The sequence below is a fragment of the Rhodococcus sp. P4_E4 genome (assembly GCF_056401575.1).
Window position 1 is genome coordinate 115,344 of sequence record NZ_JBFUJB010000007.1, and the last position, 50,377, is coordinate 165,720.

A 50,377-nucleotide genomic window follows, 5' to 3' on the forward strand; every position below is an offset into this window, starting at 1 on the left:
TGATTCCCACTTGGTTTCTGCGACGTGCCCACCGAAGACGTCTGGTCGTCCGAATGCGGGGTCTTTTGTTGCTATACGACGCCACAAATCCCACGCTGGAGCGGGGCCCTCGTCGAGTTTCGCCGGCGTGTGATGGTCTCCGTTGTTCGAGTTCTCGGTGAGCGAGCCGATGGTAGTCAACACCAGGTCGCCGTCATCGAGGTCGACCCCACCCAAAACACCCTCGGATTTCCAGTGAATGCGTTTGGCCCGCTTGACTTCACCCGTGATATCGAAGTCAATGTCGGTAACTTCGGTATCGAACCGAAAATTCACTCCCCGATCGAGCAGCCACGTGTACAGCGGCAGCACGAGAGACTCGTACTGGTTGTATTTCGTGAACTTGAGGGTACTCAGGTCCGGCAGGCCTTTGATGTGATGGATGAATCGATGCAGGTACAGCTTGATTTCGAGAGCACTGTGCCATTCCTCGAACGCGAACATCGTGCGCCAGTACAGCCAGAAATTGCTTGCGAGGAAATCCTTGCCGAACACCTCGTTGATGCGCTTGTTCTCGAGTTCGCTACGCGGAGTAAGAAAGACCTTCATGATGTCCTTCTGCGCCTTCGAGTTCAGATTGAACTTGAAGTCTGTGTGCGCGTCCTCACCCTGACGTTCGGTGACGCGCTGCAGCGAATAGTTCGGGTCGTCTTTGTTGAGCCAGTAGAATTCGTCGAGCACGCTGGCGTCCTCGACCTCGATCGAGGGGACAGAGCGGAACAGATCCCAGAGACATTCGAAGTGATCTTCCATCTCGCGGCCACCGCGAATGACGAAGCCCTTCTCCGGTTCCTTGATTCCGTCGAGTGCACCGCCGGGCAATTTCAACCGCTCCAGGACGGTGATGTTGTTTCCCGCCATCCGGCCGTCGCGGATCATGAATGCTGCACCGGCAAGCGATGCAAGCCCCGATCCGACGAACCATGCAGTCTTGCCGTCCACCCCGTCAGGCTTGCGTGGCCGCGCGAACGCTTCGTAGTTTCCACTGCTGTAATACATTGTTCCCCATCTCATTTAGAGGTTTGGCGACAGGACCCTTCACCGGAGTAGATGCCAAGTTCCCCCTTGGTTTCCCCTTGTCGAGGCAGTTTTCCTTCAGTAACGCCGCAAGTGCGTGCGATTCAGCGACGCCGTGAGCCAAGACGTTGTGCGGGGCAGAAGCTGATGGTGTCGTAGATCTGGAAACGGGCGCAGCGGGGCATCGGTGGCGATCTTTCACATTGGTCCACGTCAACGGGGTCCGCATATTCGCCGGCCGCTAGTGCGGCCGACGCATTGGGGAACGGCACGAGCAACGAGTTCAGGATGCGCCCACCCTTTTCCTTGTGCAGCTTGATCACAACCATTCCGATGACACTGGCGAAATCGACCACAACGGCGATGACTGCCGTATCGGTCTCTGCGGTTCCCCCAAACTTCGACAGAATTGAATCGCCACACCTGATTGGCGAAGTGTGATGCCAGACAAGATCGACATCGGCGCCGAAAACTGCTGTGAATAGGACACTTTCGGCGGCGGAGGCTGAACTGTCAGTAGCCCCGGCAACGTCGCATTTGTACTCCTCGGAAAACTCCGTACCCCGTCCACGTGCAGCGTCAACCGCCACCACGCTGATACCGGAGGCCGGGCGGTCGAACCCTTTGACCGCTCTCTGGAATGCGATCTGCGATCCCCAAACACCTGTACAGAGGACTGTGACCTTCAGGATTGCGATCATTGTTCATCCTCGATGTTCAGGTGATGGTTTTCGTGCGCCGGGTGGTCAACAAGCCAGCAATCCAGCCGAGGAAGAGGATCACGACGAGGGTGAGCCAGAGTGGGGACTGCACAGATACCCAGAACAGTTGGATCGTGGTCGCGGCGCGGTTCTGGAGGATGAAGATCAGCGCCACCACCACCAACAAGGAAGCGAGGAGATTACGGGAGGTGAGCAGCGATCGTGCGGATGTACTCCGGGTTTCCGAACTCATGGAAAGCGCCCCACTTCATGTCGAGTGATACGGATCGAAGCTCTTGATCGAGGAGATGCCGGAGGATAAGGCGGCAATCCTCTCCGTCTTACCGAATTTCTCAATATTGAGCGCGAGGCCTGGCGCGCTAGACTGCTTCTGCCATGGAATGCGCCGGTCGGCTGCTTTTTCCGAGGAATACTGCGGATGCCAGCAGGAAGAACACCGCACCGACAAAGGTTCCGATGTTAGCCATGTTCGGATCCAATGTGTTCCCGTCTCGCAAGACGAACGATCCGATCGCAGAGACTCCGAATGCGATGGATCCCAAGGTATTCAGCCACACGCTTTGCCATTCCTTCGATTGCGGCGCCCAGTAGGTTCCTTCCCTCAGCAGGATGAGGACGGCCAGTCCGCTCGAGACGAGGAAGGCTATCGAGCCCTCCGCGTTCGGATTCCAGACCAAGTGCATCTCGCCTCGTAGCGTCAGCGCGTGCAGCGCAGCCCCGGTGCTGACGTTGAACAAGATCGTCCCGAGTAACTGCACAGCCGCAGAGAGCCAGACCGCCCGGATCGCGGGGCGGCCAGAGTCGGTGGTGGTTGCTGGCCCGGCCAGCACCAACTGAACGAACGCCGCGCAGGTAAAGAACCAGGAGCCCGCGAAGAAGAAGCTGTTGGCGAGTGCGGCACCGAAGAAGACCGACAGGAAGGGTGCCGACCCAAGCGCGAAGAGTGCGGATCCGATCACGAATCCCCACGACTGCATTCGAATGGTCGGGTGAATCAGCATGCGCTGCAGCGTACTTGGCTTCCGTACAAAAATCCTCCAATCGGGACCTTGATCATCAGGCACTGATTTCGATCCGCCCGCGGCGGGTACGCAGCAACAAGTTCAAACCATCTGATTGTTTTTTACTTTACCGAAGCATGACTCCACTTTGGGTGCTAATGTCCGATTTATGACAGCCACTCCTCCAGCTGGAAATCGTTTGCTGTTTCGCAATGTCCGTGTTTTCGACGGCACCTCCTCGACCCTTGTTGCCGGGGACGTCCTGATCGACGGCTCCACGATTGCCGCAGTGTCAGAGTCTCCAGTTGGTGATGACCCAAGTCGCGAGACCACCGTCATCGACGGCGGCAACCGAATCTTGATGCCAGGCATGAGCGATGCCCACGTGCATCTGGTCGGCAACGCCAACTCCTACCTCGACATGGTGACAGGCAGTGAAGCGCACATCGCACTCAACGGCCTCGCCGAAGCAAAGAACATGCTGCACCGCGGGTTCACCACGGTCCGGGACATGGCCGGCGACACCAGCAGCATCAAATCGGTCATCGATCGAGGACTGTTCGAGGGACCACGCATCTACCCTTCCCAGGCCGCCATCTCCCAAACCAGCGGACACGGCGACTTCAGCTTCGTCTACGAATGCCCCACCGCTTTGGGCGGCAACCAGTCTCGCGCCGAACAGATCGGTTTCATGCGCGTCGCAGACGGTCCGGAGCGGGTGCTCGCTGCGGTTCGCGAACAACTCAAAAAGGGCGCATCCCAGATCAAGATGATGGTCGGCGGCGGCGCTGCATCGATGTACGACCCGCTCTACACGGTTCAGTTCACCGATCCCGAACTTCGTGCGGCAGTGCACGCGGCCACCGACTACGGCACCTACGTCGCCACACACGTCTACAACGTCACCGGCATTCGCCGCGCCATCGAAGCCGGCGTGAAATCCATCGAGCACGGTCATCTCGCCGACGAGGCAACGATCGCTCTGATGGCCGAGAAAGACATCTGGCTTTCGATGCAGCCCTTCGCACTGGGAGATCACCACTATCCGGATCCCGGCCGCGCGGAAAAAGATCGCGAAATCTGCACCGGCACAGATGATGTGTACAGCTGGGCACGCAAGCACGGTGTCAAAACAGCGTGGGGTACGGATCTTTTGCTCGAGCCGCAGCTTGCGCCGCGGCAGAGCGAAATGGCGGCGCGACTCGGCGATCACTACAGCAATGTCGACGCCCTTCGGATGCTCACCTCCGGGAATGCCGAGCTTTTCCGGCTCGCAGGCGAACGCGACCCCTACCGACAGGCACCATTCGGAGTAATCGCCGAGGGCGCGTGGGCGGATGTACTTCTCGTCGACGGCAATCCGCTCGAGGACCTGAGCCTGCTCGCCGATCCGAACAAGAGCCTGACGGTCATTGTCAAGAACGGGCAGGTCGTAAAAAACATTCTGTGACACATCTCGTCGCCATCTCTCGTCGAGGCGCGATACCAACGCGAGACGATCCCGCTGCGGTCGGATTCCGCAACGGGACTGTCTCGCAAAGGCGTAGGGATCGTGCCGCCGTGCAGCATTTAGGGCTGGAGGCCTCAGTTGGTTGAAACTGGTTTCGAGAATTGGGAAGCACCGACAGAACCCGCTGAGGGGACCTTGATCTCGGCCCGGGGCATCGAAGTGCATGGGCCCTGGGGACACGTGTTCGGTCCGCTCGATTTGGACATCAACGCCGGTGGTGTGACGGTGCTAGCCGGCCAAGCCGGAGCGGCGCGAACCGCCTTGCTGATGGCACTGTGCGGACGAATGCGATTGTCCGCAGGGACATTAGCGGTACACGGCTACGACAATCCGAGCCGGATACTGGCCATCTCGGCGATCGCATGTCTGAACGAGCTCGACGAAGTCCGGCCCTCTGTCACCGTGCGTGACATGGTGACCGAACAACTGCGATGGGATTCCCCGTGGTACAAATTCGTTCCCCGCGTGAGCGAGACAGAAGTCGCAGACATGTGTGCGAAAACGTTTGGTGACGTCGACTTACCACCGCTCAACGCCTTCGTCGACGACCTCCCGGAAATCCAGCAAATGTTGTTGCGGATCGCTGTCGCGAACACCAAACGCCCACCGCTATTGGTGGTGGGACGCGTCGACAAGCTCGCCGACGACTTCGAAAGAGCCGTTTTGCTGCAACGGCTTGTCGCACTCGGCGAGCACCAGTCGGTGATCACCGCAGACGTCAACACACTCCCACCAGATACCGGCGTCAACGCAGTAGTGAACATGCACGGACTGCTCGGGGCCGGCGATATCGGCGTCATGACCGAAGGAAAGTAACTGATGCTCGCAGGTATATCTCTGGGCAGTGATGTCAAACGCTACTCCCGCGGCACCCTGCCACGAATCGCGATCGTCACCATCATCTTGTTGCCGTTGCTCTACGGCGCCATGTACTTGTGGGCTTTCTGGAACCCGTTCGGCGAGGTGAACAAGATCCCCGCAGCGATTGTCAATAACGATTCGGGGCGAACGTCAACAGGCCAACAAGTCGATGCCGGCGATCAGGTCGTCAAGTCGCTCATCGCCTCCGGACAACTTGATTTGGCGGAGGTCTCGGATCAAGAAGCCCAAGCCGGACTCTCGAGCGGCAAGTACTATTTCACGATCACCTTGCCGGAGAACTTCAGCGACGCTGTCGAGTCACCCAACGGCGACACCCCCGAGAAGGCCGATCTCACCTTCACCTTCAACGACGCCAATAATTATCTAGCCACCATCATCGGGCAGGACGCGTCCGAGCAGGTCATCAATCAGGTCAACTCGACCATCGGCGCCCAAGGCGTCGGCCAAGTCCTGACGGGTCTGCAGACCGCCGGTTCGGGCCTGGGCCAGGCTGCCGACGGAGCGAAGACCCTCGCGGCCGGTATCGACACAGCCAAAGGCGGGGCCGATCAACTCAGCTCCGGCGCAAACGAACTCGCCACCAACATGGTCACCGCACGCGACGGTTCAGCGCAGCTCGCAGCCGGCGCCGGGCAACTCGCCACGGCGATCGACGGCGTCGCCGACCCATTGCTCAATGCCCTCGACTCCGGCAACGTACCCAACCTCGGAGCCCAAGCAGCGCAACTACGGCAATCACTGACTGCGCTCGGAGATCGCCTCCCACAACCGCCACAAGCTACCGTCTCCCCGGCAATCCAGCGAGTGCTCGACCTTCTCGGACCCAGCACCGACCCACTCGCACAACAGGCCGTTGCAGCCCTCACACCTCTCGCGGCAGCACAACCCCAAAGTGACACTGCCGCACTACAAGCGGAAATCAATCAACTCAGCAACGATGCACGAGCACTCGAATACCAGTTGACGGATCCATCCAGCCCACTCCAATCAGGACTCCTACTGCTGCAAAACGGCGGACTCGCCTCCGACGTTCGACAACTACGCGACGGCGCCGACCAGCTCAGTTCCGGAGCCACGACGTTGAACTCCGGACTGATCCAGTTGACCGACGGCAGCAACCAGCTCGCGAGCGGAGCCGATCAGTTAGCTTCGGGAATGGTGGAACTGCAATCAGGCTCGGGCGAACTAGCAGACGCACTCGCAAAAGGCGCTGGACAAGTACCCAGCTGGACCGACGAGCAACGCACCGCCACCGCAGACACTCTGTCCACTCCAGTCGCACTCAAACAGGACTACACGAACGAGGCGCCCACGTTCGGTACCGGATTCGCGCCGTTCTTCCTCTCCTTGGCCCTTTTCGTCGGCTGCATCATCACCTGGATGTTGTTGACCCCGTTACAATCCCGTGCAATTGTAAGCAATCTCGGCCTCTATCGAACAGTTCTTGCGTCGTACTGGCCGGCGCTGCTCATCGGCATCCTCCAAGTGATCACGATGTACGCCGTAGTACACATCGGAGTAGGCCTGGACGTCAAACACGTTCCCGGAACGATCCTGTTCCTCATGCTGGTCTCGGCAACCTACCTGGCGATGATCCAGATGTTCAATGCTCTCTTCGGAGTCGCAGTCGGCAGAGTGGTGACCTTGGCCTTCCTGATGCTGCAACTTGTCTCCGCCGGTGGCATCTATCCAGTGCCCACTACAGCGACACCATTCCAATACATCCATCCCTTCGACCCGATGACGTATACCGTCAACGGACTGCGCCAACTCATCACCGCCGAACACGTCGATTCGCGACTCTGGACAGCCATCGCCGTTCTTTCCGGCATTCTGCTCGTCTCGATGACTATCAGCGCACTCTCGGTTCGCCGCAATCGCCGATACACCATGGAACGCTTGTACCCGTCAATCGAAGTGTAATCACTGCGATACAACAACATCCGACTTGATACTCGACTGTCCAACTGATCCGCAACCGCTCGTTCGACTATTGGAGGAGAAAGATGTCAGATATTTTCGCAGCTCCCGCCGAAACCCTCGCACCGGCGTACACGGGACGGCTCGGTACTGATCCGATTCCAGCTCTCAGAATGCCCAAGGCCGAGTCGGATCCTGAAGCGGCGTATCGATTCATCCACGACGAGCTGATGCTCGACGGCAGTTCCCGACTGAACCTGGCGACCTTCGTCACCACCTGGATGGATCCTCAGGCCGACAAGCTGATGGCCGAAACGTTCGACAAGAACATGATCGACAAAGACGAGTATCCCGCGACAGCGGAGATCGAAACTCGTTGCGTCAACATGGTTGCCGACCTCTTCCACGCAGAGGGCTTGACCTCTGACCCTGCGTCCGCGACGGGGGTTTCGACGGTAGGGTCCTCCGAAGCTGTGATGCTCGGCGGCCTCGCACTCAAATGGCGCTGGCGCCAGCGCCGCGAACAAGAAGGTAAAGACACCACGAAGCCCAACCTCATCCTCGGCAGCAACGTCCAGGTCGTCTGGGAAAAGTTCTGCCGCTACTTCGACGTCGAACCGAAATACCTCCCCATGGAAAAGGGCCGCTACGTCATCACTCCCGAACAGGTCCGTGACGCCGTCGACGAGAACACCATCGGCGTGGTCGCGATCCTGGGCACGACATTCACCGGCGAGCTCGAACCCGTCGCCGAGATCGCCGAAGCCCTCGACGAGATCGCCGCAAACGGTGGTCCAGACGTCCCCCTCCACGTCGACGCTGCCAGTGGAGGTTTCGTCGTCCCGTTCCTGCACCCCGAGCTGATGTGGGACTTCAAGGTTCCGCGTGTGGTCTCGATCAACGTCAGTGGCCACAAGTACGGCATGACCTACCCGGGCATTGGTTTCGTCGTCTGGCGCTCGAAAGAACACCTACCGGAAGACTTGGTGTTCCGGGTCAACTACCTGGGCGGCGACATGCCGACCTTCACCCTCAACTTCTCTCGATCTGGCAACCAGGTCGTCGGGCAGTACTACAACTTCATCCGCCTCGGCGTCGCTGGGTACACCCAAATCATGGAATCGCTGCGCGACACCGCGCTTATGCTCTCCGCCGCAATCTCCAAGATCGACAACATGGCGATCATCACCGACGGCACCGCTATACCGGTCTTGTCTTTCGAAGTCGTCGACGACCCAGGCTTCACTGTCTTCGACATCTCCCACGAACTCCGGGCACGCGGATTCCAAGTGCCCGCCTACACCATGCCCGCCGACGCCGAAGATGTCGCCGTCCTGCGTATCGTGCTACGAGAAGGTTTCAGCCAAGATCTCGCATACAAACTCGCCACCGCCATCAACGAGGTCGTCGAACAACTGCGCAAGAGCAACGCCGAGCGACCCCAAAGGACTGCCTTCGCCCACTGACCGCTGTTGCGGGGAATCCACGACACCGCTTCCCCGCAACAGCGTCCACTCCAGTCCCAACTGCACTTCGGACCAGGAGTGAAAAATTTTCCCGATAGCCCGCCTCTAGATTTCACCAAAGCGGGACCGTGCCTGAACTTTCACCACTGCCAGATGGTGGAGCTCGTTCCTTTTTTCAATATGCGCTCTATCGCATCGAAAAGCAGGGATCCGATCTTCCCGGGGTGATCCACAATCGCCGGTAACGCGCTAGCCTGTTGCTACTAAGGCCACGTGCGTAGAAGTCGATACACTCAGGAGTGCACTACGCCAATTGGCACATAGATTTGATGGTTTCAGTCCGCATATGAGTGATGATCAATCAGTCGCCCTGCGCCGACCCTCAAGATGCTCCCAATTCACGGACTATCAATCATTTTCAACAGGCCTCAATGCCATTGCAGATATTTTCAGCACCAATACCGTTGCCGCCGCAGCAAGCAGCGTAAACCCTGCCCTTTCGACATACCCGTGCATTACCGTCTCCGGAGTGAACGATAAGCACATCAGCACAGCGGTGAGAAGAAAAGCGAAAACCCAATACGGCGCCTTCAGATACGCGATTCCACTGAGAACTGCCACGAACACCCCAATCGCCGTAGTGACAGAATTGATGCCAATGACACTGACCAACAATGCGGCAGCAAACCCACCGGCCACAGTTCCCAACACGCGATGGAAGGTTCTTCTGCTGGTTCCAGCGACACCAGGCTGAAGTACTACGAGGATCGTCAGTACCACCCACCACGCGTGACCCCCTGGTAACCAGAGCTTGGCCGCGAGAGTCCCGAAGAAAACCAGACCGACCAAAACGATCGTGAACCGGCGTAGATCCTCATCAGCGGGTTGTTCATGGGCATTGTGTGGGAGGTCACCCAGAAGCAGAATGCCCATCAGTACAACCCATACACCTCCGACAAGCACGAAACCCGTCACCACCGCTGCCGAAGCAAACGAGTTCGGTGCCAAATCGGTCACGCGTGCCCCAGGAGCAGCGATTGCTGCCAAAGCGGCTTGGCTTGCTATGTACGTCGCAGCCCCTTCCCATCCCTTGGTGTACGACCATGCAACGCCTACACATATCGCGGCAACGAACACGGCCGAGATCCAGGCGGACCCACTAACTACAAGGCCGAAGAACACCGAAACCGGAGTCAGTACCGCGGTTACCGCTGCGACCCGCACCCCGCGTTCAAGGGCCACCAAAGCCGGAAGAAGTCCAAGGTAGATAAACGGCGCGTAGGAACTCCACGCACTCAGATAAAGGGAAATCATCGGGACGAAACACAGGAGCAGACCCGACACCCATCGCACCATCGACCCACGGTTCGTGCTAATACTCTTTATGCCCATGAACTGTGCCGATCTTCGAGATGCCGCAGATACGGCACTTGCGAGCAAGCATTCCAGATGCCGACAAAAATCTCTAGAAGAACCAACGACTTGAACCTGACATGAGCGGCCGAATCGCCAAATCACCAATACCGGGAATCTTACCCGAAGGAGTCGAACGGTACGTTAACAACATACCGGCACCAATCGTGATCCGTACGGTCCAGCCCTCCCGTCTTTGGTGGCATCGCTTTGCGGCATCGTCTGGTAGGTCAGTATTCGCACTGCTTTCTCTTCGGTTGATGCGCTCGACCCGGATCTCGCGAACGACACACCGGAATGGCACACGATGAATTGATCGCAGACATCGGTCACGATGGCCACGTAGAAGCAAAGTGCTCGCCGGGCCCTTTCCGTGCATTCAGTAGTTGCCAGGCCTAGGTCGCGGACGTTTCGGTGACAGCGATCCGCGACTGCGCTAGCGAGGTGGCAGAAGTTGATCCAGAAAGAACCTTGGCACCGGTAAGCGACAACGCTCGATTAGCCCGACGCAACTCACGTAACGCGACCAAAGGTTGCTCCGAAGCAGAAACTCCCTCCGACTCCAGTACGCCTACAGCCCAACGCGTTCCGGCTCGGACCGCTTCATGCTCGGTCCCGCCGAACACGTCGGCCAGATTCTTCCTGCCACCCACAGGACGGCGCGCCGCGACAGCAACACCCACCACCAAAGCCAGTGCCGTATAGAGCGCGATCACACCATGAAGGCTACCGCCCATCTACCGGGAGCGCCTGACGCAAACTCCGCTCTTGCAGACTCGGCGCGGAACAAGTCTCAGCCGGCCGACGGCACTTCGGTGATGGCGTCGGCGGTCACGAGCATGTCGATCTCGACGCTGTTGGTTCCGTCGCCATCGGTGACGCGCACAGTTACCCCTGCCAGAGCCATTGGTCGTCGTGCATTTTCGCCCATAATTTCAATTCAGATAGCAACTTCCGTCGAAACTGGTTGTTACACAGTCACTTAAGAAAGAGAACTGACACAACTTGAAAGTTACCGGTGAGATATTTCCACTGTTACCGATCGCCATCCGAGCAACAAACCACGGGCCATCGGATCCCCGTCGCATGACGAAAGACGTGCGGGCCGATCCACATGATCAACTGTCTGCGCCGCCTCGGATATCGTCGCGGTGCAGGGACGCGAGTTCGGCGAGGTGAGTTCCGACCCGATCAAGCGGGACACCGACCGTGACGAGATCGCGAGAACCTCGTCCTGCACCTATCCCACCGTATAGGTCGGCAGATGCACACAACGGCCTAACGTCGACCACGTCCAGCGCCGTCGTCTCGACGGCAGGACCCACACCACCATCAAACGCCGAGAGCCGCGTGCATGGTGCGATATTGAGCGTCCCTTTCGCCCTTCCGGACTTACCCGTGGACGTGCAGACTCATACAGTTACTGTGGACGCTTAGTCACACTTAGTTTACTGTGGGCACATCTGAGATAGATGCCACAAAGGAGCCCGAAATGCAGTTCCTAACACTTCGTCGCACGCGGCGTAACGCGCCATCTGTCCGGTTAACTCCGGGGCGCAATACCGTCAACGAACGCCGCGATTACCACGACACTCTGCGCACACTGTCCGAGGCATCCTCGACAGGGCTCCACTTCGAGGCGTTCAAAGACATCGCCTGGAATTCGCCCGAGTTCGCCGCCCCCGCGGACGACCCGAGATGGACACTCCCCGCGGTCGACCCCTTGTCCCACACCGACTGGTACCGCGCGCTCTCACCCCAGGAACAACGACGAGTTGCCCGGATTCGGCTCGCATCTATAACAAAGACCGGCTCCCAGTTCGAGCAACTGCTCCTTCTCGGCGGTACCCAGTTCTTGATGAGCCTGGCGAACGAGAACCCCGAATTTCGCTACTTCATGCACGAACTCACCGAAGAGACACACCACATCCAGATGTTTCAGGAGTTCACCAACCGGGTGGCTCCGGAGGTACACGGTGCCCCAACGTGGCTTGTCAAGGCCTTCCCCCTGGTCGGTTCGCTGGGATCGCTGTGGCCCAGTTTCTTCTTTCAGATCATCCTCGCTGGAGAGGAGCCGATCGACCACATCCAGAAGAGCATCATGCGCGGCGGTGGCATTCACCCGCTCACCGACCGCATCATGCAGATCCATCTCGCCGAGGAAGCACGTCACATCGGATTCGCCCATGCATGGTTGCGCCATCACGCTCCGCGCATGAGCCGATTCAACCGCCTCGCACTCGGCCTCACCACGCCGGTAGTCATGCGCATAGGGTTTTGGGCCATCGTCGTCCCGAGCCGGCAGGACGCGACGTTGCTGGGTATCCCCCGCAATGTTCTGCGCGAGACCTACTCGATGCGCAACCCCGATTTCCGGCGACTCCTTGCGGAGTCCTGCGCAGACGTCCGGAGTCTCGCCGACGCCAACGGAATGCGCACGCGGCTCACCCTCTGGTCCTGGCGGCTTACCGGAACCGACGGCCGGCTGTCGCGTTACCGCAACGAGCCGTCGAGGGCCACAGCCTGACGATCTTCAACCCGCGACGCAACTGCCCCTCTCCCACTTCGACAGACAGCTGCGTTACCCGCTCACCGCGGTCGAGGGAATGGCGCACAGATATCAGCGCGCCAACCACAGGCCCACACCCGAATCGCCCATCAAATTGTAGGAAGCGCATCGATCGAGGCCGAACCGGCGACATCAGTGCCAGATGACAACCAAATCCGCACGTTGATGAGCGGCTTCCGCTCTCGTGCTCGACGCTCGAGCCCTCGCGCCTGAAGTACTCCGAGGTTCAGAAGGGCGCTTATGGCGTGACGTTGCAGACGGAGGAGGATTCCCTCCGCTCCACCGACGAGTCCCTGCGCGGCGATGCCTGCCGGGAAAGCCGGCCGACCCTGCGGGAGGTCGTGAAGGCCACGCTTTCGGCCGCCGCCATCGAGAGTGGGACCGCCTGGGTGCTGGCCGTGCTAGTGGACAATGAGAACATGACGACCGGCGCTCCTGCTCAAACCGTGCACTTTCATCAGAAGCATTACACGGCAGTGGTTTCTGGCGCGAAAGTTTCCATCGTCCGCTGGCGCGAGGACACACACGAAGGGCCGGCAATTTTCATCTTCGATCATCACCCGACCGCCCGCCCCCTTGCAGGACAAGTCACCGCTGTAGAAACATACGATCTCGCTCACCTGTCGCCGCTAGCAGCTCACCAGCCACCCGGCACCGACATGACGAATTTCGCAAAACAACTCCGGGCCAACTACTACCCCGATATGCCTGAAGACGCTGCTGTCCAGGTAGTCGTCATAACGACTGGTCACCACAGGGATTCGTCACTGCCCGCGACGTAGTGCGACCGAACTCAGCCGTCGAAAACCTCTGTTGCATTTCCGTGTGCGTCGAGGTCTGCGCTGCCGGCGGCGATCCACTGACCGGAGTCGGCGCGGGGTGCGGCTTTGAGGAGCCGATGAGGTCGTTGCGGCCTATTCTGGCTGAGTTGATCGGTTCAGGCGCACTGACACTCGCCCGGGGTCAGCGTTGTCGTGGATCCTCTGCGACAGGGCCGCCTTCGTTTTCCCACCGCTCCAGTGCGCGTTTTTCCTGCTTGGCGGTGGTGTCTTTGCGTGACCCGAGTGATTTTACGGACTTGAGTAGTTCTGTGAGTCGGCCCATGACCGGACCATACTCGACTTTCCGGCGATGCTGACCCAGGGTGGAACGTGACGGCCTCGATGTCCAGACGCGGGCCGAAGTCCATGTCGTCGACCGAAATGTCGTCAAACCACTTCGATCCCCAAGATCGCCGCATTCCTCCTGAATGTCGCCGGAAGAATCGCTATTCTCAACCAATTCATTCGCGACTCGCGCGAGAAAAAAATGGCGCAAGCATCGCCCGAACGGGCACGAGTAACCCGACGACTCATGCGCCGACATCGCGGCCTATCTGCCTGATCGCAACGGCCCGAGATGGTGGGGAACCCGGCCTCAACGCGATGACGGGGCGGGCACACACACGGCCTCACCGAAGGTAGCTCGTCCGAATTCTCGACAACAATTGGTCCACCATTCCCCGTATCCACAACACTGTACCGACGACCGCACGGACACATAGATGTCGAACAAACTATTCGCGCGGGGCGTTGGCGCAGCTCGATATGAGATGAGTCGGGCCGTGTCTCGGGTCGGACTCATGTACGACAAACTCTGTCCGTGCACATGTCAGGGAATTTCCGGAAAAACGAATAAGTCAGGCCTAGCCCCTCGATGCTGCACTCGTGACTCGGCCGGCGGATACGCGGGTCACGGCCCGGTCAACGCGGTGGATCGAGGGCGGGGCCTCCCGACGATGCGGCACGTCCTGATTCGCAGGCATTGCTCTGCCCTGGAGCGGGAGTGGTGCCGATTCCCGGAGCGAGTGGAGATTCGATCTCGGAGACCTTCCACGCGCCGTCCACCGGTTTCATTGTGAATGTCAGCACGTTCGCTGCCCCGTTCTCGGTGCCTGTTCCCGTTTCGTCTCCGGCGTCTTTCCACGTGGTTGTTTGGTCGAACACGACTAGGACTTGTGTGGAACTGTCGTCCGAGGAAACGACTCCGGTCGAGAGGAGTGATCCGGTCGACGTCAGTTGCAGTGTTTTGATGGTGTCCTTCAATGTTGTTTCCGAGCAACCGATCTGGTCGCGAGCGTTGCCCGTGGTTGCATCTTGCATTTGAGAGAAGTAGGTGTCGATGCTCTCGGGGCTGTAATTCGCGAGGAGTGCGGCGTATTGCTTCGCGGCGGCCACCGCCTCGCCGTCAGCGCTGTCTCCGTCATCTGAGAGGTTACGTCCGGCAACAAATCCGAACAACGTTCGCCAGAACCGACACGCCATATAAACAAGCTCGGGTGGAAGCGTCCGGAAAGACGCTGAAGTGGTGACCGGGGACTTCCGGTCGGGCCCCGCGTGCCAAAGCGTCAACTCGCCTCCGCCCCTATGTGTTAAGGACGGAGCGAGTCTTCGTCACCCACAGGTTTTGCGGAAACCGTTCGAAAAGCTTGTTAGTGCGCCCGCATGGCACACGTCATCAGGGCTCACAATCGACCGAGGGCAGTTTCACGTCCTCATTCCGGGTTGTTCAGTCGGACAGGGCCCGGCCTCTGGAAATGTATGTCTCCATTTCTATGTCCGGGACCATTCCACCGCCAGTGGCCCAGGCGATATGCGTAGCGTTGCGGAATCGTTCTGGGCTCAAAAGCTGACAACTCACGCCTTGTCGAAGGTCGCGAGCGAGTCGGAAGGCACCGGGGAGGCTCGCTGCGGCGGACGGTTCGATCTTCAACTGCTCGGTGTCATGGAGCATGGAAACCATTCGGAAGAGTTCGTTGTCGTCGACTGTGTACACCCCGGTCAAGAGATGTTCCATTCGTCGTCCGACGAGTCCGGACGGGCGCCCTACCGCCAAACCGTCGGCAGCAGTGAGATTGTCGATACCGAAGTCCTGGACACTGACCATCTCGTGCATACCCGTGTACATGCCGAGCAGCATGGCGGGTGAGTGGGTGGGTTCGGCAAAGATGCAATGCACGTTGTCCCCGAAGATGGTCTTGAGACCAAAGGCGACGCCTCCTGGTCCGCCTCCGACACCGCAAGGGAGGTAAACGACAAGTGGGTGCGCATCATCGACCCGGATGTCCAACGCTTGCAGTTGCCCTGCAAGACGACGCGCGGCGACCGCGTATCCGAGAAAGAGCGTTTCGGAGTTCTCGTCGTCGATGAAATATGTGAAGGAATCTCCTTCCGCTTCACTACGTCCTGCTGCGACAGCGACCGAATAGTCAGCCTCGTGTTCGACTACTGTGACACCGTGGTCGCGAAGTTTGTCCTTCTTCCATTGTCGAGCATCGGACGACATATGTACGGTCACGTGGAACCCGAGGGCAGCGCTCATCACCCCGATCGAAAGACCGAGATTTCCGGTGGAACCGACTGCGATGGTGTGCTTTGCGAAGAGTTGCTTCGCTGAAGAACCCGAAAGCACGCGATAGTCGTCATCGAGCTTCAGAACCCCGGCATCAAGCGCGATGGCTTCGGCATGGGCAAGCACCTCGTAGATACCACCACGAGCTTTGATGGAGCCACTGATAGGCAATTCGCTGTCGAGTTTCAACCACAGCGAATCAATCGATTGTCCATACGAGTTGGTGAGCGCTTGTTGCATGGCTGGGATAGCGACGATCCGCGATTCGATGATCCCCCGCGAAGAACGTGTGTCAGGGAAAATCTCGGCAAGGAAGGGGGCGAACCGAAGTAACCTGTCCGCTGCATCGTCAACGTCAGCGGATGTGAGGGCGACGCCTGACAGCGCGGTACGGGATGTCGTCAGGTGCGGGTTCAGCCACAGCACTTCGGTCGTCCCCACCAGGCTGGGCAAAAGCGGGCACTGCTGATACCAGTCGTCGCGTGACTTTCCAAGTATCAATTTCGTCCTCCACGGATCTTCTCGGTACGGCTCTTGCATCGCGCAAGTTGTTGCAATGCGCTGCGATTGGGAGTGTCAATCAGTTGATTCCTTCGAACGCCGGCCCGAGCGCTGTGATGCGGATACCGCATCGAAGTCGACGCCAGGGGAGGTCTGCGGGCTCTGCGGTCATCGGGCCAGGAGCCCTCGCGTTCAGAACAGTTTCGGCGATCTGGTCGAAGTCAGCCCTGAAGTGTATTGCACTCTTGACAACGACTATTCGGAGTTTTTCCGGGTGAATTCCGATCATTCGAAGTTGTGCGCGATCCATTATTTGCGATTTGTGTGTGGTGACTCCGATCAAGATCCCGCGGTGGCGGAGTGAGGCGCTTGGGCCCGAGTCGATTTCGTTGCCGTTCATCATCGGCCCTTCGAATCGGCACTTACCGTCTGAGAGATACTCGACCACGAAGGTCGCTTCGAGCGGTCCGGTCTCCGGAATACCTGGGTGCCCTCCAAGTTGGAGGGTAATGCTTGCCCCGAGACCAGCGGAATGCGCTGCTGCGGCGGCGGCGGGATCACAGATCGATGCCACGGCGGCACCTTGTGCGTCCGCGCGTATCAGAGCAGAGAGCAGCCCGGTCGTTCTTGCATCCCCACCGGCACCCGGGTTGTCCTGCGGATCGGCGATGAGCACGGGCCGAGTTGCTCTGCTGGCCAACCGATCTGCTTCTGCGACTGCCTCCTCGGGAGTGAGGAAGGATACTTGAAACTCTGACTCCCGAGCAACGATGTGGGTGTAGAGCTCATCGACTGCGTCTTTCAGGTCGTCGGCGTCTGAGCCGTAGCCCCAGACCGTCGGGCCGCAGTCTGGGGTGTCGGCGGCCGGGAACCCGGGCGCGAACGAGAGGCATCGGTCAGCTCTGTCGAGAAGGGTGACCTCCTCGTAGATCGAGCGAGCGGGTTCGGCGAGTGTGTTGCCAGCGTTGACCGGGATCAGGAAGGGAATTTGGCGCCAGTACCGATGTAGCTGCCCGCCGCGGTAGAGGTGCGTCAGAAGCTGGGCTGCGCGGCGGCCCGTCTCAGCCATGTCCACATGTGGATACGTTCGAAATGCGACCATTCCGTCCGCATTGGCCATCATTGCTTCGCTGACATTGGCATGCAGATCCAAGCTGACGACGATGGGCACACTGCTTCCGACAATGGAGCGAAGCCGAGTCAGCAACTCACCTTCTCCGTCATCGTGATGCTCCGCCACCATCGCGCCATGCAGGTCAAGATAAACAGCGTCGGGTCGCGTCTTTTCCGCCGATTCCAGGATTTCACCAGCAATTCGGTCGTAGGCGCTGCGTGACACCGGCCCAGAGGGGCTCGCTGCAGCCCAAATCACCGGGATGATCGTTGCCGCGGTGTCGCGCATTTCCGCCAGAAAACCACCCATCGGAATATTGACGTCGACTAACTCGAATAACTCTTCATTGCGACGCAAAGCGGGGAATCCTTCCCCATTCAGGAAGTTCTCGTACTCCGCTGAGGTTCGGGAGAAAGTATTCGTTTCATGTTGAAATCCGGCTGTCATTATTCGCATCAGAATCTCTCTCAGAGGTCTTTATTTTGCCACTGGCATTCGGTTGACAGCGATTCCGATTCCTCCGAAGACAACGAGGACCGCCAAAGCTAGCAAACCGGCCGTGCTTTTGCCTGTGGCATCTCGGATGAAGCCGATGAGCGTCGGACTGAGAAACCCACCCAGGAGCCCGATACTGTTGATCAAGGCGATGCCACCAGCTGCAGCAGTGCCCGTGAGATAAGACGACGGGATTGACCAAAAGACGGCATACGCTCCCCAAATGCACGCGGTTGCGATGATCAGAGCCGGGAACGATACGGCGAGCGTGCCGGGAGTCAGTGCAGCGACGGCGAGGGCGAGCGCTCCGACCAATGCTGGCACAGCGCTGTGCCAGCGTCGCTCCCCGTGTCGATCCGAGCGCCGACTGAGCAGCACCATCATTACGATCGCAGCAAGATAGGGCAGCGAGGAGAGCCAGCCGATCGTTTGGGTGCTCTCGATACCACTGTCTTTCAATATTGTGGGGAGCCAGAAGCTAACGGCGTAGATGCCGCTGATCAAACAGAAGAAGCTTGCAGCGAGGGCAAAAATCCGGGGATCGCGCAGAACCTGCCCGAAGTTGTGATTGGAAGCTTGGGCACGTTGCCGACTGAGATCATCATGGATGAGTGCTTTTTCCACCGGGGAGAGCCACCTGGCTTCGGCTGGGGAATCTACGAGGTATTTCCACACCACCAGACCGAGCAGGACCGTGGGGATGCCCTCCAGCAGGAACATCCATTGCCACCCCGCAAGCCCGTACGTGCCGTCGAAGGTCGTGATTATCCACGTCGAAACCGGGCCTCCCACCATCGACCCAAGTGGCCCGGCCAGTAAATAGAGCGCCATCGGGGCTGCAAGACGGGCGGCGGGGAACCAGAAAGTTAGATAGAGGATAATTCCCGGGGCGAAACCGGCCTCGAACACACCGAGCATGAAACGCAATACGATAAAGCTTGTGGTATCGGTTACGAACATCATTGCTGCCGATGTCAGACCCCACAAAATCATAATGCGCACGATTGTTTTGCGCGTACCGATCTTGGTGAGAAGTAGATTGCTTGGTACTTCGAAGAGGACATAGCCCAGGAAGAAGATACCCGCGGCGAGTCCGTACACCGACTCGCTGATGCCGATGTCCTCCGACATTTGCAATTTCGCGAAGCCGATATTGACGCGATCCAGGTACGCGAAGGTGTAGCACAACAGCACCAACGGCAAAATTCGCCACGCGATCCGCCTGTACATCCGTTCCCTACCGTCGGCCCGCTGACCAGACACCGCTATGGGCTTGCTGACGTCCATTCGTTTCTCCGTTCTCACTCCCCCGAACGGACACAGTCTGATCGGTAGTATGCCTACAACCGCCGAAATTGAGGAAAGTTTGCACAGATACGGAAATAACGATGAATAATTACACCCAGACCCAGGATGTGCTCGACGAAACCGATCTGGCACTCATCGACGCCCTACAGGTCAACCCACGTTCAAGCTGGCTACAGCTCGGAGACGCATTGGGAATCGCTCCCATAACCCTGGCACGCAGATGGGAACGCTTGAGAAACTCCGGCGCGGCCTGGGTGTCCATCACCCAACCACCCGAAAAAAGTCGGGGCGCAGTCATCGAACTCAGTTGCACCCCCCAATCTGAGATGGCGGTAGCCCGACATATCGCACAACTTCCATACATCAGCACGGTCGGAATCACCACAGGCGACTATCAGGTGTATGCCAACCTGCTCGCTCCAACACTGTCTGCGACCACGCACGCTCTACTCCAGTCGATCTCACTCCCCGCTGATGTCACGCGCATGCGCAGCCATGTCTTTGGCAGCATGTTCGGAGGCATCCAATGGAGGCTCGGAGTACTCAACCGAGCTCAGACCGACCTTCTTCGCGATCCGGCCGCTCAGTCCACCCGACAGAGCCGACCTTTCGGCCCGCAAGACAGGGATTTATTCCTCGCCCTCGCCGAAGATGGTCGACGCGCGTACACAGACCTCGCAGAAGAGTTGAACAGCAGCGTCCACGGAATCCGTCGCCGGGTTCGCGACCTATTGAGCCAAGGCGAAATCACCTTCCGTTGCGACGCAGCCCGCTCACTATCTGGATGGCACACCATGGCCCTTCTGTGGCTCAGCGTCCCCGACCAGGACCTCCGCACTATGGGCAAGGACATCAGCACCTGGGAAGAAACACGCCAGTGCTCCGCAGTGGTCGGCGCCGTCAACTTGCTGTTGATCGTAAATTTGCGCTCCTTCGAACACCTCGAACAAATCGCCACTCGCATCCGCGATCGACACCCAAGCGCACAAATCGTCGACCGCCGTCTGGTAATACGGCAAGTCAAAGTTTACGGCCGTCTCGTCGACCAACAAGGCCGCAGCACTCACACGATCCCTGTCGATGCTTGGCCCCCCGAGCTATTGTCAACTAACCATCCCTAAAGGGCCAAGTATGATGCCTGCTTCTCTAGATGGCAGCTAAGGCGTGGCCGCTCTAGACGCGGTTCATCCAGCGGCCCAACCATTTTCATTCTCCAAACCTCAGGGCGGAGCACCACTTCTCTCCAGTGCAATCGCCACCACACAACAACGGCACCTACCACCCACCTGAGTCGAGCTGCATCATGTAAGGCTGTTCTCGCAACCACAACCAGAAAAGGAAGTCGGAAACACCATGAAACACAGCCCACTTCACCCGCGTGTCAGTGTGATCGTCACACACGCCGCCTAGCCGACTCACCAGACAAAATCATCCGCGTGGACGACACTCAGTCCACCGAGGACATCCTCACTCGCTACTACCCCGGCGCCAAAACTGACGATCGCGGAGGCTTCGACACCCCTGATGGTGACAGTTACCACTACGATCGAGCGCTAACCGATTAGCTGTCGAACCGGCACCTTCAACCGCAATGCGCTGCCCGCAAACGCATTCCACTGTTGATAGCCCAATTCGGCGGCGATCTGCCACACCCTCCCAAAATCCGTCCAATGCTGCCATGCACTACTTTCCGCGGTCGGTCCACCAAATCTCCGCGTCGCGTGGAGCTGGCGCGTCAACTGTTGCGAGATAGTCGAGGACCATCATTCGGGCGACGTCGAGATCTCGCGTTCCGTATGTCTGCGTGTACCCGTGCCCTTCGATGCGGAGTTCGAGACCGTTCTGTCGGCGCCAGCCGCGCCACCATGGTCCTCTGCACGTCCACCGGCTCACCGTCACGTGTATCGATGCCATGAAGCCAGTCTGTCAGGTCCAGATCATCGGAATGCGCGACACGCAACTACCGGCACACCTCCGGGGCGTGCTGGTGCAGCGCCGAGCTGCTCGCTGCTGGTTGCTGCCTCGATTGCGGTAAGTGTTGCGACGGTAGTCAGTTCTTGTTCGTCCGAGAAGGAACCCTCTGTTCCGAAAGCCACAGGGCCGAACGCCAACATCGCTTTGGAAGTCGACTGCGGAACCGACGGCGTCGGCGTCGTCGACATTACGTACGGCGTGACCAGCAAGCAGGTGATGGTGGCCCGAAATGCCACTTCGCGTTCGGTCGGCGCGATCGAAAAGTTCTCGAATAATTACGGGGCCACGGATGACGGCGTGGATGCAACGCTGACGGTGTCGACGCGGCCGACTACTGGAACGTGCCAGACTTCACTGACGGATTACAACAGTGGAGATATTCTGGCTGAGAAGGAAACTGCGGGCAAAGCCGAGTTCACTGTGCTCGTCCCGAGCGACTAGCTTTCACTTCACGTTCGATATGAGCGCTGCCGAGTAGCACCTGAAAATGACGATCGCCCGCCTGGCTTTGTACCTGGCGGGCGTTCTCATGTTCGGGTGTCGGATTACCAAGCACCGGAGAGGGTTCCTGGTCATGTCAGCTCTATTCGTGCTGTACCTGGAGAGGCGCTACATCCGGTGGTGCGGAGCGCTCAGGGTTTCACTGCTTTCGGCCACGCCGTCGCGTCCTTTGCCGTTACAGCGGGGTGGGCGATGATGACGGCAATGAAACTGGGAATCGACATTCCCAAACCGTGTGAGAGCGTCGCCGCGACCTTGTCTCCTTCGAGCCATGCGCTCGGATCATCTCTGAGGTAGAAGCGGAACTCCGTGTCGTGCGGAGGATTCAACGACTCGGTGACAACACCCGGGCCGGTCGTACCGCTCCACATCCACGCCACATACCCCAGGTAACGGCCACTGAGTTCCATCCGAAACGATCCGACTATCCCTGCCGCATAGGCCTTGACGGCGTCCTCGAAACGACCGAACGTCACCAACCCACCTTCGTAGGACCGCTCGTCGCACGTCATCGCCACGTACCCGTTCGCGGTCTTCCGCACCCCGCGATACCCTCCGAAGTAACCACCACTACTACGCGGAAGTTGCGTCACGACGTATCCGTCGCCGGAAAACACCTGATCATTCCATCCCATCCCGAACGCGGCAGGAATGACAGCGCGCAGATAGTCGACGGTCGCGGTGAACTCGGCGACCTCGGCATCAGTTAACAATCCCACGCCGTGGGGATTGTTTACTTCCGCCTGGCGGAGGGGGTTCCTGGTCATGTCTGCTCCTGGGTGGGTGTGAGCTGAAGATTACTGTTCGCTGCCGACACTGCGCAGTGCGCGCGTAGCGAGGTCGATCATGGGGTGGGTGGTGGGTAGATCTGTTTGAGGATGTCCGCAGCGATCATTTGCTCGATAGTCAGCAGGGAATAGTTGTCGATGTTCGTGTAATCAGTGCCCCGCCACAGGATTGGGAGTCCAGTTGCAGAGTCTATTTGGGTGACCACGAATTGGGTGCCACCGCCAGGCGCGGCGAACGCTTCTGCGATCTCACCGGTGAGCACCGCCATGTTCGGGGGCAAGGGTTGATCGATGACGTATCGGTAGAACGGTTCGGCGGAATTCGCTGGTGGAAGGCTGCGCGCGGGAAACATGTCCCCGTCCGCCCCAAGGAATCTACCGTCGGGCTTGCCGAAGCGGTCGAACGCGGTTCCGGGCGGAAACTGAGGGAGCATTTCGTAGATCGCTTGACCGGTGGTGGGGTCGATAACGAAACCCTTCTGATCAGGATACTTAAGCCCTGTTACTGGGTCGATGAACTTTGCCTCCCACGTTGCCAGCGTCCCTCCCGGACCGTAAGGCGTGGCGTCCGGCGGGAACAGGCGCACCGCTTGAGGGTCGATCCCGGCAGGGTCGGGGTATGCCCCGATACCGGCGGTGGGTTTCGGCGACGGGCTCAGGGCCGGAGTGGCTGGCGGCAGTGCCGGGGTGGCAGTAGGTGTAGCGGGGTCGATCGCCCCGACCGGGGGCCTACCGGGCGCCAGGCCAGGATCGGCAGCCGACGTTGTCGGAGGCTTCACCGGCGCAGTGGCGGGAGGTTTCACCGGCGCGATGGCACCGGCATCCACACCGGTGCGCCCGATCCCCTCAATCACGTCGTCGGCAGCAGTGCGGGCGATACCAGCCTCGACGCGCGTTGCGGTGGACGCCACGCGCGTACCCAGTCCGGCTTCGGCGAACGGACCGGTCAGCACCGCTGCACCGGCATCGAGCTGTATCTGTTGATACCAGTACTGCGGACCTTCTTCCCGCAGCGCATCGAGCCGCAGGGCGCTTTCGAGTACGTCACGGGTGGTACCACTGGGGTCCTGGTTGTAGGAAACAACGGCTTGGGCGACGGACTTCCCCAGACCGAGAAGATCCGACCCCGCCTCCGCAAGGCCTTCGATTCCGTTGGCGCCGCGCACATTCTGGCTGAACCGGAACAACGACGTCAGGACGGATCCTTGTTCACTGAACCAGTCGTCCCGTGCGCGTTCTGCAGCGGTTTCACGTAGCCACTCGTCGCGGTCGTCCTTGGCCTGCGCCGCTGCAACTGCGGATTCTTGGTTGGCGTTCTCCTGCGCGGCGGCCATCGTGTTGAGGGCCTCAGTGGTGGGCACCGTGGTGACCTCCAACTCGGCATCGGCCGAATCAACAGGATTGTTGTACCGGTTGGTGGTGCCGTCCCCCTGATCGACTGTCATTTCGGATCCAGGCTTCATCGTGTCCTGGTTCGGTACGTACGCCGTGTAGCCAGGGTCGGGGGTACCCACGACCGCGACGCCGTCCGGCTGACCCGAGATCGCTTCCTGGCCGTTCGGCAGTGCGGTCGCCGTCATCGACTGTCCGGAGGCGACGTTGTCTCCGCCGTAGAGTGGGTCCGCGAGGATCGGATACAGGATGTTTTCGATGCCTGCGGTGTCGACGACCTGGACGAGTTGTCCGTCGCGGATCTCGTAATGCGTCGGAATGGGTGTGCCGTTGGCGTCGTAGGCCCACGGAGCGTCGATCGTCGAGACCGGGTTTCCGTCGGCGTCGAAGACGGTGGCCGTGCCATCGGGGTTGACGCTCATGTGACCGCCGGGCGGCACCGTCACCGGAATCACGGACTCGTGGGACGACGCCTGGTCGTGGATCAGGAAGAAGAACCGGTATCCGTCGGCGATCGGATCGAACACCCGCAACGCAGACTGCCCGCCAGGGGAATACGCCATGAGCGGTGAGGCGATGGTTCCGACGACCTGCGAGAGGACTGATTCGGGTGTGCGGGGACTGAACGGTCCGGGCCGACCGCGCACTCCGATTCCGGCCGCCGTGAACGCTGCGGCACCGACGAGAACCAATTCGAGGTAGCGGTCACGGCCGTCGTCCTGGCTGAGCCCCGATTTAGTGACGGTGGGAGTCGATTCCGATTGCGCGGGAGCAGTATTCGGGGTTTCTGTGGGTACTGGTCCGGGGCCGCGATCGGTGGTCGCTGTGGGTGTGGTCGATTCAGCGGGTTGAGGCGTGGTCGGGGCAGGTCCGCCTGTGGTCGACGGGACCGGAATTCCTGCAGGGTTCTCGATACCAGATTGTGTCGGCGACTGCGGCTGCCCCGGGTGCGCCGCACCTGGCACGGGAACGATCGGGGTGCCGTTGTAGGTGGGAAAGTTCGTCGGAGCATTCGCCCCGACGTTCGGGCCACCGCCCGGAGCCTGTGCACCGGGAAGCCCGACGGTGGTCGTCGGCGCAGCTGTTGCGGTCGTGGACGGCGCAGTAAGGCACGGGTTGATGTACTCAGGCGGGATCGATGCACCAGGTGGTAGTGAGGCGATCAGGTTCAGGTAGATCTGATGATCACGTGCCCGCACCGCCGCGCAATCCTCTTCCGGTGTCGCATGCGCCGGTCCGGCAGTGAGCGCGAGCCCCGCACCGATCACGCCGGCGGTCCCGGTCAACAGTGCTCCGGCAGCGAGAAACCCCGCCAATGGCCGCTTGAGTTTCAGTGCGGACTTCACCGTCGATCACCACTCGTGTTCGACTTCTTCCGAATCTCGGCGATGAGTGTGTCTACGCCCCACCAGAACACTCTGCCCGCGATCGACATCCACAGAAAGAACGCCAGATACACCAGGATCGTCCCGTAATCCTCGGCCCAGTCCGCGAGGCGTCCGATCACCGTGAATGCGGCAATCAACAATGCGAGCCCGAAGACGGTGGTGATGACCGCTTTCGACGTCTGGCTCAGCTCACTGTCGCGGTCCCACTCCTGTCTCGAGGGTTCAGCGCCTGAGCGGCCGGGATTGGTGGACGACTCCCGACCTGATCCGGGTGGGATGTACGGCAACGCGTTCTCCGCCGCGATGTCGCGGCGGGTGGGTGAAGTCATCGGGGCGTTCGGTGAGGTAGTCATCGGAGGTGAATGCCTTTCCCCGCCAGCCGGTCTGCGGGTCTCGGGATGCGTGTCACCCCCCTTGAACAGCATCGGGTGAGATGCGGATGGGTGACGAATCAGTGGGCAGAAAGCTCTGGTTGTTACCAAGGGCAGTTGATGTACGAGGTGGCTCCGGCTGCCCACTTCCCGCTCGGCGGAAGGTAGAACTCGTAGGAAGCGCAGCCGTTCGGGTACTGCGCCGCCCGGGCCGTTTCGATTGCCAGGACGTTCGCGGAGGAGTCGATCACCCTCTCCCACCCCGGAACTGGGACCATCACATTCGCATTCGCCAGGGCGGCCGGGATGCCGCTGTCGCGGGCCGCGACCGTGACAGCGTGATTGATGGGGATCTGCACGACGGGGGCGCCCAGTTCTGCGAGAGTGGGTGCCGCCGATGCTGCCGGAGCGAAGGTGAGCAGAACGCCACCGATCGCAGTTGTGGCTGCTGCGGTCGTTGCCGCGATTTTCTTCATACGTGCGTGGGGGGTCACAGAGTTCTCCCTTGGGAAGACAGGTCCGATGAGCTCGAACGCTGTTGGGTTACAGCTTTTTCGGCTGTCCGAGTGGTACGAGAGTTCTGTCAGAGCCAGGTCGGATCGGAGTACACGAACACACTGTTGTCCGACGTCGCCGTCGAGACGGCGAACTGTGCGTAGGAGCGGATCGTGACCGGACCCATGCACGCATCGACCTTGACGTGCACGTTCTCCGCCGTGATCGATGCCTTCGCGGCTTCGAGGTCCTTCTTCCCCAGGGGGATCGTGGTGATCGTGCCCGGTGCAATCGTCGTCTGGATGCTCGGGTTTACCGAGGCGTTCACGCCGATGTTCGCCGACGGAACCCCGGAGATGGAGACACCTACGGACGGGCCGAGGGAGAATCCCAGTCCCACGCCGAGGCCGGAGGAGACGTCGATTTGGCAACCGATCTGCAACCCCTGCTCGATATATCCGGTCTTGACGGCCGTATCGCCCGCACCGGAGATGGTGCCGGTGACCTTCGCCGACACGAAACCCTCACGCGTGAACGTCGTCGTGGCCAGATTCGGCACCGGGTTCGCCGAAAGTTTGGTAGCAGCGAGATCGAGGGTCCAGCCGTCATCGGTGACCGTGCTTGCAAACTTGTCCGGCAGTGCCGTCGGGGTCGCCGAGGCGGTACCGGCAAACGCGAGTGCGCTCACCATCAATACCGACGACACCGCAGCACATGCGCCCACGGCTTTTCCGATGCGGCGCTTTCTTGTCAACGTGCGGACGGTTTCGGCGGTGGTGGTGGCCATGGTCGGTCTCCCTGGGGATGAGTCGAAATCYCSGMAACCAGARCGATTGCSGAAACTTAACTGAACGTCTGACCGGGACGCTACAACACCGCMTRCATGCCCGACTAGCCTCCAATGYCCGRATCMRTCCRCCKAAAGTCGTACTCSRAGTTACGGAAACATTACGGAGAAGCCCGGACCAGGCGGTTCGTTCCCCGGAGAGATGTGACGAGCCTCATGGTCACGAAATGATGACGCCAAACGCGGTGCAGTCATTTGTCGGCAAACGCACGGTGACCTACCGAGCGAAGGGGCTCGATGGTGGCGAGGTAGTCGAGGACCATCATTCGCGCGACGTCGAGATCTCGCGTTCCGCATGTCTGGGTGTACCGGTTGACTCTCAAATCGTAGCGATGACGGCACACGTGAGAGCCTGCTAGGCATGGGATTTCGCGAGGAGTCGATCGCTGTGGCCATCCGAGTGGGGCAGGGCTACTTCACCGGAAACGCCACTCCTCGCACGCACACGCGGCGGCGCTGCAGCAGACTACGAATCAGATCTGACTATCACTGGGGCCTCCGACATCGCCGGGATTGCGGTGACTGCTCGCGCACGAACACCAGGCGCTGCAACGGCACTCGCGAACGACGCCGCGCGTGCGCTGAGTTCGTATCTCAACGACATGCCCAGGACGACCACCAACAAGATCAGCTACCGGGTCAGCTCTTTGGCTGAATAGCGAGCCCCACCACGCCACTTCATGTTCGCTCGGCGGTGACAACGCGAACATCGATGATGCAGCACTCCGCCGCGTACCCAAGGACCATCGCCCACAGCTCAGGGTTGTACCGGTTTCGGCCAGGCCGTCGCGGCTTTGCCGGTCACCTTCGGGTGGGCGATGACAGCGGTAATGAACGCCGGGATCGACAGGCTCATTCCATGCGAAAGTGTCGCCTCGGCCTTGCTTCCTTCGAGCCACACGCGCGGAACGTCTTCGAGATAGAAGCGGAACGCGGAGTCCTCTCCCACCCAGACATCGAGGATGCTGACCTTCTCGTTCAGCGTTCGCTCGCCGAAGGTCTGAGCGGTGAAGGCGCTGCCTGGTGTCATACCCGCTTCGACGGAGCTGGTTGCCTTCGGGCTGAACGTCGGCGTCGTAGCTGCCCAGCAGCGACTGAGAGACGAAGATGACCACCTGCGATTCGTCGATCCATTTACAGGCCGCGACGATGGCTTTGGCCAGGTCTTCGCGGCTCACGAACTCATGCTTTACGGAGGTCGTCGATCACGTAGAGGCGTTCCGGTTCGCTCAGTAGAACCGACAGGGGTGAGAGGTTGCGCATTTCGCGGGCAGTCTCGGTGTCGGAGGCTGCGATCTCGCGGACGGCGTCGATGTCGTTGTTGCTCACGATGTGTTCCCACTGGTCGAGGCATCGGGTCACTGAGGCGCCGGTGACGTGCTGGCGCAGTCGGTGCAGGCTGTTGTGGACCTGATCGGTGTCGAGGCTGAGGTGTTCGCGTTCGACGACGATCGCGTCGCCCAACTCGATTCGAACTGCCAAGTTCAGCGCTGGATCAATGTGGGCACCCCTCGCGTCGATGTCGAGGATCTCTCGTCGACTCCTGACGGCCATCTGTGGCTGGCAGACATCGGCGACAACAACGCGATGCGAACGTCGATCGGGCTGATCGCACTCGATCCAGCTTCAGGCACCGCCACCTCCTACCCCCTGGTTTATCCGGACGGGGCGCACGACGCCGAGACACTGCTGATCCAGAGCAACGGGCTTCCCGTCATCGTCACCAAGGATTACCTGGGCGCAAGCGTGGTCTACACAACCGCTGAACGACAGCAGGTTCAGGATCTGAGTATGGCGTCGCCGACCATGTTGGCCAAGGTAGGTCAGCTCAGATTTACTCCCACCCTCACTTCCGGTGGACCGGTCCCCCATGCCGGAACGATGGCTGTCACCGGAGGCGCCGTGAGCAAAGACGGCACGGTGGTAGCGCTGCGCAACTACACCGATGTCTACCTCTACACAGCTCCCGACGGCGATGTCGCGAAAGCCTTGACCACCAATCCTATTCGTGTGCCCCTTCCCGACGAGCCACAAGGTGAAGCGATCGCGTTCGACGCGGCCGGTGATCTGATCAGTGGCTCCGAGGCATACCAAGGGCCGCTGCCTCCGCTCCGAATTCTTCGAGGCGCCAGTGACATCGCGCGCTCGGGCGGAACCACAAGCTCTCTCGGGTCGTAGTCGATTCACGTCTCGGGAAAGCGGACAGGCGCCGCTATCATGGCCGAGTGAACAAACAACTTCGAGCAACAGTGGCGATCTCGACAGTTCTCGCGCTGGCTTCGTGCGCGAATTCTCTCGAAGGAACACCTCGACCGGATGCGTTTGTTCCGAGCGTCGACAATCCGGATCCGTCCGAATCCATCGACGGAGTTGTCACGGTCGACTACCCGGCAGCTCAACACGTACGGCCGAACGAACGTGTGGCGTACACACATTCACCGCCCTTCGGTGGTCGCCATGATTCGGTCTGGGCAAACTGCACCGGAGTTGTCTACCCGCAAGCCATTCGAACCGAGAATGCGGTCCATTCCCTCGAGCACGGGGCAGTGTGGATCACGTACAACCCCGACCTGGTCTCGAGTGAGGATCAGGCGCGCTTGGCACAGCGAGTCGAAGGCATGAGCTACACCTTGATGTCGCCGTATCCGACCCTGGATTCGCCTATCTCGCTGCAGTCCTGGGGCCGTCAACTCAAACTCGACAACGCTGAGGACGCTCGCATCGATCAATTCGTCTCGGCGCTACGAGTCAACCCGAACACGTATCCCGAAGTGGGCGCGACGTGTTCGGTGCCGATGACTAGCTTCGACCCGAACAACCCGCCGCCATTCGACCCCACCACTCCGGATCCGTCTTCTCCCGCAACAGTTCCGGAGCGGTAGCATCCCAGCAGACCCCTGTTCACAGCAGGGAGAAACTACTTACCTCGCGACCGACGTTCCAGTTCCACTGCGCGGCGCATGGTTTCCCGTGCCCGGCTTCGGTCACCGGCATAGTCGTAGGCGCGAGCGAGTCGGAAGTTCTGCTTCCAGTTGTCCGGGTCTGCTTCCCAGTCGACCTTGATCTGAGCGAACAACTCGTCGGCGGCCGCCCGCTCGATCCGGCCCGAAGGCAATTTCGGAAGTGAAGACGCATCGACAGCGAGGCCCTCGTCGTGAATCTGCTGCGCGAGGCGTTGGTGTGTGAAGCCGGCACGAAGGGTGGCGATGACGAGCCACAGCCCCAGGAACGGCAGGATCAGCACGCCGATCCCGAGACCGATCGCGGCGCCGCCTCCGTCTTGGATGAGCTGGATTCCGCGCTGGCCGAGCAACACGAAGTACACCGCGAGCGCGATACAGATCGCAACGATCAGCGCGAGGGTGCGGGTGGTCTTGTTCATAGATCGAGGAAGGAATCGATACCGACCGTCAGGCCCGGACGTGACCCGATCTGGCGGACACCGAGCAGAACGCCCGGCGCGAACGAATTCCGGTCGATCGAGTCGTGGCGAATGGTCAGCGTCTCGCCCTGAGTTCCGAGAATCACTTCCTGATGCGCGACCAGTCCGGCCATCCGCACGGAGTGAACCCGGACTCCGTCGACGTCGGCTCCACGCGCACCCTCGAGCTCGGTCGTGGTGGCGTCAGGGCTGCGTCCGACGCCTGCTTCCGCGCGAGCTTCGGCGATCATGGCGGCCGTTCGGTATGCGGTGCCCGAGGGAGCATCTGCCTTGTTGGGGTGGTGAAGTTCGATGACCTCGACGGAATCGAAGAAGCGCGCCGCGGCAGCCGAGAAGCGCATCAACAACACAGCACCGATGGCGAAGTTCGGGGCGATCAGAACACCCGTTGCAGGCTGCTCGTCGAGCCAGGACTGCACAGTCGCCAGCCTGGACTCGTCGAAACCGGTGGTGCCGATCACGGCGTGAATTCCGTTGGCCACGAGGAATTCCAGATTTCCCATGACGACGTCGGGGTGCGTGAAATCGACGACTACCTGAGTGCGGGTGTCGACGAACGTCTCGATGCGATCACCGGTATCGACCTGAGCGACAAGTTCCAGATCGGGAGCAGCTTCCACTGCCTCGCAGATCGCTCGACCGACCTTGCCCTTGGCTCCCAGAACCCCGACCCTGATGGGTGCTGCACTCACGTCTTCCACGCTCCGTCCGATGCATTGTTTGAGGTGAAGCCTACGCAATCGTGCCGATGCGCTCACCATCAGTCGGGCAGGAGTTATGTCACCACTGGCACACTGGACGTAGTGAGCAACCGTCCGCAAGTCCGCGAAACCGGCAACCTTCGACCACTCGAGTTGGCAACGGGTGCCGTCATGGCCGGATTCACGGTCGCGTTGTCCGTCATTGCCACGGTCATCCCCATGGCCAGCGCCCTCAACCTCGTGGCCGCCGTTCCGATGGGAATTGTTGCCCAGCGCTTTCGAGTCCGCGCCGTGATGACGGCCGGCGTCTCGGCTACTGCGGTCGCTTTCGTCGCAGCGGGTTCGGGATCTGCGGCGGCGGTCGCGCTGAGCGCTCTCCTCGGCGGAATCATCGGTACGGTCAAGCGGCGCGGTCTCGGCTTCATCTCCGCGTTGCTGTCGTCGCTTGTCATCGGACCCGCGCTGGCGTTGTTCTCCATAGTCCTGTTGCTTGTTCTCGCGCCCCTGCGCACCTTGTTGTTGACCTCGCTGGAGAACACCGCGCTGGGCGTGGCCGCAATCTTGAAGCGTGCCCCGACGCTGGTCGGCGCAGCCGAATGGATCGAGAACAGCATCGGCTCGATCATCGACTACTGGTGGTTGTGGATCGGCCTGTCGATCAGCTCCGGAATCGTCCTCAGCACCGTCGTCTCCTATTTTGTCCTCGGTGCCGTCCTCGATCGATTGGCCGCACTCCCCTCGGCCGACCCGCTCCAGACAGCTCCCGACGACCGTCCGATCGACCCGCTACCGGTCACTTTCGATCACGTGGGCTTCACCTATCCGAGTGCATCGACGCCGGCGCTCGTCGACGTCAACTTCACGGTCCGACGAGGAGAGTTCGTCACCGTCGTCGGCCACAACGGCTCGGGCAAGTCCACACTCACCCGGTTGCTCGCCGGTCGCGCACCGACCGTCGGGACCCTGACGAGGCCCGGGTCCGCCGGTCTCGGTCGACACGGCGGAACCGCCGTCGTCCTCCAACGTCCCGAGAGCCAGATCCTCGGAACCCGCGTCGCCGATGACGTCGTCTGGGGGCTTCCGCCCGAGTCGCATCCCGACGTCGATGCACTGCTGGCCGAGGTGGGACTCGCGGGCATGGGCATGCGCGAGACCTCAGGGCTGTCCGGCGGCGAGATGCAACGTCTGGCGGTTGCTGCCGCTCTGGCTCGTCGCCCCGCTCTGCTGATCGCGGACGAAGCCACCGCGATGGTCGATCAGGCCGGCCGGGAGGAATTGGTCTCGCTCCTCGCCGAACTGCCCCAGCGCCATCCGATGGCCGTGGTGCTGGTCACCCATCACCACGCCGACACCCGCAACGCAGATCGGGTGATTCAACTACACCGCGGACGGCAGATCGATCACCAACCCGGTTGGATGACGTCGACGTTCGCGGGTCCGCCGTCTGCGCCGTGGCCGGCCGGCACTCGAACTGTCCTCCAACTCACCGATGTCACCCACACCTACAACGACCGGACTCCGTGGTCGCGGCGCGCACTCTCGGACGTGAATCTGACCATCGGAGACGGGGACGGGCTACTGGTCCTGGGCGGCAACGGTTCCGGTAAATCGACCCTGGCCTGGATCATGGCGGGCTTGATCGCACCGAGCCGGGGAACCGCGGTCTTCGACGGCAAACCCGTCTCGCGTCAGCTCGGCACTGTCGGTCTGACGTTCCAACACTCGAGGCTGCAGCTGCAACGCCGAACCGTCGCCGAAGACATCGAGGCCGCCGGCGGTCCGGAGATCGGATCGGTGCAAGTCTCCTGGGCGCTCGACGCCGTCGGACTCGACCGTCACATCGCCGGCCGCAGTATCGACGAGTTGAGCGGCGGACAGATGCGACGCGTCGTACTGGCCGGTCTCCTCGTCCGCCAACCCCGAGTACTCATCCTCGACGAACCATTGGCCGGGCTCGATCCACCCGGCCGACACGAAATCCTGAACGTACTCAGGTGGATTCGTCGGAACGGAACCGCAGTAGTCGTCATCTCCCACGATGTCGACGGCATGGATGCCGTCTGCAGCAGAACAATTCGACTGTCGCAGGGTCGCATCCTCGACCCTGCCGCCAGCAGTGCCTTGGAAGGATCGACGACGTGACAACACTTCTGCGCGAAGTCCCGACTTCATCGCCGATCCACCGATTGTGGGCCGGAACGAAGATCGTTGCCGTCGTTCTCGTCAGCATCGTGGTCGTGGCCGCGCCGTCCTGGCCGGCGATCGGCGTCGTACTGGGATTGTTGTTGCTGACCGCGGTGATCGGACGTATCCCCCCGACTGCAGTTCCCCGGCCTCCGTGGTGGTTGTGGGCGCTGATCCTGCTCGGCGCGTTGATCAACCTTCCGATCGGCATCGACGCGGTGTTCATCTACCTGCAAGCTGTGACGTTCGGTCTTGTATTGCTCTGCGTCTCACTGATGTTGGCGTGGACCACGTCGATGAGCGACGTGGCGCCGGCACTGGCAACGCTCGGTAGACCGCTGCGAATATTCAAGATCCCGGTCGACGAGTGGGCCATCGCGACCGCCCTCTGCATTCGTTCACTTCCACTGTTGATCGACGAGATGCTCACCCTGGTAGCGGCGCGACGACTGCGCCCGAAAGCTGTGGTGAACAGCGCGGCCGACAATTCGATAGTCGACCTGATCACCACAACCATGTCCGTGGCAATTCGGCGGTCTGCCGAAATGGGCGAAGCAATCTCCGCTCGCGGGGGCACTGGACTGATTGCGGCGTACCCCAAGCGCCCTCAGCTCGCCGACCTGTTCGCACTGACCGTCGTCATCGCCGCGTGCGTCAGTGCCGTTGCTTTGACGATAGTTCTGCGCTGATCGAGTCATCGCTGACAGAATTTGCCTGGGCGATGATCGCAGAACCCATCCAGCGCCGTAGGTATCGCCGCAGTTCCTCATCGCTCCGCGGTGGGTCGCCAGGCGCGAGGAAAAACGACTGCATCGTCCGCAGGACGTATTCGACCAGTTCCTGAAGTGACGCGTCGTCGTAGCCGTAATGCACCCAGTCCACGTCGAAGCGGTTGATCATCGCCATTCCGAAGGCTTGCGCCTCCTGAGAGGTCAGACCCTCCGGGTGCAGACTCGAATTCGTGCTTGTCAGAAGGATGCCGAGATGCGGTGTTCGGTGGACCTGAGTCAGTGTGTAGAGAACACCCTCGGTCATCGCCTCGACGGGATCTTCGATGCCGCTCACGTGTGTGGTGAGTCGATCGAGGTAACCGTCCACCGACGCGATCGCCGCTGCCCGCATCAGAGCGTCGGCGCTGGGGAAGTATCGATACACGGTCTGCCGGATCACGCCCAGTGACTCCGCCACGTCGCCGATGCTGATTTCCGAACTCGTCCGTCCGATCAGCTCGACCGCGGCCTCGACAATTCGACGAGACGCATCTTCGTCGTTGTCCGGTGGATTGCCGCCCCACCCACGCCTTCGTGCCACTGCCCACTTCCTCGCTCGAACGAGGCTCGAACCATGTCTTTGCGCTCGAAGTCCAAGAGCCACAGGCTAACACAGGCAGGTTTTGCATCTGCGTCCCTCGAATTCACGTTCGTCATCGAAAAGTGAACATACAACTGCACACCAATATGTATGATTACCGCCACACGTGGCTTCGAATGCCAGAGCGGCCACCTGACCAGCCCCTCCGAAAGACGAGGTTCGACAAGTGACCAACCTTCAGCCCCGAAAGATGGATTTCGGATTCGAGGATCATGACGTTCCCTTCCTGTGGAACCCGGAGAATCCGGCCTGGTCGAGCATGTCCAACGCGGTCTCGTTCCTGGCCATCGGTTTCGAAAAGATGATCGTGAAGATGATCATGCAAACCAAGTCGCGGATCAGCGATCCGGAGGTCGCCGAGGAAGCCGTGGCATTCATGCGTCAAGAAGGCCACCACTCGACCGCCCACCGCCAACATGTGAAAGCTCTGATCAGGCGATACCCCGGACTGCAGAACACACTCGACGCCGTGATCGGTGAATTCGATCTACTCACCGAGGCGACCTCGTTGAACTACCGGCTCGCGTACACCGCAGATCTGGAGGCGACCTTCACACCGGTGTTCAAACTGATGCTCGACAACGAGGCGACCTTGTTCCGTCCGGGAGACGACCGCGTCGCGTCGCTGTTCATCTGGCACTTCGTCGAGGAGGTCGAGCATCGCAGCTCGGCACTGATCATCTTCAATTCCGTTGTCGGAAGCGAGCTTTACCGGATGCGAATGGCGCCGTCGATCTTCGCGCACGTCATGAAGGTGATTCGCATCGCCTGTGCAGGGTTCAACCAGCACGTTCCACTCTCCGAACGGCAAGTCGACTCACTGTCGATGTTCGCCATGCACCGCACCAAGCAGAAGATTCTGACGTCGTTTGCGCCCTACCTGACCAAGGGCACCATGCCCCGCGCCTTCGATCACCTACAACTCGGCGAACAACTCGTCGCGCTCGGCGGTGTCTTCCGCAGCCAGATGCCCAATCACAACCCGGACCACGAGAAGCTCCCCGCACTGGCCGACCAGTGGTTCAAGCGTTACGACGACGGCTACGACTGCACACGCTGGTACACCGCCGAATCTCAGGCACAAGAGTCGATCACGTCAGGGGCCAACTGATGGCAGAGCACTGCTCCCCCACGTTTGCCCAACTGGCAACAGAACTCGGTTTCTCCTGTCAGGAAGCAGGTGGACTCGTCGAGTTCCGTAACCCGGCGGCCCTCGAGAACTGGACCCTGCCCGTACTCGAATGGACGATCATCGTCGGCTCGGTACTCGCACTGGTCTTGGCGATCGTGCGACTGCGCCGCAACGGCGACCCCACCAACCTGGTCCTTTGGTTCGGCGCCACCGCCTACCTGTTCATCATCGAGCCTCCGCTGTACTTCCCGGCAGCGTTCGGCATCGAAGAACAAGTGGACACGATGTTCGCGCACAACGTGTTCACCGTCGACTTCATGTGGGGTCGACTGCCGCTGTACATCATTGCCATCTACCCGCTCATGGCGACGTTGGCCTTCGAAATAGTCAGAATGCTCGGCGTTTTCCGCAAATACGGTCCCCTGCTGGGTGCAGTCTGCGTCGGCTTCGTCCACCATGCGTTCTACGAAATCTTCGATCACCTCGGACCCCAGTTGCGGTGGTGGGAGTGGTCGACGTCGAACCCGATCAACCAACCCATGTTCGACGCGGTTCCACTCCCCAGCGTGGTCGTCTTCGCCGCTCTGTGGCCGATGTCGTTGGCATTCTGCGTCCAGTACTTCGTCGGACGGCACGTCGATGCCGGCAAGCACTTCTCCGGGCTTCAGTTGGTTTGGCGCACCATCGTGATCGGCCTGCTGGCCTCGCTGGGTACGTTCATTCTCCCGCTCCCGGCGACGGTCTTCGGGATGGGCAGTGACACCGTTCGTGGGTTCCTCTATGCGGCGGAACTCGCCGTCCTCACAGTGGTCGCGATCGTGGTTCTCGTCCGCCAGTGGAGAAACCTGCGCACGGCAGAATCGAACGCTCCTGCACACACCAACAGGTTCGTCCAGATTTACAGCGTGGTGTACCTGGTTGTCATGGCCGTACTGTGGGCGAGTGCGCTTCCGGACTTCTTCGACGCAGTCGACGGTTCCACCAGCGCTGGAGATCCCATCGGGAACCTGTGGTACACACTGGCGTGCTTCGTCATCGCAATCCTGTGTGTGAGCGCAACTTTCACCATTCCGAAGAGGAACTCCGTCGTCGACGACGCTGAACTTCTCGGGGCAAACTCAACGACTCCGGCCAGCTAGGTCGACCGGGACGAGACCTCTCGGGTCTCGTCCCGGTTTGTCGGTGTCTCGAGACAACGGCGTCACGGGACGCGGTGAGTCCACGCTTCGGTGCTGAACTTCGTGTCCACCAGCTTGCGCGCCTGCCCCAACTCCGAGTCCGTGTAGTCGCTGTCACGGGTGTCGTACTGGCCGCGGAAGTGCTGCGCAAACGACTCCAGGATCGCTGCACGCGTCATTCCGGTTTGAGAACGCAGCGGATCGACCCGCTTGGCTGCGCTCTTGGTTCCCTTGTCCGACATCTTCTCTCGCCCGATTCGCAGCACCTGCGTCATCTTCTCCGCATCGATGTCGTAGGCCATGGTCACGTGATGGAGCACGGTGCCGGACGCGAATCGCTTCTGAGCGGCGCCGGCTATCTTGCCCTTGTCCGAGGCGATGTCGTTGAGCGGCACGTACCGAGCGTTGATACCCACCTCGGCCAGCGCTCCCATCACCCACTGATCGAGAAACGCGTAGGACTGCTCGAAACTCAAACCTTCGACCAACGACGCCGGTACTGCCAACGAGTACGTGATGCAGTTGCCAGGTTCCATGAACATCGCGCCGCCACCGGAGATTCGGCGCACCACGCCGATGCCGTGCCGCGCAGCAGCCTCGGAGTCGACCTCGTTACGCACGGATTGGAACGATCCGATCACGACCAAGGGCGAGTCCCAGTCCCAGAATCGCAGTGTCGGCGGACGCTCACCCGATGCCACCTCACGCGCGATGACCTCGTCCAGCGCGACGTGCATCGCTGGGTCCAGAACCACCGGTGGGATGAGGTCGAACGTGTGATCCGCCCAACTCGTGGCGTGACCGAGTGCGCGCCGGATCGCAATACCGACCGACTGCGGCGTGAAGCCGATCATCGAGACGGACTCGTCGAGCGCACTGGAGATAGCTTGTGCCAACTGTTCTGCATCCGAGTCGGCTGGCATTCCGCGCAACGCCGCGTTGATGTCGTCGAGCGCACTGTCGGGCTCGAGGAAGAAGTCCCCCGAGACTGCGACTTCGGCCAGCCGACCGTCCGCCACCTCGACGTCGACCGCGACCAGTTTTCCACCAGGAACCTTGTACTCTCCACGCATTCGTCCAGCCTATCCCTGTGCGATTCTCTGCGGTGAGCGCCGTCGAAGATCACACCGCGCGCGCAGTGCGCATCGGTTCGGCCGGAAGGGTGATCAGGCTCTCACACCTGTAAACCGCTGTGCGGCTCCATGATCGCGCGGCGAGGACAGCAGGTGTCGGCCCCCGCCTTGACACGTGCTTCTTCCGACAGGCGAGATGATCGCTGGGGTGGGAGGATTACCGCAACGAGCCAACTCTCTGGCGAGTGACAACGGAGGTAGACATGAAGGTCCCGGCGTTCCACTCGACGGTTCCTTCGGATCTCGACGTCTATCACGACAACGAAAGCTGCATTTTGGCCGCGCGCATCGCAGTACCCCATCGTGCCCCCGGGGTCGACGGCCGACCGTGGTGCACTGCCTGCGCGTCTTTGGACTGACGAGCGACCACCAGCTCACTCACACCCATGTCGCCGATTCGGGGACAACTCCATGTGCCAGAGCGTTCGCATCGATGACAGCGCGGAGCCACGCGGTCAGACCGTCCTCGACCGTCTCGTAGAACAGCGCGTCGTAGAACTCGGACAATCCCGGATCGGCCACGTACATCCGCCCCAGACACACCTGCATCGAATGTGTGCAGTCGAAGTAGACCCCGATCGACGCTCGGTGGCGTTCTGCCAGCGAATTCGCCTCGGCGCTTCCCGGTTCGACACCCGCGCGGCACGCCAACGCCAGATCTTCGTTGAGCGTCTCGACGCAGTCGGTGATCTTCTGCCAATCCTCAGCGGTCCTACCCGCCGACCGTTCCGCGTGCTGCGCCCACTGCGCGCTGTCACCCCAACGCTCGTGCGCCTCCGGCCCCCATGACGGCTGCCAGTGTCGGCCGAAGATCGACACCTGCTCGTCTGCCGGCAACAGCACACCGGACTTCCTGGCATCGATGATGCGATCCAAGGACTCGCCCCGTTGCTCCAAGTCGGCAATCCGTTGTCGCAACTCGGCGCGCTGCCCGCGCAGTGTTTCATCCACGTGGGCTGCCGGCGATTCGAGCAATATCCCGATCTCGTCGAGCGACAAGCCCACGTCGCGGTAGACAAGTACGCGACCAATTCGGCCGAGGTCGGCGTCGGTGTACAGCCGGTAGCCACCGTCACTGCGCCCGGACGGGCACACCAAACCGATTGCGTCCCAATGATGAAGGGTACGTACAGTTATGCCCAGCCGAGATGCGGCAGCACCGACGGTAAGAGCACTGTCTGCCTCGCCTCCGAAGAGTTGGTCCGTCACGGCATCCAGTTTGACAGACGCGGCGCGCGAGACCACCGCGTCAGACTTCTGTTCAGTCGTCGGGTCCGTCAATTCCCATACCTCGCAGATGCTCGGCCTCGGCACTGTTCGGGTCGTACGGACGAGCGGCCGTCATGATCACACGCGCGTTCTCCGGTGTCACGATCTCCAACTCCAGTGAATTCCACGGCTTCAGGTCTGGACCGCTGGTGCATCCGGGCCGCAATTCCTCACACGCCTTTGCTATCTGGTCGATCTGACTCAGCACACACGCAAAGCTCACGCTGATGGACGGTGGTGAATCTGCTCGCTCGCCGGGCACGAGCAGAACGTCTTGAAATGCCCAGCGCCGCAGATGCGTCAGTCGATCAGGCACCGAAAAGAGGTCGAAGAAACCGAGCCCGCGGATCCAGAAGTCTGCCGATTCGGCCAGATCCGAAGTCGGAACAGACACGAACATCGGCATACCGTAGAGACCTCGGAACTGTTCCGGAGGCACGGCATCGGTCGTAGGGACAGGGACGGGGCTGACGTCGAATGCAGGGTAGGTGTCGGTCATGAAGTCATCGTGAGCCCTCACGCTACGTCAGGGTCAAATCTTGTGAACTCCGATCACAAAACACAGTGACCGGAAAACACAGTGATCAGAAATCGAGAAGCACCGAGCCCGCAAGCCTCATAGGTTTGTCGAAACGACGCTCACGCCGACAAACTGGAGGTAGCCGACCATGGCACAGACGGATCCAACACCGAGAGATCCCATCGGGAATCACTGCGAACCGAAGTCCGGCGGTCCCGGCGCACTGTCACGGTGGATGCAGCGGAACGCGAACGCCCGCACGAATCGCAAGATTCGGCGCGGGAAAGGCACGTTCATGGGAATGGACGTCCTCATCCTGCACACGGTAGGCCGACGCAGCGGGCAACCCCGAGAGACTCCGCTGATGCACCTGTCCGACGGCAGGGGCGGTCTGTTGATCGTGGCTTCGGGCGGCGGCGGTCGAAACCCGGACTGGCACTCGAATGTGGTGGCGCATCCCGATCGAGTGTCTATCGAGATGCCCGGCCGAAATGTCGTACCAGTCACAGCTCACGAACTCGAAGGCGACGATCGCGAGCATGCGTGGCACCAAGTGGCCACCGCCCAGCCCCGAATCGCCAAGTACCAGAGCAAGTCCGATCGCAAGTACCCGCTGATTCGGCTCACCGTGATGTGAGTGGTGGTGTGAGCCGAATCAGATTGCGCAATTACACCTCGCCGGCGATTACACCTCGCCGGCGAATACACCGCCGTCTGCGAATACACGTTGGGCAAAGCGTTCGCCGATGAGACGATGCGTTGCAGCGTCCGGATGGAGCTGATCGGGAAGCGGCAACTCTTCGTTCTCCGCGGCACCGTAGAGATCACACCCGTCGACGTAATGCAGATTGGGATCATCGACTGACCGCTGGGTTACGATGCGCGCCAACTCTTCCCGAATCGAGCGCAGCGTCAGCTTCCCGGATGCCCGCTCGGCGGGATCTCCGGTGGCAACGAATCGCATTTCGCCTCTGGCAAGAGCGTCGAAGTCGAAGGCGCCAGGCCCCGGTGTGTCCTCGTGGATCGGGCAATAGACGGGCGAAACGACCAACAGCGGAGCCACTGGATGACCGTCGCGAACCGTGTCGAGGAAGCCGTGCATTGCAGATGTGAAGGCCCGTAGGCGCATCACGTCGGAGTTGACCAGATTGATGCCCATCTTGATGCTGATCAGGTCAGCAGAAGTGTCGCGCATCGCGCGGGCGGTGTACTGGTCCAGCAGAGCACTGCCACTGAACCCGAGGTTGATCAGATCCACGCCGCCGACGGAGGCTGCAAGAGCAGGCCAAGTGCCGGAGGGACTTTCAGCGCCGGATCCTTGACTGATCGAGCTTCCGTGATGGAGCCACACGCGGCGCTTCGTATCAACCGCGAGTTCGAGTGGCGCGTCGGTTCGCAATGCGACAAGTTCGGTGGTCTCGTTGTGTGGCAACCAGATCTCGACGGTCTTGGATCGCGCGGGCAGCTCCGCGAAACGGATGATACTGACAGGTCCGGACTGCCTCTGAGCGGTACCGGTAGCCATGTCGATCGTCACCGTATTGCCGCCCGTAGCGCTTGCTTGCCCGGCCAGTTCGCCGTCGACGAGCAGGTCGTACACCCCTTGCGGCCTCGGCGGAGCGCCGGTGTAGATCATTTTCGTGGGCAGAGTATCTAGTTCGATGCTCGTGGCGCTGGTTCGGAATACTAGCCGCACTCCGGACGGTTGTGATTGCGCCATTGCCATCTGCCCGTCAGCGAATTGCGTGCGAGCCTTGGCAGGTAGGCGGTGCGTCAGCACACCGCGTTCGGTCCGTTCGATTTCGAGGGCTCCGCGCACGATGTCGTCGGAAATTTCGGTAGTAATCCAGCTGCTCTGGCTGTGCATTTCATTCACCTGAAAATCGTTTACGGAAGTTTGCTACTGCTGATAGTAATTTGCCTATACTCTTTAGGCAAGTGGTTTACCCTCCCAACGAACAGGACCGATTGACATGCCTCGCGCAGGACTCACAGCCGACCGCCTCGCGATGGCGGGCGCGGAATTGGCCGACGAGGTCGGCTTCGAGCACGTGACCGTATCGGCAGTCGCCAGGCAGTTCGACGTCAAGGTCGCAAGCCTGTACTCCCACGTGAAGAGTTCGAACGACCTCAAAACCAGAATCGCGTTGCTCGCTTTGGAGGAGATGGCCGGCCAGGCTGCCGACGCCGTGGCCGGTCGGTCCGGCCGCGACGCTTTGACCGCCTTCGCGAACGTCTATCGCGACTACGCGAAGGCACACCCCGGCCGGTACGCCGCGTCACAGATGCGCCTCACCCCGGAGGACGCAGCAGCGAGCGCGGGCTTCAGACACTCGCAGATGATGCGATCGATTCTGCGCGGATACAACCTCACCGACCTCGACCAGACTCACGCAGTTCGGTTGCTAGGCAGCGTTTTCCATGGATATGCCAGCCTGGAGTTAGGTGGATCGTTCAGCCACAGTGCACCGGACAGCGCCGAAAGCTGGTCCAGGATCCTCGAGGCTCTCGATTCGATGCTGACCAATTGGCCAGCGTCGAGTGCATGATCAGGCGTGCTTCTTCTGAGCAAAGTTTCTGCGCCACTTGGTGATGGCATGCGGCCTGATGATGGAGACCGCAACGTCGAGCCCACCGCAGGAGCAGCGCCACAAAATTGCGCATTCCCGTAATCATTGGTCGCACTGGAACAGCAGAGGGTCCGAGTGGGCAGGAAGTCGAGGCCTGGGGCTGCGCCTAGAGGAGAAGCTTGGCACGCAGAGAGTCGATAGTGTCCTGGTCGACGCCGAGGCCCTCCCGTACGTAAGTATCCATACCGCCGTAGAGCCGGTCCACCTGGGCGTACGCCGCATCGAGCCACGACAGGTCCACCGCGTCGTCCCGGCCCAGGTACGTGTTCGACGCCATGAAGTCCGCACTGATGACCTCACGCGGGACACCGAGGATGGTCAGCAGGATCGCGGTACCCCAACCGGTGCGATCCTTCCCTGCGCTGCAGTGGTAGACGGTTGCGCCGTCGGAGTTGTTCGCGATCGCCGTCAGCAGATCATGGAAGGCGACATCGGAGCCACGGTAGTTGACCATGAACGGGTAGCCGATGCTCTGGCCGATGTTCGAGGTTCCGTTGACCGCGCCGTCGATCAATGCGCGACCGAGGGTCAGGGGAACGAACTCGTGGAACGCGATGCCATGGTCGATGCTGACGACGTCGGCGACCTGGTAGGTGACCCCGGCGGGGATCCGATCGGGATCCTCCGTGCGTTCGGAGGTGTTACGCAGATCGACGTCGAGGGTCAGGTTCGCGGCGGTGAGTTTGGCCAGATCAGTCTCATTGAGCGAGCTGAGCTTGTTGGAACGGAACACCAGGCCTGTCCGGACGGTCCTGCCGTCGGTAGTCCGATAGCCGCCGATGTCGCGGAAGTTCCGCGCCTCGTCGAGCCTGATCTCGGCCGCGGACGGCGGTGGGATCTCCGGCAGCGGCGGTTGCTCCTCGGACGATCCGAACTGGCTCGAACCCGATTGCGGGTCGCCGCTCGAGGCGGAGGCGAGTGCGGGAACGGTCAAGGCCGCCACCACGGTAAACAGCGCAGTGAGGGCAATTCCGAAAGAATGCGCCCCTCGGCGGCGCGTGTAAGCAGTCGTCATCGTCGTCCTCTTCACTCGCTGTGCTGGACGACCCCGCGCCCCCGCAAACTCACGTGCGAGATTACAAGGGTGGCGCGCTCCTCGTCCCGACTTTGCCCCAAAAACCGGACATTTGTTCAGGTGTCCGAATTGCCCGCTCCTGCCACTCCTACACCCTCGGCACACTGAACCGCGCCCGTGCTTGTCACGCGGGGTCGGAGTCGAGTCGATTCCGAAGCCAAGCACCCATATCGAGCGCAGCACGCCGGGCAACAGGCGTTGGATGGTTTGTAAATCCATGCGGGACAACAGGATAGAGGCGCAAGTCGACGTCGTTACCGGCCGCCGACAGCCGCGCCACCATGGCAAGGTTCTCAGCCAGAACCACGTCTTCTGATCCGACCACCACGAGGGTTGGCGGCAGGCCGCTGAGTTCGCCGAATGTCGGAGAAATATCCGGGAGAGTGCGATCATCGACATGCCCGACATAGGCTTCGATGAAGTATTCGTCGCTGATGGTGCGGCCCGCGGGAGTCTGCGCACTGACGTCGTACGTGCCCGCTTCCAGCACGGCACCCGAAAACGACTTGGCCAGACCTCGATCACGAAGGCGCAGCAATGTCGTCGTCACCAAGGTTGCTCCCGCCGACATGCCACCGATGGCGAGCCTGGTCGTCCCGAACCGTTCGGCAGCGACATCAAGTAGCCACAAAGCAACTGCCTCACAATCGTCCGGCGCTGCAGGCCAAGGGAATTCCGGTGCAAGCCGGTAATCGACGGTAACCACTGCCACCCCGACCGCGTCGGCAAGTCTCGTACTTCGGGCGTCAGCGCTGGCCGCTGAACTTATGTAGAAACCACCACCCGGAAGATACAGATAGACCCCGTTGACAACGCCGTCTTTCGGCGTGACTACGCGCACTGAAACGGATCGACCCTCGATGTCGAGTGTGTGTTCAACAGCCCGGGTCGCCGTGGGCTCAACCACCCTGGATGCTCGCGCCACAAGCAGTTCCTGCAGCGAACTCGGACCGACACCGGCAAGCCGCGGCGCATAGAACGCTCGGGTGATCGCCACATCGTCGCCGGGTAGTTGTTCGACCAGATCAGTCAGTGCAAGCTTCACAAATGCTCCCTCGGGTCGCGACTTGTCGACAATTCTCGCACCCCGTACAGCAGCCTCGAGCCGGGGCATTCCAGGCAGTGAAGACGTGACGGGTATGTGCGAATCGCGCCGCAGAAAGGCTTTCTCGCGCTACCCTCATCTCCAAATTGGACGTTTGTCTAGAAAGGTCACCGGATGCGCGCGCTGTTGCTTGCCACCCTTGCAATCCTAGCTATCCAGATTGCAGCCCCGGCGGCAAACGCTTCACCTCCGGATCCGGGCTGGACTCTCCCCCAACTGACCGTCGCAGATCGAACGATCAAGGACGTCGACGGACGAACGGTGTTGCTCCGCGGCGTGAACGCCAACGGTCTCAATGACTACGCAACCAACGGCACCGGTCTACCCACCGTTACGCCGCTGGGAAGAACGGACTTCGCGCAGATGGCCGCGCTGGGCTTCAACGTCGTCCGACTCAACGTCGCGTGGTCCCTCCTCGAACCGACCCGCGGTGCATTCGACACTGCGTATGTCGACCGGATTCGAGGCGCAGTCCAGAACGCGAAAGATCACGGCATTTACACCGTTCTCGACATGCATCAGGACGCATGGGGCCCGTACGTCGGCACCCCGAGCGACCAGTCGTGCCCGTCTTTCATGGAGCCGGGAGTCGGCTGGGACGGCGCACCGGAGTGGGCAACCCTGACCGGCGGATGGACGACCTGCAACATCGGTGGACTCCGGGAAGCCGCACCGGCGATCGCCCATGCCTTCCAGGCGTTTTACGACGACGAGCAAGGAATCCAGAGTCGCCTCGTGGCTACGTGGGCGCGGTTGGCCGCCGAGTTCAAAGACGAACCGGCGGTGGCCGGATACGACCTGTTGAACGAACCGAATCCCGGCCTGCGCGATCCATTCACCGCCGCTGATCAGATCGGGCAGTTCTACAAGCGGGCCACCGACGCCATCAGACAGGCCGAATCAGGCGGATTTCCGCACCTCGTGTTCTTCGAGCCCAGCGCGATCTGGTCGGCATTCGGCTTCGACGCGCTGCCCCCACGCCAGTACCTGACCGATCCTCTGGTGGTCTTCTCGCCACATCTCTACAGCGAATCGATAACAGTCAGTAGCGAATTCCCCGGAATCGAAGACGGGTTCAAGATCGCCGACCGCGCTGCCGCCTGGTACGACGCCCCGTTGTGGACGGGTGAATGGGGTTGGTTCGGGGATGCCGGCGAGCAGGGAGCAGACGTCGACCGCTTCGTCGACGCCACCGACAAGTACCGGATGGGCGGCGCGTGGTGGTCGTGGACACAAGCGTGCGGTGACCCCCACCCGGTTCGGGACGGCAATACCCACCAGCCGCAAGGAAATTTGAATCGCATCGACTGCCCTTCCGGCGAATCACTCGGGCTCGTAGAGGGATTTGCCGGGCCTCTCTCGCGTGCTTATCCGCGAGCAGCGCCCGGCACACTGACGGAGTTGTCGCGCAACGGGTTTACCGGGACCGGTACCGGACAGGTCGAAGCCTGGTACCCCGGCACCGACCGGCCACAGCTCGAGACCACGAATCTCGCTGACGTCCGACTGTCCCCGATCGAGGGCGGCTGGCAACTGATCGGCCACGCCGATGGCGACTACGCGGTCAAGCGCGCCTGATCGAACGATCATCCGGGAATCGCACGTTCACACCACGCGAAAGAGCGGATATCAGAAGATTCCGCCGATTCCTTTGCCGATCAGAACAACTCCGACGACCAAGATCAACACGCTCATCACCGTGGTGTTGTTGTCTTGGAGCCAGACCTTGAGCTTGGCCAACGGCTCGCGCAGACGATCAGCAGCCACCAGGTATCCGATGACCGGGATCGCGACCGTTGAACTGGCGATGATCGTGAAGACAAGGACAGAGGCGATCACTCCACTGGTCGCCAGCGACGCCGAGCCGATCGACACTCCCGCCGCGATGCACATCAGCAGATTCTTCGGGTTGATCGCGGCGAGCGCGAATCCTAGGCCCAACCCCTTGACCGCGGTCATCTCGTCGATGGCTTGCATCCACTTCGGTGTTTCGTGCTCGCCGCTGCGCCCTCGCCACTGCTTGACCGCGACCGCCAACAGGAGGACACCGAGAGCGAGTTTGATCCACGATACCGTGGCAGACGGTCCATTGTCCGAGGTGCTGAGGGCACTGGACAGGGTGACAAAAAGAACTGTGGCAATGAAGATTCCGAGCAGCCAACCCAACGCGAACCCGATGCTGGTGCTACCCGCGCGCTTGGAGAGCAACATCAAGATCGTGGCGATGACGGCTACCGGAGACGCGGCGACACCGACAGCTATGGGGAGGAGATCTCCGATAACGGAACCCATGTCAAAACTCGTTTCTCATCGGGACGCAGTCGATACCGCTGCGCGCCAATGCTGACACTCTGTGCGCCTACATCGTTCGTGCCTCATTCGAAAGGGATGAGCGCCCGAACGCCGGACCTCCGTCTCGCCCCGTTAATTCGTCTGTGCTTGTTGGAATGCAGCGGCAACACCACCGACGTCTCCCCCGACTTGGAACACGCCCCTAGGCAGGTCGGGAAACACTGCATCGCTGACGGCGACGACAAACAGAAGTCGGCGATCGTCGGGGGTGATCATGTAACCCGACAACGCTTGAAGAGTGACTATCAACCTGCCGGTGTCAGATTCGACGTCGGCGGATGTTCCCGTCTTACCGATGACCTTCCCCTTTGCCGGACTGTCGGTTCCCACGCCCGACAACGAGCCTCGCTCACCGAGTACGGGTTGACCTGCCCAGAACGTATCGGCCCATGGCTGCTGGTCCACCCAGTCGAGCCACTGGAGGACGGCTGCGGGCGTCGATTGTGACGGGTCTCCACCCTGACCGTCCATGACCACCAGGTCGGATGCTGCAATACCTGCCTTCTCGGCGAGTGCCCGCACGGTGGGAAGACCGTCGCTGCACGACGACGATCCTGTCGCTACTGCCAACAGACACAAGAAAGTGTTCGCGCCCGTGTTGTAGCTTGTCGCGAGAATCATCCCTCCCGACTCCGAAATTGGTGCCGATTGCAGGCTCGCAACTTGTCGACTTCCTGAATATGTCCGATCGACAGGCAGGGCAGCCGTGCTGTTCGTACGAGATACCGATGCAACCTCGATTCCATTGCGTCGCAGTGCTTCTACGAACAGCTGACGCGCCCACGTCGGCGCGTCGGTAATGCGATAGACAGTCAGCGATGTCTTTCCAGCCGGCACCGACCCGGTCACGTTGATCCGGGTGGGATCGGACGGATCGGCCGCAACCTTCAGAGTCGAGTCGCTACCTTCCTCACCCGTGGTGACCTGAGCATCGACGCGGAACAGGCCGTTGCCGGGAAGCATGTCGATGGTGGCGGGCTCACCTACCGCACCCGGACTCGCCTGGATATCGACGAGGTTGTCGTTGACGAAAATCGACGGGACCAGGCCTTCGACTGTCGAGTATGTGTCCCACAGACGAGGGTCCACCAGAACGTCGCCGTTTACCCGAGTGATGCCGGCGTCGGCTACTTGTCGTGCGAGATCGTTCAGGCCTGCCAGCGGATCACCGGGCGCGAGAACGGCTCCTGGCAGGGCATCGGCGTAGACGTGGTCGATGCCGTCGGTGGCGAAATCGAATCGGCCTTGTGCGGCGTTGCGCCCACCGAGCGCGAGGTCACCGGAGCCGACCAGCACCAGATCACCGGTAAGGGTGCCCTCGACGGGGAGAGAAGTGGCATAAACGGGGGTGGTAACAGTGTGGTCTACACCAAGGGTGTCGTAGGCGGTGCCGACGGTGAAATGTTTGGTCTGGGAAGCCAAAAACATCGAGCTATCAGCATTGTTGCTGTAAATCACCTCGTCGGTGGCGGGGTCGACCAAGAGATAGGACCACCGAGCCATGGCGTACGGATCGGTGGCCATGATGCGGGCTGCCTCCTCGGGAACCTGTTGCGCCGGAGCCGATGCGGAATCGGAATTCGACGGCTTCGCCGAACATGCGGTGAGGACTACTCCGACGCTGATCAACGCAGCGACGGCGCGAACTGATGTGGTGTGCGGCATGGACGCTCCTGAGGATGCATGACTGATTTGTCGTAATTTACTGCAAAGTGCAGCATGCAGAGTGCAGTATCGCTTAAAGTCCCTCTATGAACCCTTTTGGGAAGTCGACGTCCTTTCACAACGTCAAGACCCGCAAAGTGGCTGTGACCTGCATCGCTACGGCATTGCTGCTCTCAGCCTGTTCGTCCGCAACCGATTCCGAGTCCCCCTCGTCGTCCCCGCCGACCTCCGCCGGGTCTGCGGACAGCGCCGTCTTGTCTTTCGACAGCGCCGCAATGGATTCCGTCGTCTCCGAGAAGGCAGAAGAGTTCCGTGAGATCGCAATGGTGGTCATGGTCACGACGCCGACGCAGAAGTACGTCAACACATGGGGTTCGGTCAAGGAAGGCGTGAACGAGCCTCCCACTCTGGACACCAAGGTTCGCGTGGGCTCGAACACCAAGACCTGGACCGGTACGGCCATCCTGCAGTTGGTCGACGAAGGCAAGGTTGCGGTAACCGATCCGGTCAGCAAGTTCCGCCCCGATGTCCCCAACGGCGACAACATCACCATCGGCGACCTGCTCGACATGCGTAGCGGCCTGTACAACTACACCGAAACCCTCGAACTCAACCGGGCGCTCGACGAGCAACCGGAGCGAGTGTGGACACCCGAGGAACTGCTGGCAATGGGGCTGAGCCAGCCGCCGTATTTCGCGCCCGACACCGGTTATCACTACTCCAACACCAATACCGTTCTCCTCGGCTTGATCGCCGAGCAGTTGGACGGCAAGCCGATTCAGCAGATCTTCGCGGACCGATTCTTCGGGCCACTCGCACTGGCAGGGACGTCGTTTCCTGCGAACACCGACACCAGCATCCCGACTCCGTTTGCAGACGGCTACACCTACAGTGGCAACGTCGAAACGCTCGGCGAAGGCAAAGAGGCCCTCCCACAATCTCGCCTCGACGCGATCGCCGCAGGCACCGAAAAACCGACCAACACCACTAGGCACAATCCCTCGTGGACATGGTCTGCAGGTCAGGGAATTTCGACTGCAAACGACATGGCGACATGGGTCAAAGCTCTGGGAACCGGTTCGCTCCTGAGTCCCGCCACACAAGAGTTGCGTTTGAACAGTGTGCAACCCACAGATGGCGAAGGATCCGCAGGATACGGATACGGTATCGCTCAAATGGGTCCGATGTACGGCCACATCGGCGAACTGCCCGGCTACAACTCGTTCATGGGGTACGACCCGGTCAACGACGTGACCTTGGTGGTGTGGGGAAATCTGGCACCCACGGCCGATGGTTTCGCCCCGGCCTCTGCCGTCGCTGCAGCGCTCGTCCCCTTCATCTACGGCAAGCCCGCTCAGGACACATCCGACGACATCGCCGACACCGAGGATGCAAACGGTGAAGGGAAGTAGCACTTGTAGGCTCGGATGTAACCGCGGAACGAAGGGAGCCATGTGGCTCAGCGTGATCTCACACCTACCTCGTACATGATCCTGGGACTGCTGACGGTCAAGGAC

Annotated in this window: 52 protein-coding genes (1 of these 52 running past the window's edge); 21 read left to right on the plus strand and 31 right to left on the minus strand. The window is 60.7% G+C overall.

The window, feature by feature from the left end; genetic code table 11:
* The 4 genes from AC1DVN_RS11045 to AC1DVN_RS11060 all read right to left on the minus strand — a co-directional run.
* Nucleotides 1–1,038 carry the 5' portion of an oleate hydratase gene (locus AC1DVN_RS11045; RefSeq protein WP_477845949.1) on the minus strand. It extends 729 nt beyond the left edge of the window, so 1,038 of the gene's 1,767 nt are visible here — the first part of the coding sequence; the start codon lies at nt 1,036–1,038; its stop codon lies off the left edge, out of view.
* A gap of 122 nt (nt 1,039–1,160) precedes the next feature.
* Complete coding sequence (locus AC1DVN_RS11050) at nt 1,161–1,757, minus strand: 3-hydroxyacyl-CoA dehydrogenase (RefSeq protein WP_477845948.1); 597 nt, start codon at nt 1,755–1,757, stop codon at nt 1,161–1,163.
* A 16-nt stretch (nt 1,758–1,773) separates the two neighbouring features.
* The gene (locus AC1DVN_RS11055; protein ID WP_358344411.1) at nt 1,774–2,010 is read right to left on the minus strand and encodes a LapA family protein; all 237 of its coding nucleotides are present in this window, start codon (nt 2,008–2,010) and stop codon (nt 1,774–1,776) included.
* 127 nt (nt 2,011–2,137) lie between these two features.
* Nucleotides 2,138–2,779: a hypothetical protein gene (locus tag AC1DVN_RS11060; RefSeq protein ID WP_477845947.1), complete on the minus strand. Its 642-nt coding sequence runs from the start codon at nt 2,777–2,779 to the stop codon at nt 2,138–2,140.
* A gap of 169 nt (nt 2,780–2,948) precedes the next feature.
* Between AC1DVN_RS11060 and AC1DVN_RS11065 the strand changes: the two genes are divergently transcribed.
* From AC1DVN_RS11065 to gad, 4 genes are all read left to right on the plus strand, one after another.
* Nucleotides 2,949–4,229: a metal-dependent hydrolase family protein gene (locus AC1DVN_RS11065; RefSeq protein ID WP_477845946.1), complete on the plus strand. Its 1,281-nt coding sequence runs from the start codon at nt 2,949–2,951 to the stop codon at nt 4,227–4,229.
* 138 nt (nt 4,230–4,367) lie between these two features.
* On the plus strand, nt 4,368–5,105 hold the full coding sequence (locus tag AC1DVN_RS11070; RefSeq protein WP_477845945.1) for an ATP-binding cassette domain-containing protein: 738 nt from the start codon (nt 4,368–4,370) through the stop codon (nt 5,103–5,105).
* A gap of 3 nt (nt 5,106–5,108) precedes the next feature.
* Nucleotides 5,109–7,094: a YhgE/Pip family protein gene (locus tag AC1DVN_RS11075; protein WP_477845944.1), complete on the plus strand. Its 1,986-nt coding sequence runs from the start codon at nt 5,109–5,111 to the stop codon at nt 7,092–7,094.
* An 83-nt stretch (nt 7,095–7,177) separates the two neighbouring features.
* On the plus strand, nt 7,178–8,557 hold the full coding sequence (gad, locus tag AC1DVN_RS11080) for a glutamate decarboxylase (RefSeq protein WP_477993795.1): 1,380 nt from the start codon (nt 7,178–7,180) through the stop codon (nt 8,555–8,557).
* A gap of 408 nt (nt 8,558–8,965) precedes the next feature.
* Here the strand turns inward: gad and AC1DVN_RS11085 are convergent, their stop codons facing one another.
* Entirely contained in the window at nt 8,966–9,901 is a 936-nt protein-coding gene (locus tag AC1DVN_RS11085) for an FUSC family protein (protein WP_477845942.1), read from the minus strand.
* A 464-nt stretch (nt 9,902–10,365) separates the two neighbouring features.
* Nucleotides 10,366–10,686, minus strand: coding sequence for a hypothetical protein (locus tag AC1DVN_RS11090; protein ID WP_477845941.1), 321 nt, complete (start codon nt 10,684–10,686; stop codon nt 10,366–10,368).
* A gap of 776 nt (nt 10,687–11,462) precedes the next feature.
* Between AC1DVN_RS11090 and AC1DVN_RS11095 the strand changes: the two genes are divergently transcribed.
* Together AC1DVN_RS11095 and AC1DVN_RS11100 are read left to right on the plus strand one after the other, a co-directional pair.
* The gene (locus AC1DVN_RS11095; RefSeq protein WP_477845940.1) at nt 11,463–12,497 is read left to right on the plus strand and encodes an AurF N-oxygenase family protein; all 1,035 of its coding nucleotides are present in this window, start codon (nt 11,463–11,465) and stop codon (nt 12,495–12,497) included.
* A gap of 287 nt (nt 12,498–12,784) precedes the next feature.
* The gene (locus AC1DVN_RS11100) at nt 12,785–13,321 is read left to right on the plus strand and encodes an ASCH domain-containing protein (protein ID WP_477845939.1); all 537 of its coding nucleotides are present in this window, start codon (nt 12,785–12,787) and stop codon (nt 13,319–13,321) included.
* 181 nt (nt 13,322–13,502) lie between these two features.
* Here AC1DVN_RS11100 and AC1DVN_RS11105 read toward each other — a convergent pair whose 3' ends face one another.
* The 5 genes from AC1DVN_RS11105 to AC1DVN_RS11125 all read right to left on the minus strand — a co-directional run bounded on the left by AC1DVN_RS11105 (nt 13,503) and on the right by AC1DVN_RS11125 (nt 19,326).
* On the minus strand, nt 13,503–13,643 hold the full coding sequence (locus tag AC1DVN_RS11105; RefSeq protein ID WP_477845938.1) for a hypothetical protein: 141 nt from the start codon (nt 13,641–13,643) through the stop codon (nt 13,503–13,505).
* A gap of 638 nt (nt 13,644–14,281) precedes the next feature.
* Nucleotides 14,282–14,842 carry a hypothetical protein gene (locus tag AC1DVN_RS11110; protein ID WP_477845937.1) on the minus strand — a complete coding sequence of 187 codons (561 nt, stop codon included), beginning with the start codon at nt 14,840–14,842 and terminating at the stop codon, nt 14,282–14,284.
* 244 nt (nt 14,843–15,086) lie between these two features.
* Entirely contained in the window at nt 15,087–16,430 is a 1,344-nt protein-coding gene (locus AC1DVN_RS11115) for a D-serine ammonia-lyase (protein WP_378666302.1), read from the minus strand.
* Nucleotides 16,431–16,509: 79 nt separating this feature from the next.
* Nucleotides 16,510–18,000 carry a M81 family metallopeptidase gene (locus AC1DVN_RS11120; protein ID WP_428690397.1) on the minus strand — a complete coding sequence of 497 codons (1,491 nt, stop codon included), beginning with the start codon at nt 17,998–18,000 and terminating at the stop codon, nt 16,510–16,512.
* Nucleotides 18,001–18,021: 21 nt separating this feature from the next.
* Nucleotides 18,022–19,326 (minus strand): MFS transporter, encoded by a 1,305-nt coding sequence (locus AC1DVN_RS11125; protein WP_378666298.1) that lies wholly within the window; start codon nt 19,324–19,326, stop codon nt 18,022–18,024.
* A 101-nt stretch (nt 19,327–19,427) separates the two neighbouring features.
* Between AC1DVN_RS11125 and AC1DVN_RS11130 the strand changes: the two genes are divergently transcribed.
* A complete protein-coding gene (locus AC1DVN_RS11130) occupies nt 19,428–20,468 on the plus strand; it encodes an Lrp/AsnC family transcriptional regulator (RefSeq protein WP_378666296.1) in 1,041 nt (346 codons plus the stop codon).
* 315 nt (nt 20,469–20,783) lie between these two features.
* Entirely contained in the window at nt 20,784–20,912 is a 129-nt protein-coding gene (locus tag AC1DVN_RS11135; RefSeq protein ID WP_378666294.1) for a hypothetical protein, read from the plus strand.
* Between the two features lie 118 nt (nt 20,913–21,030).
* On the opposite strand, the gene AC1DVN_RS11140 is transcribed toward AC1DVN_RS11135, so the two are convergent.
* Both AC1DVN_RS11140 and AC1DVN_RS11145 read right to left on the minus strand, forming a co-directional pair.
* Entirely contained in the window at nt 21,031–21,261 is a 231-nt protein-coding gene (locus tag AC1DVN_RS11140; protein WP_378666292.1) for a hypothetical protein, read from the minus strand.
* Nucleotides 21,262–21,284: 23 nt separating this feature from the next.
* Entirely contained in the window at nt 21,285–21,530 is a 246-nt protein-coding gene (locus AC1DVN_RS11145; protein ID WP_477845936.1) for a hypothetical protein, read from the minus strand.
* Between AC1DVN_RS11145 and AC1DVN_RS11150 the strand changes: the two genes are divergently transcribed.
* Nucleotides 21,520–21,762, plus strand: coding sequence for a hypothetical protein (locus AC1DVN_RS11150; protein WP_477845935.1), 243 nt, complete (start codon nt 21,520–21,522; stop codon nt 21,760–21,762). The two genes, AC1DVN_RS11145 and AC1DVN_RS11150, sit on opposite strands and share 11 nt — an antisense overlap.
* Nucleotides 21,763–21,953: 191 nt before the next feature.
* Here the strand turns inward: AC1DVN_RS11150 and AC1DVN_RS11155 are convergent, their stop codons facing one another.
* The 5 genes from AC1DVN_RS11155 to AC1DVN_RS11175 all read right to left on the minus strand — a co-directional run bounded on the left by AC1DVN_RS11155 (nt 21,954) and on the right by AC1DVN_RS11175 (nt 27,043).
* Nucleotides 21,954–22,589, minus strand: a complete 636-nt coding sequence (locus AC1DVN_RS11155; RefSeq protein ID WP_477845934.1) for a hypothetical protein — start codon at nt 22,587–22,589, stop codon at nt 21,954–21,956.
* Nucleotides 22,590–22,666: 77 nt separating this feature from the next.
* Nucleotides 22,667–25,348, minus strand: coding sequence for a glycohydrolase toxin TNT-related protein (locus tag AC1DVN_RS11160; RefSeq protein ID WP_378666286.1), 2,682 nt, complete (start codon nt 25,346–25,348; stop codon nt 22,667–22,669).
* Nucleotides 25,345–25,743, minus strand: a complete 399-nt coding sequence (locus tag AC1DVN_RS11165) for a hypothetical protein (RefSeq protein ID WP_477993796.1) — start codon at nt 25,741–25,743, stop codon at nt 25,345–25,347. The genes AC1DVN_RS11160 and AC1DVN_RS11165 overlap by 4 nt, the downstream gene beginning before the upstream one ends.
* 122 nt (nt 25,744–25,865) lie before the next feature.
* Nucleotides 25,866–26,255 carry a hypothetical protein gene (locus tag AC1DVN_RS11170; protein WP_378666282.1) on the minus strand — a complete coding sequence of 130 codons (390 nt, stop codon included), beginning with the start codon at nt 26,253–26,255 and terminating at the stop codon, nt 25,866–25,868.
* An 89-nt stretch (nt 26,256–26,344) separates the two neighbouring features.
* The gene (locus tag AC1DVN_RS11175; RefSeq protein WP_378666280.1) at nt 26,345–27,043 is read right to left on the minus strand and encodes an MspA family porin; all 699 of its coding nucleotides are present in this window, start codon (nt 27,041–27,043) and stop codon (nt 26,345–26,347) included.
* Nucleotides 27,044–27,621: 578 nt separating this feature from the next.
* Between AC1DVN_RS11175 and AC1DVN_RS11180 the strand changes: the two genes are divergently transcribed.
* Nucleotides 27,622–27,762: a hypothetical protein gene (locus AC1DVN_RS11180; RefSeq protein ID WP_378666278.1), complete on the plus strand. Its 141-nt coding sequence runs from the start codon at nt 27,622–27,624 to the stop codon at nt 27,760–27,762.
* 98 nt (nt 27,763–27,860) lie between these two features.
* On the opposite strand, the gene AC1DVN_RS11185 is transcribed toward AC1DVN_RS11180, so the two are convergent.
* Nucleotides 27,861–28,133 carry a hypothetical protein gene (locus AC1DVN_RS11185; protein WP_378666276.1) on the minus strand — a complete coding sequence of 91 codons (273 nt, stop codon included), beginning with the start codon at nt 28,131–28,133 and terminating at the stop codon, nt 27,861–27,863.
* A gap of 152 nt (nt 28,134–28,285) precedes the next feature.
* A complete protein-coding gene (locus AC1DVN_RS11190; RefSeq protein ID WP_378666273.1) occupies nt 28,286–28,432 on the minus strand; it encodes a hypothetical protein in 147 nt (48 codons plus the stop codon).
* Nucleotides 28,433–28,480: 48 nt separating this feature from the next.
* On the opposite strand from AC1DVN_RS11190, the gene AC1DVN_RS11195 reads away from it, so the two are divergent.
* Both AC1DVN_RS11195 and AC1DVN_RS11200 read left to right on the plus strand, forming a co-directional pair.
* A complete protein-coding gene (locus tag AC1DVN_RS11195) occupies nt 28,481–29,281 on the plus strand; it encodes a hypothetical protein (protein ID WP_428690398.1) in 801 nt (266 codons plus the stop codon).
* Nucleotides 29,282–29,328: 47 nt separating this feature from the next.
* Complete coding sequence (locus tag AC1DVN_RS11200) at nt 29,329–29,985, plus strand: DUF3105 domain-containing protein (protein WP_019748146.1); 657 nt, start codon at nt 29,329–29,331, stop codon at nt 29,983–29,985.
* Nucleotides 29,986–30,020: 35 nt separating this feature from the next.
* Here the strand turns inward: AC1DVN_RS11200 and AC1DVN_RS11205 are convergent, their stop codons facing one another.
* Nucleotides 30,021–30,485 carry a hypothetical protein gene (locus AC1DVN_RS11205; RefSeq protein ID WP_020907483.1) on the minus strand — a complete coding sequence of 155 codons (465 nt, stop codon included), beginning with the start codon at nt 30,483–30,485 and terminating at the stop codon, nt 30,021–30,023.
* Complete coding sequence (gene dapB, locus AC1DVN_RS11210) at nt 30,482–31,246, minus strand: 4-hydroxy-tetrahydrodipicolinate reductase (RefSeq protein WP_019748144.1); 765 nt, start codon at nt 31,244–31,246, stop codon at nt 30,482–30,484. The genes AC1DVN_RS11205 and dapB overlap by 4 nt, the downstream gene beginning before the upstream one ends.
* A gap of 102 nt (nt 31,247–31,348) precedes the next feature.
* Between dapB and AC1DVN_RS11215 the strand changes: the two genes are divergently transcribed.
* Together AC1DVN_RS11215 and AC1DVN_RS11220 are read left to right on the plus strand one after the other, a co-directional pair.
* A complete protein-coding gene (locus tag AC1DVN_RS11215) occupies nt 31,349–33,388 on the plus strand; it encodes an ABC transporter ATP-binding protein (protein ID WP_477845933.1) in 2,040 nt (679 codons plus the stop codon).
* The gene (locus AC1DVN_RS11220) at nt 33,385–34,119 is read left to right on the plus strand and encodes an energy-coupling factor transporter transmembrane component T family protein (RefSeq protein WP_020907480.1); all 735 of its coding nucleotides are present in this window, start codon (nt 33,385–33,387) and stop codon (nt 34,117–34,119) included. The genes AC1DVN_RS11215 and AC1DVN_RS11220 overlap by 4 nt, the downstream gene beginning before the upstream one ends.
* On the opposite strand, the gene AC1DVN_RS11225 is transcribed toward AC1DVN_RS11220, so the two are convergent.
* A complete protein-coding gene (locus tag AC1DVN_RS11225) occupies nt 34,085–34,741 on the minus strand; it encodes a TetR/AcrR family transcriptional regulator (RefSeq protein WP_019748141.1) in 657 nt (218 codons plus the stop codon). The two genes, AC1DVN_RS11220 and AC1DVN_RS11225, sit on opposite strands and share 35 nt — an antisense overlap.
* 226 nt (nt 34,742–34,967) lie before the next feature.
* Between AC1DVN_RS11225 and AC1DVN_RS11230 the strand changes: the two genes are divergently transcribed.
* Together AC1DVN_RS11230 and AC1DVN_RS11235 are read left to right on the plus strand one after the other, a co-directional pair.
* Nucleotides 34,968–35,912: a metal-dependent hydrolase gene (locus AC1DVN_RS11230; RefSeq protein WP_029255210.1), complete on the plus strand. Its 945-nt coding sequence runs from the start codon at nt 34,968–34,970 to the stop codon at nt 35,910–35,912.
* Complete coding sequence (locus AC1DVN_RS11235; RefSeq protein ID WP_021333568.1) at nt 35,912–37,072, plus strand: DUF7802 domain-containing protein; 1,161 nt, start codon at nt 35,912–35,914, stop codon at nt 37,070–37,072. Before AC1DVN_RS11230 ends, AC1DVN_RS11235 begins: the two co-directional genes overlap by 1 nt.
* A gap of 62 nt (nt 37,073–37,134) precedes the next feature.
* Here the strand turns inward: AC1DVN_RS11235 and AC1DVN_RS11240 are convergent, their stop codons facing one another.
* Entirely contained in the window at nt 37,135–38,184 is a 1,050-nt protein-coding gene (locus AC1DVN_RS11240; protein WP_070797189.1) for a lipoate--protein ligase family protein, read from the minus strand.
* Nucleotides 38,185–38,429: 245 nt separating this feature from the next.
* Here AC1DVN_RS11240 and AC1DVN_RS11245 point away from each other — a divergent pair, with 245 nt between their 5' ends.
* Nucleotides 38,430–38,603 (plus strand): hypothetical protein, encoded by a 174-nt coding sequence (locus AC1DVN_RS11245; RefSeq protein WP_153211278.1) that lies wholly within the window; start codon nt 38,430–38,432, stop codon nt 38,601–38,603.
* 19 nt (nt 38,604–38,622) lie between these two features.
* On the opposite strand, the gene AC1DVN_RS11250 is transcribed toward AC1DVN_RS11245, so the two are convergent.
* Nucleotides 38,623–39,453 (minus strand): MerR family transcriptional regulator, encoded by an 831-nt coding sequence (locus AC1DVN_RS11250; RefSeq protein ID WP_477993797.1) that lies wholly within the window; start codon nt 39,451–39,453, stop codon nt 38,623–38,625.
* A 52-nt stretch (nt 39,454–39,505) separates the two neighbouring features.
* The gene (locus AC1DVN_RS11255) at nt 39,506–40,012 is read right to left on the minus strand and encodes a VOC family protein (RefSeq protein ID WP_019748135.1); all 507 of its coding nucleotides are present in this window, start codon (nt 40,010–40,012) and stop codon (nt 39,506–39,508) included.
* A 169-nt stretch (nt 40,013–40,181) separates the two neighbouring features.
* On the opposite strand from AC1DVN_RS11255, the gene AC1DVN_RS11260 reads away from it, so the two are divergent.
* Complete coding sequence (locus tag AC1DVN_RS11260; RefSeq protein ID WP_080910499.1) at nt 40,182–40,670, plus strand: nitroreductase family deazaflavin-dependent oxidoreductase; 489 nt, start codon at nt 40,182–40,184, stop codon at nt 40,668–40,670.
* 48 nt (nt 40,671–40,718) lie between these two features.
* Here AC1DVN_RS11260 and AC1DVN_RS11265 read toward each other — a convergent pair whose 3' ends face one another.
* A complete protein-coding gene (locus AC1DVN_RS11265; protein ID WP_477845931.1) occupies nt 40,719–41,900 on the minus strand; it encodes a GDSL-type esterase/lipase family protein in 1,182 nt (393 codons plus the stop codon).
* Between the two features lie 106 nt (nt 41,901–42,006).
* Here AC1DVN_RS11265 and AC1DVN_RS11270 point away from each other — a divergent pair, with 106 nt between their 5' ends.
* Complete coding sequence (locus AC1DVN_RS11270) at nt 42,007–42,582, plus strand: TetR/AcrR family transcriptional regulator (RefSeq protein ID WP_020969429.1); 576 nt, start codon at nt 42,007–42,009, stop codon at nt 42,580–42,582.
* Nucleotides 42,583–42,769: 187 nt separating this feature from the next.
* Here AC1DVN_RS11270 and AC1DVN_RS11275 read toward each other — a convergent pair whose 3' ends face one another.
* Nucleotides 42,770–43,678, minus strand: coding sequence for a tyrosine-protein phosphatase (locus AC1DVN_RS11275; RefSeq protein WP_477845930.1), 909 nt, complete (start codon nt 43,676–43,678; stop codon nt 42,770–42,772).
* Between the two features lie 184 nt (nt 43,679–43,862).
* On the minus strand, nt 43,863–44,783 hold the full coding sequence (locus tag AC1DVN_RS11280; RefSeq protein ID WP_477993798.1) for an alpha/beta hydrolase: 921 nt from the start codon (nt 44,781–44,783) through the stop codon (nt 43,863–43,865).
* Between the two features lie 174 nt (nt 44,784–44,957).
* Between AC1DVN_RS11280 and AC1DVN_RS11285 the strand changes: the two genes are divergently transcribed.
* A complete protein-coding gene (locus AC1DVN_RS11285) occupies nt 44,958–46,421 on the plus strand; it encodes a glycoside hydrolase family 5 protein (protein WP_070385288.1) in 1,464 nt (487 codons plus the stop codon).
* Between the two features lie 51 nt (nt 46,422–46,472).
* On the opposite strand, the gene AC1DVN_RS11290 is transcribed toward AC1DVN_RS11285, so the two are convergent.
* Nucleotides 46,473–47,135 (minus strand): GAP family protein, encoded by a 663-nt coding sequence (locus tag AC1DVN_RS11290; protein WP_070385289.1) that lies wholly within the window; start codon nt 47,133–47,135, stop codon nt 46,473–46,475.
* Nucleotides 47,136–47,267: 132 nt separating this feature from the next.
* Complete coding sequence (locus AC1DVN_RS11295; protein WP_099697902.1) at nt 47,268–48,860, minus strand: D-alanyl-D-alanine carboxypeptidase/D-alanyl-D-alanine-endopeptidase; 1,593 nt, start codon at nt 48,858–48,860, stop codon at nt 47,268–47,270.
* A gap of 86 nt (nt 48,861–48,946) precedes the next feature.
* Here AC1DVN_RS11295 and AC1DVN_RS11300 point away from each other — a divergent pair, with 86 nt between their 5' ends.
* Nucleotides 48,947–50,272, plus strand: a complete 1,326-nt coding sequence (locus tag AC1DVN_RS11300; protein WP_477993799.1) for a serine hydrolase domain-containing protein — start codon at nt 48,947–48,949, stop codon at nt 50,270–50,272.
* Nucleotides 50,273–50,377: the final 105 nt, after the last annotated feature.

What these genes read in the sequence shown, in the direction of transcription:
- AC1DVN_RS11275 (WP_477845930.1), bottom strand. Translation starts at nt 43,678, where the DNA reads ATGACGACTGCTTACACGCGCCGCCGAGGGGCGCATTCTTTCGGAATT.
- AC1DVN_RS11155 (WP_477845934.1), bottom strand. Translation starts at nt 22,589, where the DNA reads ATGACCAGGAACCCCCTCCGCCAGGCGGAAGTAAACAATCCCCACGGC.
- AC1DVN_RS11120 (WP_428690397.1), bottom strand. Translation starts at nt 18,000, where the DNA reads ATGCGAATAATGACAGCCGGATTTCAACATGAAACGAATACTTTCTCC.
- AC1DVN_RS11075 (WP_477845944.1), top strand. Translation starts at nt 5,109, where the DNA reads ATGCTCGCAGGTATATCTCTGGGCAGTGATGTCAAACGCTACTCCCGC.
- AC1DVN_RS11285 (WP_070385288.1), top strand. Translation starts at nt 44,958, where the DNA reads ATGCGCGCGCTGTTGCTTGCCACCCTTGCAATCCTAGCTATCCAGATT.
- AC1DVN_RS11185 (WP_378666276.1), bottom strand. Translation starts at nt 28,133, where the DNA reads ATGACACCAGGCAGCGCCTTCACCGCTCAGACCTTCGGCGAGCGAACG.
- AC1DVN_RS11130 (WP_378666296.1), top strand. Translation starts at nt 19,428, where the DNA reads ATGAATAATTACACCCAGACCCAGGATGTGCTCGACGAAACCGATCTG.
- AC1DVN_RS11055 (WP_358344411.1), bottom strand. Translation starts at nt 2,010, where the DNA reads ATGAGTTCGGAAACCCGGAGTACATCCGCACGATCGCTGCTCACCTCC.
- AC1DVN_RS11270 (WP_020969429.1), top strand. Translation starts at nt 42,007, where the DNA reads ATGCCTCGCGCAGGACTCACAGCCGACCGCCTCGCGATGGCGGGCGCG.
- AC1DVN_RS11205 (WP_020907483.1), bottom strand. Translation starts at nt 30,485, where the DNA reads ATGAACAAGACCACCCGCACCCTCGCGCTGATCGTTGCGATCTGTATC.
- AC1DVN_RS11110 (WP_477845937.1), bottom strand. Translation starts at nt 14,842, where the DNA reads ATGGCGTGTCGGTTCTGGCGAACGTTGTTCGGATTTGTTGCCGGACGT.
- AC1DVN_RS11095 (WP_477845940.1), top strand. Translation starts at nt 11,463, where the DNA reads ATGCAGTTCCTAACACTTCGTCGCACGCGGCGTAACGCGCCATCTGTC.
- AC1DVN_RS11060 (WP_477845947.1), bottom strand. Translation starts at nt 2,779, where the DNA reads ATGCTGATTCACCCGACCATTCGAATGCAGTCGTGGGGATTCGTGATC.
- AC1DVN_RS11235 (WP_021333568.1), top strand. Translation starts at nt 35,912, where the DNA reads ATGGCAGAGCACTGCTCCCCCACGTTTGCCCAACTGGCAACAGAACTC.
- AC1DVN_RS11175 (WP_378666280.1), bottom strand. Translation starts at nt 27,043, where the DNA reads ATGGCCACCACCACCGCCGAAACCGTCCGCACGTTGACAAGAAAGCGC.
- AC1DVN_RS11050 (WP_477845948.1), bottom strand. Translation starts at nt 1,757, where the DNA reads ATGATCGCAATCCTGAAGGTCACAGTCCTCTGTACAGGTGTTTGGGGA.
- AC1DVN_RS11140 (WP_378666292.1), bottom strand. Translation starts at nt 21,261, where the DNA reads ATGGCATCGATACACGTGACGGTGAGCCGGTGGACGTGCAGAGGACCA.
- AC1DVN_RS11240 (WP_070797189.1), bottom strand. Translation starts at nt 38,184, where the DNA reads ATGCGTGGAGAGTACAAGGTTCCTGGTGGAAAACTGGTCGCGGTCGAC.
- AC1DVN_RS11165 (WP_477993796.1), bottom strand. Translation starts at nt 25,743, where the DNA reads ATGACTACCTCACCGAACGCCCCGATGACTTCACCCACCCGCCGCGAC.
- AC1DVN_RS11255 (WP_019748135.1), bottom strand. Translation starts at nt 40,012, where the DNA reads ATGACCGACACCTACCCTGCATTCGACGTCAGCCCCGTCCCTGTCCCT.
- AC1DVN_RS11290 (WP_070385289.1), bottom strand. Translation starts at nt 47,135, where the DNA reads ATGGGTTCCGTTATCGGAGATCTCCTCCCCATAGCTGTCGGTGTCGCC.
- gad (WP_477993795.1), top strand. Translation starts at nt 7,178, where the DNA reads ATGTCAGATATTTTCGCAGCTCCCGCCGAAACCCTCGCACCGGCGTAC.
- AC1DVN_RS11300 (WP_477993799.1), top strand. Translation starts at nt 48,947, where the DNA reads ATGAACCCTTTTGGGAAGTCGACGTCCTTTCACAACGTCAAGACCCGC.
- AC1DVN_RS11065 (WP_477845946.1), top strand. Translation starts at nt 2,949, where the DNA reads ATGACAGCCACTCCTCCAGCTGGAAATCGTTTGCTGTTTCGCAATGTC.
- AC1DVN_RS11265 (WP_477845931.1), bottom strand. Translation starts at nt 41,900, where the DNA reads ATGCACAGCCAGAGCAGCTGGATTACTACCGAAATTTCCGACGACATC.
- AC1DVN_RS11295 (WP_099697902.1), bottom strand. Translation starts at nt 48,860, where the DNA reads ATGCCGCACACCACATCAGTTCGCGCCGTCGCTGCGTTGATCAGCGTC.
- AC1DVN_RS11105 (WP_477845938.1), bottom strand. Translation starts at nt 13,643, where the DNA reads ATGGGCCGACTCACAGAACTACTCAAGTCCGTAAAATCACTCGGGTCA.
- AC1DVN_RS11260 (WP_080910499.1), top strand. Translation starts at nt 40,182, where the DNA reads ATGGCACAGACGGATCCAACACCGAGAGATCCCATCGGGAATCACTGC.
- AC1DVN_RS11125 (WP_378666298.1), bottom strand. Translation starts at nt 19,326, where the DNA reads ATGGACGTCAGCAAGCCCATAGCGGTGTCTGGTCAGCGGGCCGACGGT.